Here is a 57,671-nt window from a genome sequence, read left to right as displayed (position 1 = left end):
TCTTAGAAACTTTCCGCAGCTGGCGATTGAAATTTTCAATCTGGTTCGTCGTATAAATCATCTTTCTCATTTCCAAGGGGTATTTGAAATAAGTGGATAGTTGCGGCCAGTTATTCCGCCAGGACTGAACGGAAGAGGGATATTTATCGTTCCATTTTTCTTCCAAGGCGTCCAGAGCCACTTCCGCTTGTTCTAGGGTAGGCGCCTGGTAAATTTCCTTCAGATCTTGGACAAATGGTTTCATATCTTTGTAATAGACGAATTTGGTCGTATAACGGATCTGGTGGACTATGCAGCGTTGTACTTCCGCCTCAGGATAAACTGCTCCAATGGCATCGGCAAATCNGACCTCACGGGAACCATCCAGACGGGTTCCAATGGCGACATAGACCGCTTTCTTTACAACCTGAGCATCCTGTCTGACATGAAAATGGACAGCATCCATGAAGACAATAGCGTATTTCTTGGACAGCGGTCTGTTCTGCCATTCTTTAGCAATAGGGAGAATACGGTCTGTCATGCGGGAAATCATTTCAGCAGAAGCATCCACGCCATAGATTTCTTTAAGGTGGGCAGTGATATCCCTGGTGGTCATCCCCTTGGCATACATGGACAGTATTTGGTCCTCGATATTGGAAACGTCCGTCTGATTCTTCTTCACAGCCTGCGGATGGAACTCACCCTTCCGGTCACGAGGAATGTCGAGAGGAACATTACCCATCGTAGACGTTACGGTTTTCTTGCTATAACCGTTCCGGCTGTCATCCGTATCCTTGTTTTTATAGTCGTACTTGGAGTAGCCAAGATGCTCATCCATCTCAGTTTCCAGCATGGTTTGCAGCGTATCTCCGAGGAGATCCTTGAGCATGTTCTGAACGTCCTGCGCATCTTCCGGTTGATATGCACGCAGCAGTTTCTGGAGAAATTCTTTACGTTCTGGGGAAAGTTTTCTTTGTCTGGCCATAATAAAATCCTCCTGAATTAATATTTATTCTAACATCAATCCAGGAGGAATAGTTCATTTATTCTATTTACACATAATTAGTTACAGTCTCACACGGTCATCGCTGATTATATTTCTCCTGATATTTTTTTCAGTCATAGCATGTTTATTACGTTTATTTTATGGTGTTACTGTTTTAATCTCATAAAGAGGCTGCCGCACGTGACCATATTTGCTCATAAGTATGCAATATTTTTCTCTCTTTTCCCGCTCTTAGAATGGTGGGAAACCACATAGCTGAGATAGGTTGCACCTTTATGAAGTCAATGCCGTTCATGCGACAGCCTCTCTTTTTTAGTGTAATACTATTTCAAATCACAAATAGAAACATCACCGAATGTTTGTTTCCAATCAGCAGCAAAATCATCAACCGCTTTTTTTATTGATGGTACGGCAAACGCTGCCATTAAAACATCAGGTGCCACGGTGATTGTCTGCGCTCCACATTTAAGGGCAGTATTGACCTGAGCAATATTTTTAAAGCTTGCTGCCAAAATCTTTGTTTGATAACCATATGCCGCAATCATATCAGCAAAAACAGCAATAGTATCTGCTGCATCAATATCAAGATTTTCCATGCGATTAAAATATGGTGCTATGTAATCTGCACCCGCTTCCATTGCCATAAATCCCTGTGTCTTAGTATAAATAGCTGTTGCTGTCACGCCGACATTTTCTTTTTTCAGCAGTTTCATAGCTTTAAGTCCCTGTAGTGTAGTTGGTACTTTTATGAACACATTTTTATCAATATTTTCCAGTATAACATGTGCTTCCCTCAATATATTACTGCTGTCTTCAGCCAGTATTTGAACATGCAGTGTTTTATCGGTACCAATGATTTGACGTATTTTATTCAGATGTGCAAAAAAATCAATTTTGCCTTCTTTCTTTATAATACTGGGATTGCTGGTAACACCAGCAATTGGCAGCAAATCATTGCATTTTTTAATCATTTCCAAATTAGCGGTATCAATCAAATATTTCATCGAAACAGACTCTCCTCTTATTGATAAATTTCCAGACAATATTATAATGAATTCTTTTCTTCATTAAAGCAATCCATACTCCTTAATTTACTTAATAACATTAACAATACCGGCATCTTCTATTATCTTATAAAAATCTTCCATTTGCTGCTTTGTATAAAGCGGTGGATTGTCTGCAAAGCAATAGTCATAATCCATATGATCATACTTGGCCTTAGCAAGAGGATTATAATTTAGCAACTCATAACGCACACCAGGATACCATTCACTTATTTCTTTTGCTATTTTTCTCAGATTATCAGCATTTGCTGTGTGCATAGGTATAAGAGGCGTCCTGATAACGACATTGTCACGGTATAATGATTGCAGCACCATTTTTATATTTTCCCTTATAATTTTATTTGATACACCAGTAAAATTTTTATGCTGTGTATCATTATATATCTTAAAATCAGCAAACAGTGTGTCAATAAATGGCAGTGCTGCTTTTATTGTTTTACTGTCAGTAAACAAGGAACTTTCTACTGCCGTATTGATCTTAATTTTTTTGAGCCGTTTCAGTATACTAATAGTAAATTTAGCCTGATAAAACGGCTCCCCACCTGAAAAAGTTACACCACCGCCATGTTTAAAAAACGGCATATCTCTCTTTAATATTTCTGTCAGTTCATCCGGCTCATACCATTTGCTGTCCATGCGCAATGCACCTGACGGACAAATATACTCGTAATCACCGGTATTTTTTACCCTTGAACTATCTAATATAAGTTTATCATTTTCAATATGGACAGCACCGTCTTTTATTTGTGTACAGCAACCGCATAATATACAAGAATTGGCAAAATATACCAGCTTAGTCTGCGGTGCTATCCCCTCCGGATTCTGACACCATACACAGTGCAGCGGACAACCCTTAAAAAATACGGTTGTCCTGATGCCTATCCCATCATGTGTTGAAAACCGCCTTATATCAAAAATCAATGCTTTATTTTTCATACTGCGCCATATTCTGTTCTGGCGATTATTTCATCCTGCAATTTCCCATCCAATTCTGTGAAATAAGCCGTATATCCTGCGACACGAACAGTCAAGCTGCGATATTTTTCCGGATTTCTTTTAGCTTCAAGCAGATCTTCACGATGTAACACATTAAACTGCACATGGGGAATCCTCAAATCAACAAATGTTCGCAAAAACATTGCAAATTTTTTTATTCCTTCTTGTGTCGCAAAAAACTCCGGCAGAAATTTCATATTCAATAAACCACCATTAGATGTAAGTACATTATCCAATCTGCCCACCGATTGCAAAACAGCCGTTGGTCCATTTTCGTCACGTCCATATACCGGTGACATACCGCCATCAGCTAAAGGCTGATATGCCAGCCGTCCATCCGGTGAAGCGCCAACATTTTCCCCCATCGGCACATGTGCCGACACAGTGTACATACCTGTATGGTATAAGCCGCCGCGGTAATTTTTATAATGCGTAAGTTTATCTTTAAAATAATGTGCCCATTTGACGGCTATATTATCCACCCATTCGACATCATTACCATATTTAGGTACTTTATTCTCTGCCATTGCTTTTATTATTTCAAAACCAACAAAATTATTCTGCAAAGCTTTGAGCATATCACTGCCATTTATGCGCTTTTCCGTATATATCAGCTGCCATACGGCTGCCAGACTGTCAGCCACATTGGCTGCCTGTATCATCTGTATACCTGACAAATTATATTTTGCACCGCCTGCTGTAACATCAATTCCTTTTTGGAGACAATTGTCAATCACAGCGGACAAAAACGGTGATGGCAGTAAATCAATATGCCCTTGTTCTACCTTTTCACATGCTTTTATCATTTTTTCAGTAAAATAATCGATCTGTCCAGCAAATGCATGTTCCAGTGCTTCATATGAAGTATACGTATCAAGACCGCCCAAATCAGGTCCTATCTGCCTGCCTGTCAATAAGCACCTGCCGTGATTCATTGCCAGTTCCAGAGCTTTGTTCAGATTAAACATGGCCGCGTCGCTCCAGCCCAGATTATTCCCCTGAGTCGTCAATTCCACACAGCCCACGATAGCATAATCAAGCGCATCCTGTTTTTCTATTCCCAAATCATTTATCATTGTACCTATTACTGCTTCATCATTAAAAAACTGAGGCATTCCACTTCCTTTTGCTACTACCCTGACAGCATATTCCAGCAAGTTTTCCGATATTCCCTTGCTTAAACGGACTGATAAATTTGGCTGCGGCAGTCCAAGATCTTCCTGCGCTCTCAAAAATAAGTATGACAATTCATTTTCTGTCGCTTTTCCATTTTCATCGACTCCTCCGACAGCTATATTGAAACCAATAGGAAATCCTGCAAAATATTTAGCACTTTGCTCATTGCGCATATATACTATCTGATTGAATTTTAACCATAGACATTCTATTATTTCCAGCGCTTCATTATTGGTTATCACATTATTCTCAATATCTTTCTTGTAAAATGGATACATATATCTATCCATACGTCCAGGTGAAAATGAAGAAGCATTGGACTCCATCTGCAATATAACAAATAAAAACCATAATGACTGGACTGCTTCATAGAATGACTGAGGCTGCCGTTCAGCAACATTGCTGCAAACATTAGCTGCTTTCTCTAAAGCTGGATTGAAATCACCATTTATCTTTGCTGTTTGTTTTAAAAGGACACTGTATCGACGTATAAAATTCTGTGCACCGATCATAGTTAAAACAACAGCCTGATAAAAATCCTGCTGTTTTCGATTCATGCCTTTTTTGTCAAGCATTTTCTGTGCTTCTTTTTTTATACCATCAGGTCCTTTTTCCAACCAAAGTGTACAGTCAGGACAAATATGTCCCTGAGAATGATCAGTTTGATTTATCTTAGCCACTTTACTTATCGCCGAAAATTCGCTGCCAAATTTTTCTGCTAACACATCTTCAAGTGATTTACCATGCCAATATGGTTTAATCGTTTCACGATAGATTTTTATGTCTTCATCCCTGACATTAAACCTATCCTGAGGCCTTGTCGGCAATGTTTCCAGCTCTTTGTCCACCCATGACCCGCCGCTTTCCGGCGATACAACACCAAAGCGCACTCCTTTAGTCCTATTACCGACTATCAATTCTTCCGGTTCAACAGCTATTTCTATGTTCTCTAAAGCTGCTTTTAATGCCAACGCTCTTTTTATAATCACAGGCTTATTATCATTCTTTTTATAAATATCTGTTGTAATAAGAGCTTGCTCTATAGACATATAACGTTTTTGTGACAACATTTTATTTCTAAGTGTTTCTATCCTGTCTGACATTTTCAGTAATTTTAAATCCACAATCTGCCCCTCCTTTTCTATTATTTATTATTATTATATATTTATTATTTACCTATTTCAATAACTAATAATAAACAATAATATTTTTTTTAATGTCTTTTATTATTTTAAACCATCATTATTTATTTTCTAAATGTTTTTCTACCTTTATAATTATAGCGGCTGCTTTCTTAACCGCATCGCTGATAGCTACACGCACTACCAAATGGTTTTTAAACCGTGCTTCATTTTTTATTGGCATATCCTTGGTCAATATTATAACATCTGCACATTTCACATCATTTTCTGTTATCGCATTCTCAATACCTATTGACCCCTGCGTTTCAACCTTTATTATATGATGTCTTTCTTCTGCAGCTTTTTTCAATGCTTCAGCTGCCATATACGTATGTGCCACACCCGATGGACATGCCGTCACTGCTAATATATTCATAATTTATTTTCTCTCCCCTTTAAGGCCATATTATCAATCTTCAAACAAAATGTCCACATCAGTGTCATCAGTGTCCGTTTTTTTATTCACATAACTTTTCTTCAAAAAGTTTACCAGTATAGCTCCTATAATAGATCCGATCAAGACAGATATTATAAAGCCGCCTATGTTTTCAGTAACCGGCAGAGCAATAAATCCACCCCAGGCTACATGTGTCTGCACATTAAAAATGTATGCCGCTGCGCAGCCAATAGAGGTTCCTATCATCAAGGATGGAATAACTCTAATAGGATCATTTGCTGCAAATGGAATTGCTCCCTCAGTAATACCAACAAGGCTCATAAAAAATGCACTTTTACCCGCATCTCTTTCTTCTTCCGAATACTTTTTAGGCATAATAAATGAAGCTATAGCCATAGCCATCGGTGGTATCATTATAGCTACAGCACAAGGACCGGCATAAGAAAATATTCCTGATCCCACAGTAGCAACCATCAAACTATATGCCACCTTATTTATCGGTCCACCCATATCAAAAGCAATCATAGCACCGACAATAAGTCCCAAAATAATCTTGTTGGCATCTGTCATTGATGTCAGGAATTGATTAGCGGCACTCATCGCTATTGCAACATATGTGCCTATCCCCCATAATAATATACCTGATGTAATTAATGTTCCCAATATAGGAATAATAATTATCGGACCCAATGACCGAACATAGGGATGAAGTGGTATTTTTTTTAAATAATAGCATACTACACCGGCAATTATCCCGGAGACCAATCCCCCCAGGAAACCAGCACCGATATTTGAAGCTACAAGTCCACTTATCAGTCCCGGGGCAATACCCGCTCTATCAGCTATTGATGCTGCAATATATGCAGATAATACCGGTACCATAAGCCCAATTCCTGTCACACCTATTTTCCATATGTCTGCGGCCAATCCTTTTTCCGGAACACCTGCCTGTCCATACATTATAAGTGCAACAGCCATCAATACTCCTCCTGCTACAACTACAGGTATCATATAGGATACACCATTCATCAAATGTTCCCTTAAATTTTTAAATATATTGATAAATTCATTCATTTATATCTCTCCATTACATATTTTCTATAATATCCACAAGTTCATGCGCATTTTGTATAGTCATTAATTTTTTTCTAAAATCTTCATGCATAAGATGCCGCGAAAGTGCTGCCAAAATCTTGAGATGTTCATCGTCACTATTTTCACTGGGAACAGCTATCATAAAAATATACTTTACCTTCTCTTCTTCGGACCATTTTACCATTTCATTCAGTCTCAAGAATGCTAATGACGATGTTTTGACTGCATCCGATTTACCATGCGGTATAGCTACACAAAACCCCATTGATGTAGGAAAATCTGCTTCTCTTTTCTTTACTGCTTCAATATATTTACAAATATCATTTAATCTTCCAACATTATTTATTTTTTGCGCTAAAGTACGAATGACTTCATCCTTTGTTTTCAAAGATTGGTCTAATATTATCATTTTATCTGTAATCAAATTATTCATTTATATCTCCATTATTTAAAATGTTTACGATTTTTTTCTTATCTATTTCGTTATGCAATATAGCAACTCTATTTTTATCAGATAATATTGAATAAAAATTTTTAAAAAATTGTACCGCATTACCAGTTTTTGCAAAAGACAAGCATAATAGCAATATTATATGCACATGATTTGAACGATGCTGAACAGGATTCTTTAGACGTATAAAAGCAATTTTTGATTTATTTACAAAAGACGACTTTGCATGTGGAATTGCAATACCACAGCCAATATAAGTTGAACTTATATTTTCACGCTTTATAACATCTTGTGTAAAACCGTTTTTAACAAAACCGTTTTTTTCCATAATACTGCCATACTTTATTATTATTTGTTCAAATGATAATATTTCTTCATCTACATAACAATATTTATAGTCAAAAACATTCAAAGGTACATTAAGTGTCATATTATCTTCCTTAATCGGTACTATCCTGTTTTCTTTTTTTACTCTCACTTTTCGCAAAACCTGATTAATATTTTCTTTATCTGTCTCAGTTAACAACACAGAAATATAAACAATATTTTCTCCCTGCAATATTTTTATGGTTGAAATTATAACATCTGCCTGTTCTCTGATTTTATCAGTCAAATCAGTGTATGGCAGCGTCATAACTATCTCCATATCAGGAAAATTTTGTTCTAATCTATTAGTGATAAACTGTGATGTACCTATACCACTGGCACATACAACAACTGCTTTATACTTAGGCTTATATTTAGATATGCCTGCTATCAGATGCATTGCTATATAGGCCGCTTCATTTTCATTAAGAGGTACTCCTACAATGTTTTCAAAAACATCATTGCATGCCCATGCCGCGGCATAAATCGCAGGATACTCTCGTTTTATCTGCAGCAAAAGTGGATTAATAAGACTCAGTCCTTGTTTCATTCTTATAATCGTAGGACGTAAATGCTGAATAAGCTGCATAAAAAGCTGCTTATCACCAGCTAATTCTGTTTGAAGTATTTTAGACGATATAGAAAGTATTGCCTCTGCAAGATTTATTTCTGATTCATCATAATTGGATAAAAATGAGTCTATTGTATTTTTATCATCATTGATCTGAATTTTCGAACCTAAAATGTGGACTGCTGCATAATCTATTTCTGAAACAGGAAAATTCAAATTCATCTTACTGCCCAAAGCCATTATCATTCCACTGGCAGCTGCATATTCAGGTGTCATTTTTAATCTGGGAGAAAGCGAAAATTCCCTGACGAATTTATTTTCTCTGATACGTTTTACCGCTATTGCCAAATGAATAACCAGGTTTTGAAACGCCTGCTCTGTAAATAAAAAATTAAGCTGTTTTTCAATTTTCTGTACTATTTTTTGAATAAAAAGAATATCAATTCCTTTTAAAATAGCACATATTCTTTTATAATTAGCTATGTTTATACGATAATCAAGATCCAATTTACAAGATAGCTGTGGTTCCTGCCTGGTATTATAAAATAAATTAAGCTCATCCAATAGTTTTTTGAAACCCAAACGCAGATCTTTTTCCTCACCCTTGAGCCATATTCCTTGGTTCTGACGCCTGCACAATGTAATATTTCTGTTTGACAGCCATTTTTCGATCTGAACCAGATCCTGCATAATACAACTTTTGCTACAAAATAACTCATCAGCAAATAACTGTATAGTATAGGTATTCCGTTCTAGAAACAATACTTTTAATATATATTCCTGCCTTTGCCTCTGAACCAATGATGAACTGTTCTCTATTGGCAATTGATTATATGAGCTTAAATATTTCTCTTTTAAATTCTCATCAATATCTAAAAATACACCCTGATTATTGCTTACTAAATTAAATTCACTTTTTTCTTTTTGTATTTCTTTCAAATAATTTCTGACAGTACGTTGGTTTCTATTTATTATTTGAGCCAAATTATTTATTGATACCGGTCCAACATTTGAAAGCAGTATTTTAACAATACAAATTTTACCATCAAATTTTTTCATTTGTCCCACCTTAACTTATTGTTAATAACGTCAGCCCCCTTTAAACGTTGCGCAACTAACTTTATTTATTAACTAAACTATAACATTAAAAAATATGTCTTGTAAATATGTGAATAATCTAAAAATTTTCTCAGCAACAGAAAATATTACATTAATTCTTATATATTGCTCTTTCCGGTTAGTAGAATACACTAAATAAATGTTGTTTCTTGTAACTAAAGCAAATTCTATGCTGATAAATCATTACTAGCTATAAAATAAATGATTTAGACAATGTTTATAAATTATTATTGTCAGGAATTATAACATAAATAATTTTTTGCAAAAAAAAGAAGCCATCGCACTTTTAACATGCGACAGCCCCTTATTATTCAGTACAGCAGTAAAATTATTTTACTTCTACAGTTGCGCCGGCACCTTCCAATTTTGCCTTAACAGCTTCGGCTTCATCTTTAGCTACCTTTTCTTTTACAGGAGCAGGAGCACCATCAACTAAAGCTTTAGCTTCTTTCAATCCAAGTCCGGTGATTTCACGAACAACTTTGATAACATTGATCTTGCTCGCACCAATAGAAGCAAGAATTACATCAAATTCAGTTTTTTCTTCTGCAGCACCGGCAGCAGGAGCAGCAGCAGCCACGGCTACAGGAGCAGCAGCACTAACACCGAATTTTTCTTCCATAGCTTTTACAAGTTCAGATAATTCAAGAACAGTCATTTCTTCAATGGCCTGCATTATTTCTTCTTTAGTCATTTTAATATTCCTCCAAAATTAAATATCGTTTTATTTTATAAATATATGGCTTATGCTGATTCCTTTTGTTTACGAATAGCTTCAAGCACATAAACAGCATTGCGAATTGTACCTTGAAGTACATTGACCATACCGGAAACAGGAGCCTGCATACTGCTGAGCATCTTTGCAATAAGCACTTCGCGAGATGGGAGAGCAGCCAATTCTTTCACACCTGCCGCATCGATGACTTTACCATCAACAACACCGGCCTTAACGGTCAAAGTTTCTAACTTAGCTAAATTATTTTCCTTGATAAAGGTTTCAATTACTTTTGCCGGAGCAATAGCATCTTCCGTCGAATAAGCTACTGCTGTTGTCCCTTCTAAATAAGAAACCAATTCATCATAACCAAGGTCCTGCATTGCAAACCGAAGCATTGTATTCTTTACAACACGATACGTAACACCATTTTCACGCATTTTAGCACGAAGTTTTGTATCCTGAGCAACGGTCAATCCTTTGTAACCAGTTAGAACTATCGCTTTTGCCTGAGAAAAGCTTTCTTTTAACTCTGCTACAATCGCCTGTTTTTCTGGACGTACTGCCATAAAAACACCTCCCCTCAAATAAAAATTATCTTTATAAAAACAAACAGCCCGCGATTTCTGCCGCAGGCTGTCTTTAAGATTCAATGGTCATCGACCATATATATCAAAAATCCATTTAACCTCGGCAGGCAATCACACATTATACCATTTATGGCACCTGCTGTCTTAAGTTTATAAGATTGTATTATTCAGCTTTAGAAATTTTTATAAGCGGATTAATATGAATACCAGGACCCATTGTAGAACTTATAGTTACAGATTTCATATACTGTCCTTTTGCAGCTGCCGGTCTTACCTTCAGCAATGTATCAATCAATATCTGCAAATTTTCCAGTAATTTTGCACTGTCAAAAGAAGCTTTTCCAATAGGTACGTGAATATTACCCGCTTTATCAGTACGATATTCAATCTTACCAGCTTTTATTTCATTTATAGCCTTTGTAAGATCCATAGTAACAGTTCCCAATTTAGGATTTGGCATTAAACCACGTGGTCCGAGGATTTTCCCAAGACGCCCAACTACGCCCATCATATCAGGAGTAGCAACTGTTACGTCAAAATCGCACCAACCGCCCTGAATTTTCGTTACCAATTCATCAGAGCCGACAAAATCAGCACCTGCTGCTTCTGCCTCATTAACTTTATCCCCTTTTGCAAAAACGAGGACTTTTTTAGTCTTACCAGTGCCATGCGGTAAAACCAAGGCACCGCGAACCTGCTGATCAGCATATTTAGGATCAACTCCTAAATGTACAGAGGCTTCTACAGTTTCATCAAATTTAGCCGTTGCTGTTTTTTTGACTAATTCAACAGCTTCAGGAGCATCATAAAGTTTATCTTCAATAAGTTTCGCAGCATCCTGATATTTTTTTCCAACTTTAGACATATAAATTTCTCCCTTCGTGGTTATAACGGTCTTGCCTCCCACATATGAAATCAATCTACGATTTCAATACCCATGCTGCGCGCTGTACCTTCTACCATACGAGTAGCAGCTTCAACATCAGCAGCATTCAAATCCGGCATCTTGGTCTGTGCTATTTCTATAGCTTTAGCACGTGGCAGCTTAGCGACCTTCTTTTTATTAGGTTCTCCAGAAGCCTTGTCAATTCCAGCAGCCTTCTTAAGCAATACAGCAGCCGGCGGTGTTTTAGTAATGAAAGTAAATGAGCGATCTTCAAAAACACTGATTTCTACAGGAATTATAAGTCCTGCCTGACTTGCAGTACGTTCATTGAATTCTTTAACAAACGCCATGATATTAACACCAGCCTGACCCAATGCAGGTCCAACCGGAGGAGCAGGAGTAGCCTTACCTGCAGCTACTTGCAATTTTACCATTTTTACAACTTTTTTCGGCATATCTAACACCTCCTTAACCTAAATTTAAATCTTTTCTATCTGGTCAAAGCCGACTTCCACAGTCGTTTCCCTGCCAAACATATCAACAATAACCTTTACTTTTGATTTATTATAATCAATTTCAGTGACAGTTGCAGCAAAATTTTCAAACGCGCCGGAATTAATATGAACATTTTCACCAACTTCAACGTCAATATGAACCGGAGCCGCTGCCGCATCATTGCCAGTTCCCAATATCTTCTTCACTTCAGTATCAGTGAGTGGTATTGGTTTAGTGCCTGAACCAACAAATCCCGTCACACCAGGTGTATTTCTGACAACATACCATGAGCGATCGCTTACAATCATCTCTACCAGAACATAACCAGGAAAGACCTTATGACTTACTACTTTTTCCTTACCGTTTTTCTTTTCGATTTCGTCTTCCAACGGAACAACGATTTCAAAAATTTCGCTTTCCATTCCCATGGAATGTACCTTGCGTTCCAAGTTTGCCTTTACCTTATTTTCATAACCGGAATAAGTATGAATGACATACCATCTTTTTTCGTTTGCTGTATCAATGGACATTCATTACACCTCCCCGGCACTAGCGTAAAATTATTTCTAAGAGTCTGGCAAAAATAGTATCGCATATCCAGATGAGAGCACATACAAATATAACTGCGATGAATACAACGACCGTATAAGAAGACAATTCCTTACGAGTTGGCCAAACCACTTTTTTCATTTCAGTTTTGACACCGATCAAAAATTCTTTAAGGTTGAAACTGCCGCCCTTTTTATTTTCAGTTGCCATTTTCCCATCAGCCAATTCATTCACATCCTAAAAGGTAAATACGAAACAAAGCTCCCCATCATTTGATACTTATAACAAATCCATTCACTGATTTCAGAAGCTAAATAAACAAATTATATTATAATTTATTTAGCTTCTCTGTGCAGTGTATGTTTATGACAGAATTTGCAGTATTTATTCATTTCTAATCTGTCTGGATCGTTCTTTTTGTTTTTATTGGTCTGATAATTGCGTTGTTTGCAAACTGTGCAGGCCAAAGTAACTGCATTACGCATCCTTCATGCACTCCTTACCGAATATAGATTCATCTCAAACTTTTTAATCTCCCGGTCATCTGGCATACATTGCCGCATTCCCGATTAAACTTTACCATAACCAAGTGTTGACTGTCAATGAAAAAACTATTAAGAAATTCTCATTTACATAAATAAAACCCCCGTGATAAGGGGTTATACTTGATTGTGTTGGTGGCGGCGCACGGATTTGAACCGCGGACACTGCGGGTATGAACCGCATGCTCTAGCCAACTGAGCTACGCCGCCACAATTCTATGGAGCTGATGACCAGGATTGAACTGGTGACCTTATCCTTACCAAGGATACGCTCTGCCGACTGAGCTACATCAGCATATTGGTTGCGGGGAGAGGACTTGAACCTCTGACCTTCGGGTTATGAGCCCGACGAGCTACCGACTGCTCCACCCCGCGATGTAATTTTTGGAGCTGACGAGAGGACTTGAACCTCCAACCTGCTGATTACAAATCAGCTGCTCTGCCAATTGAGCTACATCAGCATATTATCAGTTCTAGTTTCGATCAGTCACTGATATCACATGTTATCACATCTCAAACAATTTGTAAAGCTTTTTTATTATTCTAAAAAACCTTATGTGATATAAATGAATGGTCGGGATGACAGGATTCGAACCTGCGACCTCATCGTCCCGAACGATGCGCGCTACCAAACTGTGCTACATCCCGTTGAAAACAAGATATATTATACTGCCTTTTTGTAATCTTTGCAAGCTTTATTTAAAAAAATATCATTTTTTAATAAAATCCGCATTGATGCACTTATTATCTTTGACTGCTGCTTGCACTGCACCAATACTATTTCTTTTAAAATTTAAATATGATACTATAAAAAGCAGCTTTATCAATTAATTATCCTTTTGCCTTCTTAATAGGTTATATAAATTATCAGATAGGAGTTCTGTTATGCTGGAATTAAAACATTTATCCTTTACTGTAAATGAAGGAAAAAACACCAAACATATCCTCAGCGATATAAATCTATCCATAAACGATAAGAAAACAGTTGTAATAACCGGTCCAAACGGTGGTGGTAAATCGACACTGGCTAAAATAATTATGGGTATAGAAAAGCCATCTTCCGGAGAAATATTTTTTCACAATAAAAATATTACTGATTGGAGTATTACCCAACGTGCCAATTATGGTATCAGTTTTGCTTTTCAACAGCCTGTTCGTTTCAAGGGAATTGGTGTAAAAGAACTATTATCCTTGGCCGCTGGTAATGAATTATCCACCAAAGGAGCCTGTGAATACTTAGCAGAAGTCGGATTATGTGCCGCCGACTATGTAGGCCGTGATGTCGACACTTCACTTTCCGGAGGTGAAATCAAACGTATTGAGATTGCTACCATACTGGCACGAAAAAATACTCAACTGGCCATTTTTGACGAACCGGAAGCCGGTATCGATTTATGGAGTTTCCAAAAACTTATCCAGGTATTTGAAAAAATGCATGAAATGCACCATACAATCCTCATAATTTCTCATCAGGAAAGAATATTAAACATCGCCGACGAAATAATTCTCATCGCCAACGGACAGATACAGCAGGTCGGCAAAAAAGATGTCATTATCCCACAGCTTGTATCAATAGCCGGCAGCTGTAATATTTATAAAGGAGTTAAAGATCAATGAAACAGGAATTAAATCACAGCGAACAAAAATTGCTGAAAATTATTTCAGGATTAACTTCATTACCAAACGGTGCTTATAATATACGCTTTAACGGAACAGCGCTGGCCCGTTCTTCAAGCAAAAATATTATAATTGCAAAAAAATCTGATGGCAAGGACGGCATTGACATTCATATCCGTCCCGGTACAAAAAATGAAACGGTATATATCCCTGTGATTATGGATAAATCCGGCCATACAGAACTCGTTTATAATGATTTTTACATTGGTGAAAACTCCGCCGTAACTATTATAGCGGGCTGTGGTATCGACAATTGCGGTAATCAAGATTCCCAGCATGACGGTATACATACTTTTCATATTGGAAAAAATTCCCGTGTCAAATATTTAGAAAAACATTTTGGTGAAGGCAGCGGCTCCGGCGAACGAATCATGAATCCCACAACCATTGTTAATATTGCTGAAAATGGCTATATGGAAATGGAGACGACACAAATTCGTGGTATTAATTCCACAAAACGCATAACTAATGCCCGTGTTGCAGCCAAAGGAACATTCATCGTAAAAGAAAAACTACTCACTCATGCGGCACAATATGCAGAAACAGCCTTTCAGGTTGACCTCGACGGCTGCGATTCCAGTACCAATGTTATTTCACGTGCCGTCGCGCAAGATAAGTCACGCCAATTATTTACAGCAAAAATTTATGGAAATAACAAATGCCACGGTCATTCTGAATGTGATGCAATCATAATGAATAATGCACATATAACAGCTGTTCCTGTAATAAAGGCCAATGATCCCAATGCCACACTTGTTCACGAAGCTGCCATCGGTAAAATAGCCAATGAACAGCTAATCAAATTAATGTCGCTGGGACTCACCGAAAAAGAAGCTGAAAATCATATAATAACAGGTTTTTTAAAATAATTTATTTAATTTTTTTATTATCGGTTATTGTTTCATTTATGTTAAACATCTTATCCGAAAAATATACGCTGTATAGATGTATATTATAATTATTTTTGTATTATTTCGCATATTATTATTTAATTTAAATTGTAATGTTGCAAAGATTAAATTATTTAGTTATAATGGAATTTATCGACCAAAAATCGACTATTCGTATAATTGAAAGTAGGAACATTATAATGGAAAAAGTGAACAATACCCACAAATCCGCTCTCACCCCCGAACAAATCGTTGAACGGACTTCTATCGCTGATGTATATCAGGCGGCTAAACAGTTAGATGGTATCACGCAGCATACCGATTTAGTCCACAGTGAATATTTCTCTGCTATTTCATCTAATGATGTATACATAAAACCAGAAAATCTGCAAAAAACCGGTTCTTTCAAAATACGCGGTGCTTATAACTGCATCAGTCAACTCTCTGACGAGGAAAAATTGCATGGCGTTATCGCCGCTTCTGCCGGTAATCATGCCCAGGGAGTAGCTTATGCTGCACAAAAACTAGGTATCAAGGCCGTCATTGTTATGCCGGCAACTACACCTATTTTAAAAGTAGAAGCCACTCGCGCTTATGGTGCTGAAGTAGTCCTGTACGGCGACAGTTATGATGATGCCTGTTCCAAAGCTTATGCATTAAAAAAACAACATGGCTATGTATTTATTCATCCTTTTGATAATTTAAAAGTACTGCTTGGACAAGGTACAACCGCACTAGAGATAATTGACAGCCTAAAAGATGTTGATGCCATCCTTGTTCCCATCGGTGGCGGTGGATTTGCCAGTGGTGTAGCCTTAGCCAGCAAACTTGTAAACCCTCATGTAAAAGTCATCGGTGTTGAACCGGAAGGTGCCGCCTGTATGAAAGCTTCCTTAGCCGCCGGAAAAGTTATTTCGCTTTCTTCTGTGGAAACAGTTGCTGAGGGGACCGCAGTAAAGACTCCCGGTAACCTTACTTTTGCTTTCATAAAAAAATATGTAGACGAAATCATAACCGTATCAGAATTTGAAATAATGTCCGCCTTACTTTCCCTTATTGAAAAACATAAACTCATTGCTGAGGGTGCCGGAGTGCTATCGCTGGCAGCATTACAAAAACTCCCATTTAAAAATAAAAAAACAGTTGCCATTGTCAGCGGCGGTAACATAGATATTTCTACTATCTCTGCACTTATTGATAAAGCACTGATTGCCCGTGGACGGGTTTTCTGTTTTAGCGTTCAGTTACCTGATAAACCTGGTCAATTATTGGCCATCTCACAAATATTGGCTAGGCTTGATGCCAACGTCATTCACTTGGATCATAATCAGGCTAAAGTCACCGATAGTTTCCAAAAAGTTTTATTGGAAGTTACTGTTGAAACCCATAACAGTGCCCATATCACAAAAATTACCGATGAATTAAAAAAACACGGTTTTTTAATCACCAAAGTTTATTGATTCCTATATAGATAAAAAACAAGCAGCGGAATAGGATTTTATTCCGCTGCTTGTTTTTTATCTATATGTCCATGGCAAAGTACTTAAATGCAGTCTCTGCCCTTTAACCGATAATTTATAATCGGTTATTAGTTCAGCATTTCCCTGACGATATCATTTACAAGTTTACCGTCAGCTTTCCCCTTTACTTCAGGCATGAGTGCCTTCATGACTTTACCCATATCCTTCGGTGTTGATGCACCAGTTTTTTCAATGGTGCTTTTCACTAAAGTGCATATTTCGTCTTTTGAGAGTTGCTTTGGCAGGTACGGCATTATAACTGCTATTTCAGCTTCAGTTTTTTCAACTAAATCGGCTCTGCCGCCCTTTTCAAATTCTCTAAGTGAGTCTTGCCGCATCTTAAGCTCTTTGCTTATTATGCCAATGACTCCATTATCGTCAAGATCGACTTTTCCGTCTATCTCCGCTTGACGAATCGCCGAGCGCATTGAACGAATGACTGTCAGACGATCTGACTGCCTGGCTTTCATGGCTTCTTTCATATCTGCCACAAGCTTGTCCTTAATCGACATTTCTTAGACCTCCACGTAATTAAGCTTTATATCTGCGTTTACGGGCAGCTTCAGATTTCTTCTTGCGCTTTACGCTAGGCTTTTCATAATGTTCACGTTTTCTAACTTCAGCGAGGGTGCCTGCTTTCTGGCAAGTGCGTTTAAAACGACGAAGCGCACTGTCAATGGTTTCATTTTTTCCAACTTTAACTTCTGACATATATCTTCCCTCCCCTCCACACGCTATGGGAGTGTATTTATTCGCTACACCAAACTATTATAACTGACAATTAATACGATTGTCAATCAAATATTAGCCTGGCGGCCATTGCATCGACCTGCCGCCAATAAGATGAAAATGGAGATGGGCTACAGTCTGCCCCCCTTCAACACCAGTATTTATCACAGTGCGAAACCCATTGTCAACTATCTTAAACTCTTTGGCCAATTCAGGAATCACGTCAACCATTATATGTGATATGGTCTCCTTGTCTTCTGGTGTAGTATCGGTAAGACTTTTTATATGTTTTTTTGGTACAATCAAAACATGTACAGGTGCCTGTGGTTCCAAATCTTTAAATGCCAGCGCAACATCATCCTCATATACTATACTGGCTGGTATCTCTTTAGAAACTATTTTACAAAAAACACAATCCGACATAATAGCACCCCCATTCGAGGAAGATTCCTAATATTAGTTAATTCGGTTTTTGTTTTATATTCCCTGCAATATTGCTAAAATAAATTCTCTCCCCACAGACCATCTCTATACAATTTGGTCAACTTCATCCGACGGATTTCCCCCCGCCGTGCAACTTTATCAGTATATACTTTTATATAATTTCCCGTATGTCCATCAGCAATCCCATCAGACATTGTCTGTTCAAATAACACTGCCATAACAGTACCAATAAAATTCTGACAAAATTGCCGTGCCTTTTCATTGCTCAACTGTTGCAATCTATGAACCCGTGACTTTTTTTCTGTTTCGTCCACTTGATCCGGCATAACAGCTGCCGGAGTCCCTTTGCGTCTGGAATAAGGAAAAGCATGAATACGACAAATCGGCAGTGTTTTTATAAATTCCAGACTTTCGGCAAATTGTCTGGCTGTTTCACCAGGAAATCCAGCTATTATATCAGTTGATATGGCAATATCCGGTATTTTCCCAACTATTCTTTGCAATAAAGCCGCAAATTCAGCTGTAGTATAATGCCGGTTCATTGCTTTTAATACATTATCATGTCCTGACTGCAGCGGTAAATGCAAATGATGGGCAAAATGTTCATTTTTTACCAATAAGTCTAGTAATTCATCTGAGACTTCTATTGATTCCAATGAACCAAGCCTGAGACGCTTTAAACCGTCAATGTTAAGTACGGCAGCTACAGCGTCTGCCAATGTTTTTCCATTATTCGTATCACGCCCATAGGCACCAAGATGAATGCCGCCTAAAACAATTTCATTAAAACCATTTTTTACCAGTTTATAAGACTCCTGTACAATACTGTCAATAGTCCGTGAACGCAATGGCCCTCTGGCATAAGGTATTATACAATAGGAACAGAAATTAGTGCAGCCATCTTGAATTTTTAAAAAAGCTCTGGTCCGCGACTGCATGCCAAACATTGGAATGTCTTCAAATTCATGTTCCTGCATAACATTTCTCACATCACCGACAAATTCTTTTCCCTCGGCCGCATATTCTACCACATCAACAATATGCTTTCGTTCATTAGTGCCGATTACAGCATTTACTCCTTCAATATCTTTTATTTCTTCAGGCGCCAGCTGCGCATAACAACCGGTTACTGCAATTATCGCTGTACTATTAAGATGTACGGCCCGGCGAATCAGCTGACGTGATTTTCGCTCTCCTAAATGTGTCACCGAACAAGTATTTATTATATAAAAATCAGCTTTTTCCGTAAAATCAACTATTTCATAACCTCTTTGCCTAAATAAACCTGCCATCGTTTCTGTTTCAAATTGATTGACTTTGCAACCAAGTGTAGTAAGTGCAACTTTTGGCATAAAATCCCCTTCATTCACAATTTAGTACCATTAATTATTTTTGCTGTGCCTGATTGCCCAAATCACCTTTCTCATACTGAACTATTGTCACTGCAGCTAACGCCGCTGTTTCGGTGCGCAAAATTCTATTACCCAATGAAATACTGTTTATCCCCCGTATTTTACATCGTGCCGCCTCATCCAAAGTGAAACCACCCTCCGGGCCAATAAACAACATATAATTCATCCCATCATGATTTTTTAAATATTGATTAAGAGACATGTGTTTTTCATTTTCATAACAAATACAGGCATTATAGCCTTCAGCCATATCCAGACACGTTGATAAATCAGTTATTGCAGCAATCTGCGGTACTGATCCCCTGCCACATTGCTTAGATGCCTCCTCAGCAATTTTTTGCCATTTTTGCTGTCGTTTTTCTCTTTTTTCTAAATCATATCTCACTACACAATTGCAGCTCATCACCGGTATAATTTTATTCACGCCAAGTTCAGCCGCCTTTTGTACGATATAATCCATTTTGTCACCTTTTGGCAAGCATTGCACCAATACGATCTCAATATCTGACTCGTTTTTCTGATCACTTAATTTATGTAGCAGATGTAAAAATACCCTTTGCGTTTCACACTTTATTATCTCAGTTTCGGCAATTATCCCTTTTTTATCAGCCACTACTATGCGTTGTCCCGGTTTTACCCGCATGGCATACAGCAAATGTCTGGCATCGTCACCTTCAATGATCATATACTCTGTTAATGTCCCATCAATAAATAACCGCCGCATTATTCAGCCGCCTTAAATCTTATTATCAACGCCACCCAACCAGCTTTTTTCTGCATATCGGTAATATAGAGGCCATGCTCTAACGCCGCTGTTTCAACGTCCTGCAAACGATCCTCGATTATTCCGCTGGCCAGCAAAATACCATTTGTCGCTAATTTTTTCGGCAGTTCATCAAACAATCGAATAATTATGTCAGCAATTATATTGGCGCAGATAAAATCCGCCTTGCCCGAAAATCTTTTTAATAAGTCACTTTGGAAACACTTAATAGTATCAACCTGATTATCAGCAATATTATCTTTTGCTGTTTTTACCGCCACAGTGTCATAGTCTCCTGCCTGCACAGATTTTACTCCCAGTTTGGCAGCGGTAATTGCCAATATACCTGAACCTGTTCCCACATCAAACAAATTCATTTGTGGTGATAAATATTGTTCCATAAAATTAACACACATTGATGTCGTTGGATGCATTCCTGTGCCAAAAGCACAGCCGGGATCAAGTTCTACAATAATTTCTCCACTTTGTGGTAAATAATTCTCCCACGATGGTTTTACAACAATTCTCTGCCCAATTTTAACAGGATGAAAATATTTCTTCCAATTATTAGCCCAATCTTCATCTTTAATATTACCAACCATTATTTCAGCCGGTGCAGTATTAAGCGTCAATGACAATTTTTTTAAACGTTCATGCAGCTCACCCAACCGTCCATCCAGCTCAGTATCACGTGGCAACCATGCATTTACAGTAACTACTTCAGTATCTTTTTGTAATGGTATATCTGTATAATCCCATAAATCAGAATTTATATATTCATTTATAATGGCCGGATCATCCATGGATACACCATTTGCTCCCAAATCAGTAAAAATTTCAGCTATTACATCCATAGCTTCATGTGAAGTGCGTACAGAAATCTGTGCCCAATCCATAAAATCTCTCCCCAATAATATTGAATTCACAGCAAACTCATTATAGCTGATTTTATCCGACTTGTCATTTTCCCCGACACTTGCTCTTACAAACAAAAGATTCCGAGATGCCTCGGAATCTTTTGTCAATTATTCTATTTCATACATATTTTTACTCTCATCGATAATTTTATCACGCGTCTGCTTTGCTGTGGAAAAATAATCATACAATGCCTCCCGATTCTTATTATTGACCGCAGCAATGACATCATCGATTATCGTCTGCAATGTCTGCAGATTATTAATTATCGGTATAGGATTTGATATGCATATATCAGCCCACATATCTGCATTGGATGATGCTATCCGCGTCGTATCCTTAAACCCTCCCCCGGCTAATTTAATACATTCCTCAAGATCATTATAATTGCGATTTAACAAATTTACCAAGGCAGCTGCCGTTATATGCGGAACATGGCTTATCAAGGACGCACAACGGTCATGTTTGACTAAATCAAGCTCAGTTACATGAGCACCTGTCAGTACGATCAATGTGCGTATTTTTTCGACAGCTTCCGCCGGAGTGAACATTTTTGGATCTTTTATTATCACATAGCTTTTATTCTTAAATAAATCTTTGCTTGCAGCTGTTATACCGCTTTGTTCCCTGCCGGCCATGGGATGTGTCGGTACATAATAAATCTCTTCCGGCAATATTCTCTGCAAGCTGGCAGCTATATACTGTTTTGTACTGCCGGCATCGGTTATTATCGTTCCTTTTTTCAAACAAGGAAGTATCTGCTGCACTATTGGCACCATCTGCAATACCGGTGTGCTTAAATACACTACATCTGCATCTTTCACTGCTGCGGTATTATCTATATATCCTTTATCAACGGCACCCATCATTTCAGCCTTTTTACAAGATTTTTCAGTACGCGTTGTTCCTGTTATATAAATTTTATCATGCAGTTTATCCTTAAGCGCTAATCCAAAAGATCCACCAATCAGCCCGACACCCAAAATAGCTAACTTCAATTTGGTCATCGTCATTTTTTTCCCATCATTGCTGCAATTTTCCTCACTTCTACCATCGTGGATTCAAAATTCTGCGGCGTCAAAGACTGATCCCCGTCACTCAGAGCACTTTCGGGATGTGGATGCACTTCAATAATGAGGCCATCAGCACCCGCCGCAATTGCAGCTCTTGCCATCGGACGTACCATCTGCCATCTTCCCGTACCATGGCTTGGATCAACAATAACCGGCAGATGTGACAACTCCTTGACTGCGGCCACTGCCCCCAGATCCAGCGTATTTCTAGTAAAAGTTTCATATGTTCTAATGCCGCGTTCACATAGTATTATATTATAATTGCCCTCATTTGCAATGTACTCGGCAGCATTAAGCCATTCACTTATTGTAGCTGCCAATCCACGTTTCAAAAGTACCGGTTTATGTGTCTTCCCAACTTCTTTTAATAATTGAAAATTTTGCATGTTGCGGGCACCTATTTGTAAAACATCTGCATAATTACTGATCATTTCTATATCATTTTGATTAACTACTTCTGTGACTACCCTTAAACCAAATTTTTCCCCGGCATCTTTCAACATTGCTAATCCTTCTTCTGCCAAGCCCTGAAAATCGTATGGAGAAGTACGCGGTTTAAAAGCACCACCACGCAAAAAATTAGCTCCGCCTTTTTTTACACATTCGGCAGCTTCCATAAGCTGTTCCCGACTTTCTACTGCACAAGGCCCTGCCATGATAGCTAAATGTGGTCCTCCGACCTTTACTCCGCCAACATCAACAATCGTGTCTTCATGGCGAAACTCTCTGCTGACCAATTTATATTTTTCAGTAATCCGAATAGCTTTTTCCACTCCTTTAAACGCATTCATCTGCAGACCCGAAATAATCTTCTTATCACCGATAACACCGACTATAGTTCGCACAGCCCCTTTTGATAAGTGAAATGACAGACCTTCTGCTTTAATTTTTTCCTCTACTTTTGCCAAGTCTTCTTGCGTCGCCTCAGGACTCATTACAATAATCATTCTTACTCCTCCTAAATCATCCAGTTATTATTTCGCGATGAATGCAAACAAAAAAACCCGTCCCTCAAAAGGGACGAGCAATTTACCCGTGGTACCACCCTACTTGCCTTTAGCAAGCCACTTTTTCAGATACTAACATATCCTAGCCCAAGATAACGGAGGCAATCCGGCACAGCCTACTATCAATTCAGCCTGCTGCTCACAAGTGTATTTCCATTGCCACACTTACTGCGTTGCACCAATCCACAGCTCTCTGTAAAATGTCGGCCAATGTACTTTTCCTGTTCACTGCATTTCATCTTGTATAGGAATATACCAGTATTTTATATTTTTGTCAAGCCTCTTTTCCCTAAATTTGTTATTTTGTAAACTTTGCTGTGTTTGTCAATTCATCAAATTGAAATTTTTCAATCAAAAAGCGGACAGATTATATATCCGCCCGCTTCAGCAACATATCAATATTCTTAGCACAAATTAATGGCTTGGTTCTATCAGCCCGTAATTTCCATCCTTACGGCGATATACAACATTTACTTCATCGGACTTGGCGTCACGAAATACAAAAAATTCATGGTTTATAAGATTCATTTGCATGATAGCTTCTTGAACATCCATTGGCTTAACTGCAAAACGTTTTGTTTTTACTACAGGATATTCCTCACTATTATCAGCGTCATTAGGGCTGGACGGGATATCTTCCATTTTAAAATTGCCGGTACGAAAACGACGTGCCAATTTAGTCTTATGTTTACGTATTTGACGTTCCAGCTTTTCTATAACCAAATCTATCGACGTATACATGTCCATGGTTGATTCTTCACCACGTAACAATATACCTTCCACCGGCACAGTTACTTCTACAATATGGCGTCCTTTTGTCACCGTCAGCAATACGGTAATTTCACCCACAGTATCAAAATACTTAGTCACCCTGCCAACCTTTTTTTCCACGTAATCGTGTAAAGCTGGAGTAATTTCAATGTTTTTTCCTCTAATAGTGAATGTTGCCATAATATCTTCAACACCTTTCTAAGTAGTTCGTGGATCTGTATTTATACTATATCAATTCGTCATATAAAATAAAACCCCTTTTAAATTTAATCTTTTTACTTTATTTATTATATTTCAAAATTGCCGACAGATTGACGCCCCTCAAAAAACACCATATAATGTTATATATATTTGAATTTTTATATTAATTGCCAGTATATACAATACGCGCATTGCTGACTGACAACTATACACCCCACATTTATAAAGAGGTGCTAAATGCTGCCAAATTTTCATGCAAAGCTTCCCAATAAGCTAAAAATAAAAGATTCATTATTACAAGCCAGATATTTTATTATTATTCGAAAGAAAATATTTTTAATTTTCGTATTATTATTATTTTGCAGTACTATTTTAATTATTCATTTTATCGGTATATCTTTTTCCAATAACTCGACGAAGCATCCTGCTCCGTCACTAAAAAAATCTTTATCAAACCTTGAGTATTCCACCGTTCCCATACATCAATCAAGCACACTGCACAATCCTTTTACACCCGAACACGCTGTTAATGAATCCGTCTCAACAAACGATACTGAAACAAACAATATTATAGAATCTGCCGAACAAAAAAATCTGCCCGCTATCAATATAAAACCTCAACCGGACAAATCTTTGCAATTGACAGGTATTATCGTTTCAGATAATCATAAAGCTATAATCAAAACCCAAAACACTTACTACACTGTATCGGCAGGTGATAATTTTATCTCATATTTTGTTTTAGCCATTGATGACGACAGTGTTCAACTAAGAAATGAAACTGGAGAAATATCAGTCTATTATTTAGACAGTTTCAGTATAAAGGATGGAAACAGTTATGCACCTTAAGTACATGATAATCACAGCATTTTTACTTTGGTTACTGCCCTGCCCTTCCTTTGCGATGTCTCTACGTGTATCTGACGCTGACATAAGATATATATTCACTGCATTGGCTGCAGATGGTAATATAAATATCATTCTAAATGATGATGTGTCCGGTATTGTCTCTGCTAACCTTACCGATATTACCGCACTTGATGCCATAAAATTAATTGCTAAAAGCAATGGCTTTTCCGTTGAGCAGACCAACAATACCCTTTTTATCGGTAAAAATCATGTACTTAACAATACCCTTGGCAGCTTACACATATTTAAATTACAACATATATCACCTGTCTTTTTAACCAATACCCTAAAAATATTCAGCTATACTGCCAATAAATCCTCAACTGACAACAATAAACCTGATAAAACAATAAATTTCGGACCAGCCATTGTCCCGACCAATAATACTTGGATTGATTCAGACAATAATACTGTAATTTTTTATGGAACAGATGGTGATGCAGCCGAAATTGCCGCATTTATCAAACGTCTTGATGTACCAGTAAAACAAGTTATGTTGGAAGCTAAAGTCATTGCCATACAAAAAGATGCCTCAAAAAAACTCGGCATTGAATGGAATTGGTCGCAACTACCACAAACTCCTGACATTGAAACATCATATACTGCCATCAAACACAGCGTTATAAATCCTGACGGGAGCCGTTCGACAGTTACCGAAGACATCCCTTCAACTAAAACAACCCGCCATTATAACAGCAGCATTCCCGGTATAATCCAATTTGGTAAAGGTCCGGAAAACATTCCTTTTGAATTTTATTACGGAGCAACCATAAATGCCTTAATCACTGATGGCAAAGCCAATATTTTAGCAAAACCTAATATAATGACATTAAATAATCACGAAGCCGTCATTGCAATTGGCGGCAGTATCCCTATTCCTAAAGTCAGTGTGACTGATTCCACTACTACGACATCCTATGAATATCATGATACCGGTATAATTTTACGTTACACCCCATTTATAAATGATAATGGCGATATTACCGCCGCAGTCCATACGGAAGTCAGCAGTCCCCTATATGTTGAAGACTTAAAGGCCTATCGTTTTCAAAAACGTTCAGCAGATACTACAGTGCGTCTTAAAGATGGTGAAACAATGATCATCGGTGGTCTTATCGGTAGTGAAGAAGCAAAAAACATCAGTAAAATTCCTTTTTTAGGTGATTTACCCATTTTAGGAAATTTTTTCCGTAGTACTAAAACCAGCAAATCAGAAAGTGAAATCATAATTTTTCTAACGGCCCATATACAAAAAAATCAATAAAATAACATATTATAAAATTTAGCGGTTGCATTACTGCAATAATCCGAATGTGCCATATTTGCACAAATTCACCTTGCTTTTGAACTGCATATAGAATAATATAATCTTAATAAAAGTAATGCCAATTGATATCATATAATATTACTAATAACTCAACATAACTAAAGGAGGACTACTCAATGAATATCATTGTCGACTTACCCGCATTGAAAATTCTTCTGATAGCGATAATATTTTTATCCATATTGATTGAAATAAAAACTGGCGGAACTGGCATTGGTGCTCTATTAGGCATGATAGCTGCAGCAATTTTCTGGGGCAGCAGCTACATAAACGGATTAGTCAATATTTATCATATTGCCCTGTTTCTCGGCGGTATTTTATTTATTGTCATTGAAGCTGTAACCCCTGTAACCGGTGTCTTTGCTGCATTAGGCATTGTAATGATGCTCTATAGTGTTATATTGGCTTTGGGTGGTAACTTGAATGCTATTTATATGCTGTTAGGCGCATTGGTTATCGCTGTGGCTGTTTTTGCTCTGATAGTAAAATATCTCCCCGCAAGTCAATTATGGCAAAAAATGATATTAAAAGACATGTCAACTAAAGAACGCGGTTACATCAGCAGCATTGATCATTCATCATTGCTGAATAAGACCGGTATTGTATTGACAAAATTACGTCCTTCAGGCACAATTATAGTTGCCGGTACTCCTATAGATGCCGTATCGGAAGGTGCTTACATTGATGAAGGTCAAACTGTCCGTGTTATAAAAATAGAAGGCAGCCGTATTATCGTAAGAAAAATATAACCCTATAAATTTTTATCAGGAGGTCACCACATATGGAGTTGTTACTTGGTTCTGGATTCTTATTAGTTATTGCCGTTGTTGTCATTATGGCATTTTTATACTTTGTGCCATTAGGATTGTGGATTTCAGCTCTCGCTGCCAACGTTCCTGTTGGTATTTTTACTTTGGTCGGCATGCGCATGCGGCGTGTAATACCACAGAAAATAATTTTACCGCTTATCAAGGCTAACAAAGCCGGTCTTACAGTTAATTCCAACCAACTGGAAGCGCATTATCTGGCCGGTGGCAATGTTGATAAGGTTATTGACGCCCTTATTGCTGCCCATCGTGCTCAAATTCCACTTCCTTTTGAACGTTCAGCGGCAATTGATCTTGCCGGCCGTGATGTTTTAGAAGCTGTACAAATGAGTGTCAACCCTAAAGTGATAGAGACACCAATCGTATCAGCAGTGGCCAAAAATGGTATCGAATTAAAAATAAAAGCACGCGTAACGGTGCGGGCAAACATTGACCGGCTGGTAGGTGGTGCCGGAGAACCAACAATCATTGCCCGTGTTGGTGAAGGAATAGTGACTACTGTCGGCTCTTCTGAAAACCACTCCGATGTTTTATCTAACCCTGACGATATTTCTAAAACGGTCCTGGGTAAGGGACTTGATGCCGGAACTGCTTTCGAAATATTATCTATTGACATTGCTGATGTGGACGTAGGAAGAAATATAGGCGCACAATTACAAACCGACCAAGCTGAAGCAGATAAACGTATCGCCCAGGCTAAAGCAGAAGAAAGAAGAGCAATGGCCGTAGCCAAGGAACAAGAAATGAAAGCTTATACCCAGGAAATGCAGGCTCGTGTTGTCGAAGCCCAATCAGATGTTCCTCACGCACTTGCTGCCGCCCTGCGTGAAGGCAAACTTGGTGTGATGGACTATTACAACCTGAACAACATCAATGCTGATACCAAAATGCGTGAAACTATCAGTAAAAGCAGCGATGAGGAACTTCCAACAACTCCCCCACCGGTGAAATGACATGGATATTTTTATAATATTGGCCGTTATAGTTATATTTTTTTTATTATCCGATGTCGGCAGGAAAAATACCAAACCAGCCAAATATCCTTTTCCACCAATAAAAAAACCATTGCCTCCGCCGGAAAAAACAGCGAAACGATCATTAGATTACATGATGCATAAGCCCCAAAAGGAGACTGCCGCTGAAACTGCTGTCGGGCACCCTCCCTTAAAAAGGGAACCATCCTTGCCAGAACTAAAATCAACGCCCGTAAATATTGCCTTGCCTAAAGCACCTTCGACATCATCCCAACAAAATTCTTCACCTATTTTTGCGGCAGGTAATATACCAAGACCGGTCACTACAAATCAATACAATATTGACATCAGTAAAACTACACTGACAAAGGCTATCATTTACGCAGAAATTCTAAAAGCACCAAAATCATTAGAATATATGCAACGGTATGGAATACGGCGTTTTCCCAAGAAATAATTTTCAAAACTTTAGTCAAAATTATTATCCTATGACAATGATTTCATTTTACACAAAGATTTAACATATATTATAAGCAGCAAACATCATAACTATTTTGATTAATCAAGGGTGACACAAACATTATGATTATACTACCTACAGCTAAACTGCGTCCGGGAATGACAACCTGCCAAAATATTTTTGATAACAGCGGCCTTTTCCTTTTGCGTCGCGGTACAAAATTAACAGATTTTTACATTACGAAGTTAAAGCTGCTCGGTGTTAAAGAAATAGCTGTCGCATCAACAGATACCCATAACAATTTTTCAATGCCTAATGAAGCCGTATCTGAATCAACACGTGCCGCTGCAATAAAAAGTTTGACGACAGCATTCTCAGATCTTGACAAAAGAGGCATCTTTATTATTGAGAATCTGCATCGCTCTGTTGTCGCAATAATCCAAGATGTAATCCATAATAAACATGTCCTCGTCCAAATGAATGATATTCGAACCTATGATAACTATACCTTGGTCCATTCCATTGATGTATCAATATTGGCTGCTATTATAGGCTCTCTCCATTCATTATCATATGAAATGTTACACGACCTTACCTTAGGTGCTATGCTTCATGACTTAGGAAAGACGGCTATTCCCATTGAAATACTAAACAAAACTTCACCATTATCCAACGATGAGTTTTCTATCATCAGAAAGCATCCAATTTTTTCTGTACATAAACTGCATGATGCTGGCTGTTTTAATAGTAATATAATTGACATTGCGGAACAGCATCATGAAAAAATTGATGGCAGTGGTTACCCCAGAGGACTCCCGGATAAACGAATTAATTTTCTTGCTAAAATTGTTGCTATTGCTGATGTATATGATGCCCTAACCAGCCTGCGGCCTTATAAAAAAGCTTACAAACCGCATATTGCCTTTGATATCATGATGCATCATTCACCAGGACAATTTGATATCAACATATTAAGAACTTTTTTTGATAATGTTGCTATTTATCCCAATGGTACTATTATTAAAACAAATCTCGGTTCGGCGATTGTAAAATCTTCTTCATTTGGTAAAACTCTTTTTCCGATTATATATATATTCACTGATAAATACAATCGTTTACATAAGCCTATATTAACGGATTTATCTTTAAATCCTGTTTGTTTTATTGAAAATGTATATGATGATTATGAAGCCATCAATCTCATTAATGCAATCCAATTTGATCCATCTTCTCTTTTAGAAGACAGTGATAATAATACTTAACTTAAAAAGGGCAATAAAAAATCTGTATGACGGTATTGCTACTGTCATACAGATTTTTTATTGCCCCTAGACTATTTTTTCACCATTATATTTTTCACCGGCAGCACCGGGCAATATACCATAGCCCTCAGTCCAAGCTGTTTTATATTTAACTGCCTGTGCATGAATACTTTTAGCAGACTCCGCACTCATAGATTTAACGACTTTGGCCGGTACACCAAGTACTAATGAATGCGGTGGAACAATAGTATTCTTAGTAACCAAAGCACCAGCACCAACGATAGATCCCTCACCGATTACCGCTCCATCCAATACAGTAGCATGCATCCCTATTAAACAATTATTTTCCACTGTGCATGCATGCAGGACAGCACTATGCCCTATAGTTACAAAATCACCAACTATACAGGGAAGATCATCAGCCACATGCAGTACTGCATTATCCTGTACATTGGTATACCTGCCAATTTTTACCGGAGCTATATCACCACGAACTGTAGCATTAAACCAAACACTGCTGTATTCGTCCATCTCTACCATTCCTATAACACAGCCTTCATTAAAAACATATGCCTTACTGTCAACAGTCGGTGTCTTACCATCAAAGTCTCTTATCAAAATAACTCCCTCTTTCTCAAATTGGTCTTTCTTATTATCTTATCATATATTCAAAGTCTATCCTATCCCCATCTTCATTCAATATATTTTTCTCTTAACATAGCAATTTCTCCGGCATACCCGTCATGATCATTAGGTGTTTCCAAAATAAAAGGCAAATGTCGAAGTTTTGGATGATTAATTACTCTGGTTAATGCTTTAAGTCCGATATTGCCCGCACCAATCTTTTCATGGCGATCTTTATGTGATCCCATGCTATTTTTACTGTCATTTAAATGTATCGCCTTAAGACGATGCAAACCAATAATGTTATCAAACTGCTGAACAACACCATCAAGATCATTGACAATATCGTATCCACCGTCAAAAACATGGCAGGTGTCCAAGCATACCCCAATCTTATCTTGTAATAGTACTTTATCAATGATAGCACGTATCTCTTCAAAGCTGCGACCGATTTCTGTTCCCTTGCCAGCCATTGTTTCCAGCAGCACCGTCGTTCTCTGTTCCGGTAACAATATTACATTAAGGCACTCAGCAATTTGCCTTATACCTATTTGTTCCCCTTGCCCAACATGACTGCCCGGGTGAAAATTATAATAATTATCCGGTACATATTCCATACGCTTCAAATCATCAGCCATAGTTTCTTTAGCAAATTGCCTTATATTTTCCCTACCCGAACAGGCATTAAGTGTATACGGAGCGTGTGCCACTAATTTAATAATATTGTTTTCCCGACAAAATGCGTTAAATTTTATAATATCCTCTTCATCTATTTTTTTTGCCCGGCCGCCGCGTGGATTGCGAGTAAAAAAAGCAAATACATTTGCATCGAGACTGACGGCCTCTTTGCCCATTGCCAAAAAACCACCCGCTGCCGATATATGGCTTCCTATATTCAACAATCGCCTTACCTCTTTAAAAATTTATGTTGCCAATATACTTCTATCATGCTGACATTTCTTGAGATATTTAGCAGTTTTCAGTATGCATTAAAATTCTGTAAAGCACATGTTATTAAATCTACAATATACTAAATCACACCTATTTACTATGATTCAATATATTTTCATAAAATTCATATGGTATTTTCAGGTTATTATTACAACCTGTGCCCAGATCAACTCCGATGCGGTTTTGTCCATGAAAATCACTGCCGCCCGTCGGTAAAAGTTTATATTTATCAATCATGGCCGCAGCAAACATTCTGTCTTCTTCCGTATAATTGGTATAATATTTTTCCATACCATCCAAACCTTCACTGTGAAGCTGGGCAATGGCCTTTTCCTGTTCAATACGTGTCAGACCTTTAAGACCGATGTTTTTATGAAAATGTGCCAATGACAACACACCTCCGGCCTGATGAATTCCCCGCGCTAATTCCGCAATTTCAACATTTTTGTTAAGGCCCAATTCCTCCACCGCCGGATTTATATAAGTATCCCATATCTTTTGTATTCGATCCGCTGCATGTACGGAAACCAAATAACGCATTATTCCATAATTTTCCAGCTTTGTCCCATTTATAAATGGACTAACTTTTTCAACACTTATATCAATACCCTTATCCTTTATTTTAGCAATAATTTTATCCATGTCTTTTTCTTTATTGCTGCGAATTTTTTTATATATTTTCTTAAACGCCAGGCTATCTGCATCAAATCCTAATGCAACAACATGCAGTTTACGATTTTTATAATCAACGGAAACTTCCATACCGTTAATAAATTCCACATTAGTTTTGGCTGCGGCAGCAGCGGCTTCAGCCAATCCATCAATGGTATCATGATCAGTCAGGGTAACTGCCGCTAGTCCCTGCTGTTTTGCTAATTTTATAACTTCTTCCGGTGTATACGTTCCGTCCGACATTGTCGAATGAACATGTAAATCAATCAATTTCATTTTATCCCATCCCTTGCTGCTGATATATTTATTGTAAATCAATCCTTTGACAAACACAACAGCATGAACATAGCGGTCACCTGTTGTCAATAAATGATTGCTGCGCCGCAAAAAAATTGTACACCGCCTGCGCCGCCGGCTTAGTCATACCATTTACAGCTGCCATTTCATCCACTGTTGCCGCTTTTATTTTATCCAGACGGCCAAAGTGCTCCCAAAGTACTTTGCGCCTTTTCGGTCCAATTCCATCGATATGATCCAGTATTGATACCATATTGCGCCTGCTGCGCAGTTTTCTGTGATATGTAATGGCAAACCGATGAGCTTCGTCACGAATGCGCTGTACCAGATAAAGAGCTTCCCCATGCCGTGGTAGAATAACAGGTTCACTTTCACCCTCAATGAAAATGTATTCAAAACGTTTAGCCAATCCGACTACGGGAACACTCAAATGACCTGCCCCTCTTATTATTTCCAAGGCTGAGCTAAGTTGTCCCTTGCCGCCGTCAATTATTATCAGATCAGGCATTTCTGTTTCAGTTAATTTTTCATAACGCCGTTTGGTCACTTCGCGCATCGACATAAAATCATCGGGTTTTCCTTCTGTAGAATTTATTTTAAAGCGCCGATAATCTGACTTTTTGGGCTCACCATCCTCAAATACGACCATCGAAGCTACCGTTTCCGATCCCTGAATATGAGATATATCAAAACATTCCATACGTCGTGGCAGTTGCGGCAGTTTCAAATATTTACCAAGTTCTTCTACGGCCCCTGTAGTTTTGGCCTTTTCTCTCATTATCCGTTCTTGTTCATCCCTGAGAAATTTATCAGCATTTTCCTCAGCCATATTTACAATATCCTTTTTCACGCCACGCTGCGGTACACTTATTTCAACTTTATTACCTTGTGCCTTTGTAAGCCATTTTTCAATCAATATGCTTTCATCTATTTTTATTGGTAATAACACTTCTCTAGGTAATGAAGATGCCTGATTATAATACTGCTGCAAAAAAGCTGTGAGTATTGCCTCATCAGTTTCATCCTCACTATTCTTCAAGATAAAATGGCTTCGTCCTATCATCTTGCCGTTTCTTATATAAAACACCTGAATACAGGCACCATATACCGAGCGGGCCATTCCCACAGCATCTTGGTCCCCGCCATCAAGCATTATTTTTTGTTTTTCTGTTGTCTTGCGCACTGCTGACAATTGATCACGCAATGAAGCAGCCAATTCAAACTGAAGATTTGCTGCCGCTTTTCCCATTCGTTGCTGTAAATTTTTTTCCAGCACAGCACTTTTTCCATCCAAAAACAATACAACTGATTTTACCATCTCACCATAGGAATTTTTACCAATTTTCCCTACGCACGGTGCCAAACAACGTTTTATGTGATATTCAAGACATGGCCTGTCAACATTCATATTTTTGCAGGTTCGAAGCGGAAAAGACTTGCGCAGCAATTTCAGGCTTTCTTTGACTGCACCTACATTCGTGTAGGGTCCAAAATAACGTGAACCATCTTTTTTTACGCGTCTCGTTATTATCACCCTCGGAAAGTCTTCATTCAAAGTGACCTTCAAATACGGATAAGTTTTATCATCACGCAAACTTATGTTATAATGCGGATGATGTTTTTTTATCAAATTGCATTCTAAAATCAATGCTTCTATTTCTGAATCTGTTATTATCGTCTCAAAATCAGCAATTCTCTTAACCATTGCTATAACCTTGGCCGAATGATTCTTATTGCTTTGAAAATACTGCCGCACACGATTCTTCAATACCACAGCTTTACCGACATAAATTATTCGTTTATTGACATCTTTCATTATATAAACGCCAGGATTAATCGGTAATTGTTGCAATTTTTGTTTAATTAATTCATTCATTCTCATCAACCATATTCTTTATCTATTATTTACGAATGTAAATTCATATCAATGATGCGCAGATAATCAGAAATATAAAATGCCATCATCAAATTAAATCGTACCACAGCATTATCCAAATCACAATCAAGCAAATGACGAATCTTTGTAATACGGTAATTTATCGTATTGCGATGTGTAAAAGTAATCTTGGCTGTTGTCTGCAAACTGCTGTTATTAAAAAGATATATTCGCAAAGTATTGTATAATTGTGCTTTATGCTTTTCATCATATTCTATTACGACCGACAAAAGAGTGTCATGTATCTTTTTTAACATTTTATTATTATTGGTGGCAAACAATACTCTGTACACACCAAGATCATCAAAAAACAAAATATTAACATTATATAACGACGCAACGCAAATTGCTGCCACAGCCTCATTAAATGCTTCATTAAAAGAACTATTCTCCTTGTGTTTGGAACTAACTCCACAAGGAATTTCACTCTTATGCAACAATCTATATTGAAAATTATCACATTCAGCTATAATTTTCTGCAGATTATCTTTATCAGATTCACTAACAATTATAATCAATAAATTTTTCTGCCAAAATGCAACATATTTTTTTTGAATTTGATTTAATAATTTTTTATTGTGCAGTAATATCTCTACATGTATTTTTTCAGAAATAATTGCCGGATAATTAAAAACCATTATATGAAACGAACGATTATCCATCAAATTATTTATTTTACTGTTTTTTATTTCCGCCATAAATTTTTCCGGCTTAAAAATTGCCTGCCTTACCATCTCTGTAATTTCATTATCGGTCTGTGCAGCTAAAAACAATCTATCAAGATAATCCTGCATAATATCGGATAAATGAATTCGCCAAGGCATTGTTAACAAAGGAAAATTTTTCTTTTCACACAAAGAGATAACATCACCATCAATATCTTCTACTTGAATATATTTACCAATATTAATAATTATTCCTGATGCCTTTCGTGCAATCAGCTTTCTTATAAAATCCATAATCCAGACTTTACCATTACTGCATAATCCTGTTGTTATTATCAGTTCATTACCACGCAGAAAATTGGAGGTTGCTATATCTTCCACATATTGCACCCAGACTATCTCATTATCCAGCCCACTTTTACCGGCGAGTAAAGTTAATTGATAAATTTTGATTGTCTCGTTAAATATCTTTTTCATTTGGATAGACATCTTACCAGCTCTCCTTCATACAAATTCCCAGTCAGGCACAATAAAGTTATCAATAATTTTACTTTTATTTATGATACAGTAATTCTATTTGTGCGTAAAGTACAAACTTTTTTAAAAAGATTAGTTTCATATTCCGTTGTGACAACATCTCCACTGCGATACTATAAAGAAGTATTTAAAATAAAACTGTACGGCAACGAAGCCATATATCTTCATTGATAATTGGGTTTTGCCTACAGTTTTTTAATTTATGCAAAGGAGATAAGTATAATGTTAAAAGATGACCTGCCTAAAATAGTCACATCACATCTGCCGGGGCCAAAATCAGCTTCAGTCATAAATCGAAGGAACGAGGCTGTTCCCAGTGCTATCCGTTGTGGTTATCCCGTGGTTATCAAGCGCGGTGCTGGCGCAATAATCGAAGATCTTGATGGTAACCGTTTCTTAGATTTTATTGGTGGAGTGGGCGTTTTAAATATAGGATTCAGTCACCCGGAAGTAATAGCAGCTGTAAAAAAACAAGCCGAAAATTATTTTCATGGAATGTTTAACGTCATCACACATGAAGGCTACGTGAAATTAGCTGAAACGATCAATTCACTTGCTCCAGTCAAAGGTAATAAAAAACGTACATTTTTTGCCAACAGCGGTGCTGAAGCCGATGAAAACGCAGTAAAGATAGCCAAAGCCTTTACCAAACGTCCCAATATCATAGTATTTTCCGGAGCCTTTCATGGACGTACTTTACTTACAATGTCCATGACTGCAAAAAAATCCTATGCCAGGGGAATGGGGCCATTTCCGGATGGTGTATATCGCGCCGAATTTCCCTATCTTTACCGTCGGCCAGACGGTATGCCAAAAGAAAAAGCCATTGACTATTACATCGAAAAACTTTATGAAACTTTTCGCAACTGCTCCGATCCTGAATATGTAGCAGCAATAGTTGTCGAACCATTACAAGGTGAAGGAGGTTTTATTCCTGCTCCAATAGAATGGGTGCAAGCCATACGAAAAATTTGTGATAAATATAGTATTCTTCTTGTTGCCGATGAAGTACAATGCGGTTTCTGCCGTACCGGTCGTATTTTCGCGACTGAATACTGGTGTGAAGCCGGTGTACAGCCAGACATTATTACAATGGCAAAATCAATAGCAGCCGGTATTCCACTCAGTGGCATTGTTGCCCGTGATGAAATTATGCAGGCTGTCCCAGCTGGAATCATCGGTGGAACATATTGCGGCAATCCTTTAGCATGCGCGGCGGCTTTAAAAGTCATTGAAATAATGCAGCGGGACAATCTGGCCCAACGTTCCATCGAAATAGGGAAAAAAGTCATGACTCGTTATGCCGAATGGTTGAAAAAATATGATGCTGTCGGTGATATTCGTGGTTTAGGCGGTATGATCGGTATAGAATTCGTTAAAAGCAAATACAGTAAGGAACCAGCCGGAGAATTGGTCAATGAATTGACTGCCGAAGCAGTACAGCATGGATTATTGCTGGAAAGTGCCGGCATCTATAATAATGTCATACGTTTTCTGGCTCCTCTGGTAATAACTGATGAACAACTCGATACTGGTCTGGATATATTTGAAGCAGCCATTGAAAAATGTGTAGGCCGTAGAAATATCTAATACTATTTTATGTTTTAACTATATTATTATTGCAAAAAAACTGTCACCATAAAAATATGTTGGCAGTTTTTTTATCACAAAACCAGATAAAATCCCAAAATCACTGATTAATTACTTCAAACACCCTTACATTTTTAAATTTCTAAATAATCTTTTTAAACAGTTCCTGCCATCCATGTCGTACTGAAGCACTTCCTTGAGCAAAGTTCTCTTTGCCACCACCCTGTCCGTTAAGCATATCATTGATCTGCCGTAATATTTTTCGGCAATCACCAGCAGCCTGATTTCCAAGCGAGAGAATATAATTGATACGGCCATTAAAAGCATATGCTATCAACGCCTGTGCCTTTGGTATTTTCGCCAGATGCTTAGCCAATTCTTTAGCATAATTAGCCGTTAATGTATCTGATAATACAGTCAAACAAATATTTCCTCTTGCATCTGTATGTGATGCCGCCAGCAAATCACGGACTTGATATTCCATAAGCATTTCATCTTGTTCGTGAGAAATTTTTTTAAGCTGTCGATTTTCTTCACTAAGTCTGGCAACTCCGGCGGCAATTTTCTCATCTTTGACTGAAAGTATCCGAGCTGCTTTTGCCAATGCTTCCAAGCGTTGAGTAATCGCCTGCAGTGCCAGCCGCCCGCACAGAAAATAAATACGCATTCCTTCTTTATGCTTTTCCGTATGAAATATTTTAACCAGTCCCACCATCCCAGTTGCCGGCGGATGCGTACCACAACAAGTACACGTATCACTTCCCTCAATGCTTACAATACGCAACATACCGGTAATTTTTTCATTAAATTTCCGTAAATTGAGTTTTGCAGCTTCCATATGTGACATCCATTTTACTCTAATGATCTTATTCTCCTGGATTTGCTTATTAGCCAACTCTTCTGCCAGATGAATTTTTTTCAGTGATACTGCTTTGTCAAGATCAATAGTAACTATTTCAGAATTCATATGGAAACCTACATTATCACACCCAAACAATTTCCAAAATGCATATGATAATAAATGTTCACCACAGTGTTGCTGCATATGATCAAAACGAATCTGCCAATCCAATACTGCGTTGACACGGGTTCCGACAGATAATTCCTTATTGATTTCATGTAAAATGATACCATCCTTTATACGAACATGCGTAACGGGAATTTTCTCATCAGCTTCTGTCTCCAACCAGCCAACATCACTAAGCTGCCCGCCTCCTTCTGGGAAAAACACAGTCTGGTCAAGCACAATACCAAACCCTGATTTCATCGGTACGCAGTTTTCTACCACTGCTCCGCACTCTTTTTCCATAACATTATCTTCAAATAATTTCTTAGTCATAGTTTCCTGCCTTTCACAGCATCCTTTTAAACAGCCACCTATTATCCGGCATTACATCTTAAATTATCGCAACTAATATTTGAAATTTTCGATGATTTTTTTCAAGATATTATAAATATTTACTTACATTTATAGTAAACTTTCACGAAAAAATTATACAACTTTGAAAAACACATAGCAATCATCTCTTTTTACCTATAAATATCAGTTAACTAAAAAATCCATATTGAAAATACCTTTCAACAAAAATAAAACCGCCGCACGAACAACATTCACTTTATAAAGATGCAAATCTACCATTGCTATGCCTCTCTATTCTTTTAAGAATAGACACCAAGGGAACGATATACTGCATATTATCAATGAAAATGATTACGTACGACAGTCTCATTTATATTTTATAAATTTATTTAATATTTTTAGTCACAGCAGCATCTGTCGATAACACCATATAACTTTCAGGTAACCCATATTTTTCCAGTATTTTCTTTAAGGTACCATCATTGCGCATTTTTTCCAATTCGGTATTTACTGCATCCAACAGATCCTTATCAGCAAATCTCACCGCCGCACCAATTTTCCCCGAAGCTTCCGGTTCATAGGGACTTAATATACGCAGATCAAGTGAGGAATTTTGTTTTAAGGTGTAGGCTGCGACAATTCCATCAGTAACACAAGCATCTATCTTGCCCGTATTAACCGCCATCATCAGTTCTGACTGACTATTGAATACCTTAACATCTTTTACTATTCCATCATTTTTCCATTTATCAGCAAGTTCCAGAAAAGTCATTCCCTTCTGTCCACCAATAACCTTATCTTTTAAATCACTTTTGCTCTTTATATCAGATTCTTTTTTTACAACAACAGCTTCAGCTTCCGTATACCAGATATTAGTAAACAATGCTTTTTGTAACCGTTCAGGTTTTATATACATTGCATCTGTAATCATATCCACAGATCCGTTATCAAGAGAAATAAGCAAATTTTCAAAAGGTATCTGCTTCATTTCAACTTTTTCGACACCAAGCCGCCTTGCTATTTCTTTTATTATATCTGAATCCACACCGGAAAATTCGTTGGTTTTGGCATCAATATATGCAAACGGTGCATCATTGGAAGAACCCACAACTAATACACCACTTTTGCGTATCTTATCAAGTGTATTACCATCTGCAGTGTTTTGTGCCGAAGATGAATCCGTGGATTTTTCCGTATTATTAGATCCACATCCGGCAAAAATGAATAATGCCGCCAAAATACTCAGTCCCAAAACAATAACTTTTTTGTGATAAATTTTCATAAAAACCAACCTTTCATTTTATTCTTCATCTAACGACTAGATGAAGAAAGTTTATATTCAATGAATTTTACACAATGTGACAATGGTACACTCAAAATCAAATAGGCAATTGCCAGATAACTATACGCTTCAATCGTATAAAAAGTTTGTGATGCATATGTTTGTGTCCGCAGCAACAATTCGTTTACTGCCACATATGCCAATAAAGATGTATCCTTGATCATCATTACTAAATAATTTCCCAAAGATGGAATTATACTACGCAGAGCCTGGGGCATCACGATGCGAAATAATGCTTCATATTTACCAAACCCCAGCACTAAAGCCGCTTCCATCTGGCCTTTATCTACCGCTATTATTCCTGCCCTGACAACTTCTGACATATAACAGCCATAATTAATTGCCAAACCTGCTATTCCTGCAGTCAAAGGTGCTATCTGCATATCAGTTTTATACCCCAGCATTCCGGCTAACAGGTTTATAATAAGCGGAACAACATAATATATATACACAAGTTGCACCAAAAGAGGAGTTCCTCTTATTATTTCTAAAAAAACATACAAAAATATTTTTATTGGTTTCCATCCGAATAATCTTCCTACAGCGATAAATACACCCACTATGGTAGCTAAAATAAATCCGAAAAATGTAGCTTCTAAAACAATTCCTACACCATCAATAAGAGAGGGCACTAAATACTGCCCAACTGTCGCAAAATGTAACTGAGATAGTAAATTATCCATGTTTACATTCCCCCCAGTACTCTGTTAAGAAACCGCTGAGTACGTTCTTCCTTAGGATGATTAAATATATCGGCAGGACACCCTTCTTCTACGATATAACCTTTATCCATGAATACGACTCGATCAGAAACGTCACGGGCAAACCCCATTTCATGCGTTACTACAACCATAGACATTCCATCTTTTTTCAAGTCTCTCATTACATTTAAAACTTCACCGACAAGTTCAGGATCAAGAGCAGAAGTAGGCTCATCAAATAAGAGTAGCTTAGGTTGCATGGCAAGTGCTCTGGCAATGGCGACTCGCTGTTGCTGCCCACCGGAAAGCTGCATCGGATAGGCATTTGCCTTATTATCCAATCCCACTTTTTTTAAAAGACTGTGTGCTAAAATTTCCGCATCTTTTTTTTTCATTTTTTTCACATGTATCGGTGCATACATAATATTTTTCAATACTGTAAACATAGGAAACAAATTAAACTTCTGAAATACCATTCCCACTTCCCGGCGCATTCGCTTACTGTCAAGATCTTCATCAAGAATACTGCCATTATAGTAAATCTTCCCACTTGTGGGCACTTCCAACAAATTCAGGCAGCGTAGAAAAGTGCTTTTCCCCGAACCGGAAGGACCTATTATACAAACCACTTCACCATCATCGATTCTTATGGTTATATTTTTCAGAACTTCCGTATCTCCATAATTCTTTTTTAAATCGAATATATTCAGCATAACAGACGCCCCTTTATTACAGAAAATACTCCCAATATAAATTCCTCAAACTAAATACAACAATTGATATCGTGCTGACTGCATAAAGTATAAAAATAAAAGCCGCCCAATCTCCTCACGGAAATTGAGCGACTCTGCTCGATAAAACTATATGCTCTTAGGAATTACGTTCATTCTACCATGTACCTTTTAATCCAGTCAATGTACCCAAGCACAATTTTTTTATGCTCCATTGTTATCAGAGCACAATTTTATTTATTACATATACGAATTTTCCAACTGCAAATACCATCTGTTATAATCATGCTGTATTAAACACGCAGGCTTTTGCCATTCGTGGTATTATTATAAGTAATATAATATTTCTCATGAAATAAAGGATTATTATATTTTAGCCTAGAATATAATATAGTTATGTATAAATCGTCTATTATTTTGTTTAATCGACTGCATAACATATAATTAAACCAATGGAGGAATATATTTTGCATAGAAATGATCTTTGCTGGTGCGGCAGCGGTCTAAAATATAAACGCTGCCATCTTGAATTTGATGAAAAAATCGATGGTATGAAACTTGATTTTAAAAGGGGACAGGTAAGGCCACCACATGAAATAATAAAAACTGAAAAAGATATTGCGGGTATAATTGAAAGTGGTAAGATAAATAATGCCGCACTTGATTTAATTGCAGAAAATATAAAAGAAGGTATGGATACTCTCACACTCAATGACATAGCTGATAAATTCATTGTCGACAATGGCGGCATACCAGCTTGCCTGAATTATGCCGGATACCCCAAAAGCATCTGCATATCAATAAACAATGTTGTTTGTCATGGCATTCCTTCCGAAAAAACCATTCTAAAAAGCGGCGATATCGTCAATGTAGACATCACAACCATATTAAATGGATATTTTGCCGATGCTTCACGCATGTTTATGATTGGTGACGTTAGTGATGAGGCAAAAAAATTGGTCGAAGTTACCAGACAGTGCATGGAACTGGGTATAAACGCAGCTAAACCATGGCATTTTCTCGGTGATATCGGAGCCGTTATTGAAAAAAATGCCCATGCGAACCACTATTCCGTGGTTACTGCACTGGGAGGACATGGTGTTGGTAAAAAATTCCACGAAGACCCCTTTGTTAACCACATCGGCGAAAAAAACACCGGCATGCTCTTAGTTCCAGGCATGGTCTTCACTGTCGAACCAATGATCAACGCAGGAGATTTTGATGTATATACCGATGAAGACGACGGCTGGACTGTTTATACTAAAGACGGTTCTTTATCGGCACAATGGGAAAAAACTATTCTTATAACTGAAACCGGTACAAAAGTTCTTGCAGAATAAATTTTCTTTCCCGCCATGAAATCGGCAGTAATAACAGATTTATGATAAAACCCTCTTATATTTCAGTAAAATTCCGGTATTAAGGAGAGTTGCCTCAATGAAATCACCTAATGAGATAAACATCATAAAAATGAAAGATATCTCGATGGTATACGATAATGGCGCAATTGCCCTGGACAAGGTCAATATCAATATAACTCGCGGTGAGTTTGTCTTTATCGTCGGCACCAGTGGTGCCGGAAAATCCACTTTCATTAAATTATTGCTTCGTGAAATTCTTCCCACATCTGGGTTGTTAGTTGTAAACGGTTACAATATAAACAATATGTCTACACGTGAATTACCATATCTAAGGCGCAGTCTGGGTGTAATATTTCAGGACTACCGCCTGCTGCCCAATAAAACAGTCTATGAAAATGTTGCTTTTGCTATGCGAGTTATCGAATCACCCCGACGGCTCATTTTGCGTAGTGTTAACAGCGTACTGGATATTGTCGGGTTACGGGAAAAATATAAGTGTTTTCCCTCTCAATTGTCCGGTGGTGAACAGCAGCGTGTTGCTATAGCAAGAGCCATTGTAAATAACCCATCCGTAATAATTGCCGACGAACCGACAGGAAACCTTGACCCCGAAACTTCATGGGAAATAATGGATATTTTTCAGCGCATCAACGCTGTCGGTACCACAATAGTGATGGCCACACATGACAAGACAATTGTGGACACAATGCAAAAGCGTGTCATAGCCATAGAAAATGGGCGCATCATACGTGATGAAGCTTCGGGAGGATATGGGTATGAAACTTAAGACCTCAGAGTATTTTATAAAAGAAGTTGCAACATCATTAAAACGTAATAATTGGATGTCTTTGGCATCAATAGGTACAGTTACAATCTCCTTATTCATTCTGGGTATGTTTTTGATGATTGTAGTAAATCTTGATCGTATGGCATCTACTCTGGAATCACAAGTGCAAATAAGTGTTTACTTAAAAGATGACATCAGTCAAAAGCAAAGTGAAGAGTTAAAAGAAAAACTCGAGGCCATGCAGGGAATTGACTCTGTTGCTTACATTTCTAAAGAAAAAGCAATGGAACGTTTCCAGGAAAGACTGGGTGATCAAAAATATCTGCTGGATTCACTTGACAGCACTAATCCTTTACCCAATGCTTATGAAATCACTGTCAAAAACCCTCAAATGGTAAAAACAGCCTCCAAAGAAATAGAAAAACTTCCCGGAGTTGATACTGCTGTTTATGCCCAGGATGTAGTGGAACATTTATTTGATTTGACACAACTAATAAGATCAATCGGCCTTGCGATAATAATTTTCATGTTCGGCGCTACTATCTTTATTATTTCCAACACGATCCGCCTGACTGTCTTTGCCCGGCGTAAAGAAATCGCTATCATGAAATATGTTGGCGCCACAGACTGGTTTATTCGTTGGCCATTTCTTTTGGAAGGTGTTGTATTAGGTTTCATTGGTGGCAGTGTTGCTATAATATTGTTGCGTCTTTCATATTTGGCTCTGACACAAAAAATTTATGATATGATGACCTTTTTCCCATTAATTCCACTTTACCCCTTTTTAACTTATATGACTATTGCTATAATTTTCAGCGGTATAATTATTGGCGCCTTGGGCAGTGTGATATCAATAAAACGTTATCTTAAAGTATGAGGGAGATTAGTATATGTTATTTCATAAACGTATTTGCCATATATTAATCACATTTCTAATAACAATCTGCCTTACCGATTCCGTTTTTGCCGAATCATTACAAGATAAACTAGATACCCTCAAACAACAGGCTACCAGCAAACAAACTGAAATCAATTCGGCAAAGTCAAAAGAAATGACCGTATCTGAACAGTTGCGCAGTATTGCTGAACAAGTCGACAATGCAACAACGGCATATAATGATGTAAAAAATCAGCTTGACGGCACTAACAAAAAAATTAATGACAATGAAATCCTATTAAAGCAGACCCAACAAAATCTTGATAAACGGGAAAAAATTCTTGGCAAAAGGTTACGTGATATTTACATGCATGGTCAAATCAGCTACATTGATGTTCTCGTTGGTGCTAACAATTTTTCTGATTTTTTAACTCGTATTGACCTTATAAAGCGCATCATTAAGTATGATTACGACCTTATAAGTGGTATACTACAAGAAAAACAAACTATAACCAACACCCAAAAAGACCTTGAAACCGAACATGCTAAAATAGAAAAACTTACTCAGGCTGCCAAGGAAAAAGCTGATATTTTACAAAACAAAAAAGACCAACAACAGGCTTTGCTTAATAAAGTTAAGAATGATCGTCAGACTGCCGAACAAGCTTATGATGAGATTATGGCAGCGTCCCGCCAAGTCGAACAAATGATTTTAGCTTACACCAGCAACAATTCCGATGATTATTCCGGCTCTGGCAGCGGACAATTTATCTGGCCGATATCAGGCCCTATTACATCACCTTTCGGCTGGCGGATACATCCAATATATGGCACGCGCATTTTTCACAGCGGCATAGATATCGGCGGTGACTATGGTATGCCGATACATGCGGCAGCTGCTGGTACTGTCATCTATGCTGGCTGGATATCAGGGTATGGTAATGCTGTCATTATAAGCCATGGCGGTGATCTGCAGACTCTATATGGTCATAATCAATCCCTTAATGTAAGTGAAGGACAATATGTTTCCCAAGGCCAGGTTATCGCTTATTGTGGTTCAACCGGTAATTCTACCGGACCACATTGTCATTTTGAAGTACGTAAAAACGGCGAACCGGTAAATCCTCTCAATTATTTATAACCAGCTCCACAAACCGTCCTATACAATTCCTTCTCTATAAGGCCGGTACTAAACTCTATTGGATGTGATAATTATGAAAGTCAATAAAAAGTTTCTGGCGGCGCTGGTATTTATTGTATTTATAGCCTCTTCTTTAATTACTTTATCTATATTTTATTTTCTATTCGGTTTTAATAAATATAAACTTGCTGACACAGTGCGTTTTTTTGGTGCCTTGCGACTAATCCAGACTGATTATGTCAATAATGTGGATAATAGTAAATTAATTGATGGTGCTATAACCGGTATGGTTAATTCCCTGGGCGATCCACATTCTGTTTATCTCAATCAGGATCTTTATAAACGCTTGATGGAACAAACAGAAGGTTCATTCGGCGGAATCGGCGTCGTTATGCAATATAACAAGGATAACCAATCTGTTAATGTTGTTACAGTAATGAAAGACACTCCCGGCGAACAGGCCGGTATAAAACAAGGTGACGAAATAGTTGCCATAGATGATACCCCAACTAAAGATTTTTCTTTTGACCAAATAGCTTCACACATCAGAGGCCCTGTCGGTACCGATGTTACACTCACACTGAAAAATGCTGATGGCCAGCGCAGTGTAAAACTAACCCGGGCAACTATTAAAACATCCACTGTAACACATCAGATGCTTAATAACAATATCGGTTACTTACGAATAGGTATGTTTTCAGAAAACACTGGTAAAGAATTTTCTGCAGCATATACTGATTTACAAAATCAAGGCATGAAAGGCTTGATAATTGATTTACGTTCAAATCCCGGCGGACTTTTAACCAGCTGCGTTGAAATTGCCAAGCAAGTAGTTCCCAAAGGTACAATCGTTTCAACTGTTGACCGCAGCGGCAACAAGGAAACTTATAGTTCGGAACTGGAACAATCTGCTTATCCGATTGTCGTCCTGATTGATGGTAACAGTGCCAGCGCATCTGAAATTCTTGCCGGTGCTTTGCAAGATACTAAAGCTGCCACTCTTGTTGGTACCAAATCTTACGGTAAAGGTTCCGTACAACAAATAATTCCTTTAGGTGAAGGAACTGCTATCAAGCTTACTATTGCTAAATATTATACGCCAAGCGGTCGTTCAATAGATGGTACCGGTATTGAACCCGACGTTCCTGTAGAACTTGATACCAGCGGTAACGTTGATAATCAGCTCAATACAGCTATAGATGTCATGAAACAAAAATTAGCACAATAAATATAAATAATGGGGCAATGACAGTAATTCTTTTATTTTACTGCCATTGCCTCATTATTTTATTATTAATTTTTTATATAAAGAATTGTATTTACTACTGAAATTTACAATTCTAATAAGACTTGTAAATAATAGCCGCATCTTTATGAAATCAACACATTCATGCGACGCCCCTTTATTTTCCCATAAAAATACTTCCTACACAGCAACAATTTCTAATATCCGTCTGCCATATAGGAAGTGTACATGAACTATTATTTTTTATATATCATCATCAGTGAGTTTTTAACTATTCAAGTTATTTTGCATCAAGAAAAGAACCGTCAATAATTGATGCGGCATCTACATCCTTGTTTACAAGACCAAGATCCTTCCACAATTTAGCTGCCAAAGCAGTAACCTTATAAAAATCACCCTGATTATCAGCAGTTCCAAAATAAGCCTTATTACCAGCTTGGTCATAAAATTTTACATCATTTAACTCAGATTTTATGCTTTCCGGTTTTTCGCCCATTCTTTTTGCAATAATAGCTATAGCATCATCCGGGTTGGATTTCATATAATTAATAGCTTCATACCAGCCTGCTACAATTGCTTTTGCTACTTGAGGATGATCCTTTATATAGGATTTTTTCATAGCGAATGTATCTACTATTACGCCAGGGCTTGCCTTACTGTCTATTATGGTATGCCCAAAATCAGTTTTTTCCGCTTTTGAAAGCCATGGCTGCCAAGTAATAGCAGCATCAACTTTTCCTGCAACAAAAGCAGCTCCAGCATCCCCTGCTGACATATTCTGCACATCAAAATCCTTAAGTGTCATTCCTTTTTGCTGTAATAAATATTGAAACCAAAAATAATCAGCACCGCCTGTAGTATCAAGTGCAATTTTCTTACCTTTTAAATCCTCAATTGAATTATATTCCTTCTTAGCTACTATGCCATCACCGCCGGCTGAAGTATCTAATGCCAGAATTTGTGCTAAATCAATGCCTGCTGCCGCATTCATGACCTGCGTGGACATATCGGTGGATACACCTTGAATCCGATCAGCTGCCAGCGCTGTTTTGCTGTCAGTCTTGCTTTCAATTGACTGAATTTCAACATCAGCACCATGTTCTTTAAAAAATCCTTTTTCTTCAGCTATATAAAGTGGTGCGAAACCTATCCATGACGACTGTCCTATGATTACCTTGTCACTTTGTGCCGACCCCGATCCTGTCCCAGATCCCGAACCGGATGACGTACCTGTACTTCCACCACATCCTGCAGCCACAATCAGCATAGCTGATGCTATTCCAGCCGCAATCAATTTTTCCCATTTTAATTTCATAGTTGCTACCTCCCAAAATATATAAATTAAATAACCACCATATTGAATGAATAAATTATTCATTTCTTAATATAAAATAAAACAAAAACGCCTACTCCCTTACTTGGAATAAGCGCCTTTGCTTTGCCATTAGAGTAATATCATCACACCTTATTGTTAATATTTGTTTTATGATTTTCATCCGAAAAGGACTATAAGCCCATACTAAAATTGTAGCTCGTTATTATCAAAATCATCCTATTATTAGAATTTATTGCCTTTTTCTATTAGACTCATTTCACGAACCCAAAAAGCCATCTTTTTACCTGATTTATTATAATAAAGTATCTTACCGCCTGTAATATCTTCTATAGAATCAGGCTCACCATAATTAATTTCAATGGATTCTACCGCATTTTCCAATTCATAGGTATATCCTACAACCAGCCTGGTTTCCTGCTGATTCTCAGTAATAAACTTTCTTATCAAATACATAAAAATTCTCCTTTTTATACACTATTTAAAAGTTTCATACTTTCTTCCCTGATAATATCAGTTGCCCTTTCTTTATATTTGATAAACTCCTGTGATGTTTTTACATGATAGTTACGCGGCCTTGGCAGTCCTTTCTTTACATCCAGTATTTCTTTAATTTTACCGGGCCGGGCTGACATTATCGCTACCCTGTCAGCCAAAAATATTGCTTCATCTACATCATGAGTCACCATTATTATCGTTTTTGGTGATTTTTGCCATATGTTCAACAATAGTTCCTGCATAACTCCTCTTGTCTGCATATCCAATGCTCCAAAAGGTTCGTCCAAAAGAAGCACGCTGGGATCATTGGCTAAAGCTCTGGCAATTGCCACCCTCTGCCTCATCCCTCCGGAAAGAGAATTAGGATACTGCGTTTCAAAACCGTTAAGACCAACAAGATTTGTATAATGTTCTGCTATTTCCCTGGCTTCTTTAGAAGAAGCTTTTTTTTGCTTTAAACCAAATTGAATATTTTCAGAAATAGTCATCCATGGAAAAAGATTATATGCCTGAAAGACCATTCCTCTATCTGCCCCCGGACCTGTTATAACTTTCCCCTGATTTACTATTCGACCTTCCGTTGTTTTCTCTAATCCACAAATGATCCGCAGTAATGTCGATTTTCCACAGCCTGACGTTCCCAACAGCGATAAAAATTCATTGGGATGTACATGCAAACTAACATTATCCAATGCTAAAACATTGCCTTTTTTTATGTTATATATTTTAGTTACATTCTCTACCTCAAGCCCTAAATTGGTATTTTCTATATCTCTAATCTGCATTTGTATCCCTTCCTGTTATGCATTAATTATTCCAGAAGAAAAATTTCTTATGACAAAGTTTAAATAAAACATCAATAATCATTCCTATAAATCCTATAGATAAAATGCCAACAAAAATATTAGCCGTATTCATCATCCTCTGTGACTGAATTATCATAAACCCTATGCCGGAAGATGCGCCTACTAGTTCTGCAACTATTACATATGTCCATGCCCAGCCTAAAACAGTACGAAATGTATCCATTATATCGGGCAGCGCTTTTGGTAAAATTACTTTCCATAAAACATCAGCCTTTGATGTTCCCAGTGTATAGGAGACTTCAATCATTGACATCGGTACATTGCGCACATTAGTTGCAATCATCAAAATCAGCTGTGGAAAACTTCCCAGGATAATTACCGCTATCTTTTCCGGTTCATCTATTCCTATCCACAAAATAAACAATGGAATAAATGCTGATGCCGGCAGGTATCTGACAAAGGAAACTACATATTCCAAAAAAGCTGACATAGGTGCATAGGTTCCTATCATAAGTCCCAGCGGCAACGCTACTGCAGCCGCGATTATGAACCCTGCCATAACACGAAAAACCGTTATCCCTATATCTTTTATGAAATCTCCCTGAGTAAATAAACTTATAGCTGTTTTTATTACATCAGTAGGCGGTGGCAAAAAAAACTGATCAACCGCTCCTGTTAAAGTAAATGCCGACCACAGCAGTAAAATTATTGCGAATGCTATTGCTGCAATTACAACGACATATGTAGATTTCATTTTTCCCTTAGGTGTAAATGCATCTATTAATGATCCCATTTTTTACCTCCATAATATTATAAATACTTAAGCTTATATATTATCCTTATATTGTGATTGTAATAAATCATTCACTTGCATTAATGATAATTTCATTTATGCCTAAATATAATAAAAATGGCACCTATCCTCTAAAGGATAAGCGCCATTGCTTTTTATGTACTCATTATAATATGCATTTATTAGGTTGTCAATTATACATTTTATTATGATATTAAAATATCTTTATTTTATTATATCAAACTTATATATTTATGCATTCAATACTCATTTTTCTCATTTTAATAATCCTTTAATGATAATATATATACTTAATTTTTACAAATGCAATTGCATTCGCTAATGCTTTTATATGAGTCTTTATTATATCCTGGGCACGAAGCAGATACCATTTCATCATTTTCTGCTTACTCTTCAATTTTAATGTCAATCTACCCGGTAACATAAACTTATTCATCAAACATTTTATCAACAAGAGTATTTATCATATCTTCGTCTGCCACAAAAGGTATAGTGATATGTCCCTTGCCTTCATATTTTTTATTAAATTCTTCTGCCACTTCCATTGCATGAGGATTGCGTGCCCAGTTACGGCGGGCTACTCCTCCCATTACATCCCAGAGTATAGCTGATTTTATTATCTTATCAATTCTTTCACTGCCATCAAGTACCAGTCCAAATCCACCGTTTATAGCTTTACCTATACCGGTACCACCACCATTGTGCAGTGAAATCAGACTCATGCCGCGGGCCGCATTACCGGCATAGCACTGTACAGCCATATCAGCCATAACATTGCTGCCATCTTTAATATTAGACGTTTCTCTGAATGGCGAATCTGTGCCGCTGACATCATGATGATCACGTCCCAGCATTATTGGTCCGACTTTTCCCTTCCGTACCATTTCATTAAATTTAAGAGCAATTTTTATTCTTCCTTCAGCATCCTGATAAAGTATGCGTGCCTGTGTACCAACTACCATTTTATTTTTTTCTGCATCACGTATCCAGTTATAGTTATCTCTATCCTGGTAACGGCGATCGGGATTGATACAGGACATAGCGGCCTTATCTGTCTGCACAAGATCTTTGTGCTTACCGCTAAGGCATACCCAGCGAAATGGACCATAGCCATAATCAAAAAGATGCGGTCCCATTATATCTTCAACATAGGACGGCAGAGTAAATCCATCTTTTTCATCAATGCCATTCTTGGATAATTCTTTTACACCGGCATCATATACTGCTTTAAGAAAAGAATTGCCATAGTCAAAGAAATATGTTCCTTTTTTTACACAGCTCATTATGAGCCTATACTGACGCCGCAGACTTTTATCTACAAATTTTTTAAAAGTTTCACGGTCTTCTGACAGCATGCGTGTACGTTCTTCAAAGGTAATTCCCTGCGGGCAGTATCCACCCTCATAGACAACATGGCATGAAGTTTGATCACTCATAAGGTCGATTTTTATATCATTTTTTACAATATACTCTAAAAGATCAACTATATTGCCATTATAAGCTATAGATATGGTCATCCTATTTTTCATATGCTTATTAGCTGATTTAAATACTTCATCAAGATTATCATAGCATTCACTTACCCATCCCTGATCCAGACGCGTTTTTATACGGGAATAATCAACTTCGGCTATTATACCCACCCCATTAGCTATTTCAACAGCCTTAGGCTGTGCGCCACTCATTCCACCCATTCCTGAGCTTACGAATATATGTCCGCGCAAATCTTCGTCATTAGGAATTCCCAAGTGCAGACGACCGGCATTTAAAAGTGTGTTATACGTACCATGAACAATTCCCTGCGGTCCAATATACATCCAGCCACCGGCTGTCATCTGCCCATAATTGGCTACACCCATTTCCTCAGCGATTTCCCAATCCCTTTCATTATCAAACATACCAATCATCAAGGCATTAGTATTTATAACACGCGGTGCATTCGGTTTGGATGGAAACAAACCGATTGGCATGCCAGATTCTATTACCAGAGTTTGTTCATTAGTCATTATTTCCAGATACTTTTTTATCAGTCTATAACCAAGCCAATCATGGCATACACTGCCTGTTTCACCATATGTTACGAGTTCATAAGGATAAAGTGCCACTTCAAAATCAAGATTATTATCGATCATTACCTGAAAAGCTTTTCCTTCAATACAATTTCCCTTATATTCATCTATCGGTTTACCGTAGATGCGTCCTTGCGGCCGCCACCTATATGCGTATATACGACCATATGTTTTCAATTCATGTAAAAATTCCGGTGCAGCTTTTTCATGCAGTTCTTTAGGCAGATAACGCAGGGCATTTTTTAAAGCTGTTTTCGTCTGATCATTGCTAAGTAGAAACCCGCGGCTCGGTGCACGACGAATGCCTTTTTTGACTTCCGGCATATCTGGAAAAACATTGTCCAGCTTTACATCAGTTACTAATTTTGCCATTCCAAATTACTCCCTTGCATAATTTTTTAAAATAACAGTTTGCCATTTTTTATAACATGCTCAACTATATTTACACCAGTTAGATAAACTAAAAAACGATAATCCGGTTTGTTTAAAAGCAGAATATCTGCCTTTTTACCTATTTCCAGGCTGCCTGCCGTTTCAGCCTCATCAACAGCTGCCGCAGCATTCAGCGTTATAGCCGTAACAGTCTCATTAATACTCATCTTCATGCTTATAACAGCAAGTGCCAGTAAAAGCGGTGCTGCATATGAATAACAGCTGCCCGGATTATAGTCGCTTGCCAGTGCTACAGCACATCCTGCATCTATCATGCGGCGAGCCGGGGCAAAGTCTTTTCGCATACAAAATGCCGTGATTGGCAAAAGTACTGCCACTGTGTTGCTTACTGACAGCTTTTCAATATCAGTACTCGATACAGCCAATAAATGATCGGCACTAATTGCTCCGACCTGCACAGCAAGTCCGGCGCCACCAGTGGATACTATCTCATCAGCATGTATTTTTGACTTTAATCCCATTTGCTGGGCAGCCAGCAGCAGTTTCTTGGACTGCTTTACAGTAAATACACCTTTTTCACAAAAGACATCGCAAAATTGTGCAAGATTATCTTTTGCAACTTCCGGTAAAACTTTTTCAATTAAAAAATCTATAAACTCATCTGCATTACCGGCAAATTCTGGTGGAACAGCATGTGCTCCGAGAAATGTTGTTTTTAATGATACTGGTAAAGTTTCATTCATTTTTTTCATAGCGCGCAGCATCTTTAATTCTGTATCATGATCAAGCCCATAGCCGCTTTTTCCTTCTATCATGGTGAAACCCTGTTTTATCATATTTTCCAGTGTTTTTTTACCGGCAGCATACATTTCATCTTCCGTCATAGCACGTGTAGCCTTCATCGTGCTGACAATTCCACCGCCCCTTTTCAAAAGCTCCATATACGGTACACCTTCCAGCCGTGAAATAAATTCATCAGCACGAGTGCCGCCAAACAAAAAATGCGTATGCGGATCAATAAAACCTGGTACAGCGCATTTTCCTTTACCATCAATTATTTTCATTTCAGCTGCAGGTTTTAATCTGTGCACTATCGCCTGAGTATTACCAACTGCTTGTATTATTCCATCTTCGCAATAAATGGCTCCATCATGATAAAACTTTATGTCTTCCATTTTCTTGCCTTTCAAAGCCGACTTTCCTATAGGTGTTGCAATCTGTGACAAGTTTTTTATCAGCAAACGTTCCATTTTATCACCTTGTTCTTTCAGTTCACTAAGTCATCAGGTCTTTCACCGCGCAGCATTTTTATAGCATTATATGCTGTACGTTCCTTCAATTCTTTATAAGATTCAGCCGATATGTAGCATATATGCGGTGTTACTGTGATATTTCCTGTATTAAAAATTTGTTCCCTGCCTGTCGGTGGTTCAACATTTACAACATCAATAATAGCTCCTGCAATGGTTTTGTTTTCTACTGCTTCAATAAGTTCTGCTTCATTAAGTACCTTTCCACGGGCGGTGTTTATAAGATAAGCTGTCGGTTTCATCATGGAAAAATATTTCTTCGTTATAAGATTGGTTGTTTTTTCATTACATATTATATGTATACTTGCAAAATCTGCTTGTTTAAATCCATCTTCCAAACATACCGGCATAACGTGCATTTCCTGCATTTTTTCTTCCGGTACAAAAGGATCATAAGCTATTACCTTCATCCCCATTGACAATGCTTTTTGTGCCACGCCTCTGCCGACCAGACCAAATCCTGCTACAAACAGCGTCCGCTGCGAAATTCTGTGAAAAATTACATTTTTTACTGCCTGTGCTCCCCACATTCCTGCTTTAATATTATCCTTATAACCATTTAATGGTTTACATATACTGTATATTGCCGCCATAACGTAATCTGCTATATCTTCTATACAATAACCATGAACATTGGTAACACCTATTCCTCTGGCACGCGCTGCTGCGATATCAACTCTGTCATAACCGCCTCCATAAACGGCTATTCCTTTGCAGCATTCCAATTTATTTATTATCTGTGCAGAAAAATCAACGTATATCTGAGCTAAAATAATATCAGCGTACCGGCCGAACTCTTCCAAATCCTTTTCATTGTCATAAGTTGAATATCTTATTTCACAGCCCGGTAATTCTCTTTTTAAAACGGTAGTTTCATATTCATATTCCGGCCATTCTTCATCAATTATCCAAATTTTTACAGGTTTCATGCAAATATCCCTTTCATATTCTAGTTAAAATACCATTATCTGCATCCAGCTCTGCCATATCTCCGTTATGCAGCTCCTTGTAAAAATCACCACTCATTTTATTTACCATCGGCGCTTTAAGAATGATTGCGCTTGCAGCCAAAGTGGTATCAGCATTTACAACTATCATTGCCGCTGGATTCATGCCGGTCATTTTCAATTGATACATACCATCGGCCTGTACTACAGAACTTCCTTTACCATATGGGAATACGAGAATTTTTCCGGCAATAGACTGTCCATAAAGGCAGTGTTCTTTTTCTATAATTTTACCTGTCTTCGGATCTATCAGATAAAAACATAATCCATCTTTAGAAAACAATAATTCACCTTTAACTTTACCACCGGATATTTTATGGCATTTATACTGCTTATCCATATCAATACTCCCCTTTCAATGCTGCAATGACACTGTCTTTTAATGGTGCTATCACAAACTGCATATCACGCCTTTTAGTATAATAAGCACATTTTGGTGAATCAGTTATTCCCTTTTTGCCATAAAGGAATTTCCAGCAGGGCTGATCCATACAGGTATCCTCTACTATTTCACCACCGGCAGCCCTTATGATATCCATATATCCCATCTTTTGTGCCAGACTGTGTGTCAAGGAAGAAGTCATTATAAAAAGCGGTACAGCGAGTTTTTTGCCATTCACCAGATCAGCTACCGTGCTTACCTGATCAATTGTAAAATGTGGACAACCATAAAGAGCAAAATCTATTTTGCCTTTCTTATCAGAAATTTCTTCCCGCATAGCCTTTAAATCATCATCAGTAATAACCACTTCATGCTGCGGTGCCTTTCCTTGAAATGCTTCTTCCATAGTTAATGCTTCCGGCGTAAACCCCAGTATATGATAAAGCGCTACATTTCCTCCAGTATTAAGCTGTGCACCAAGATTCATCAAAGCTTCTTTGCTTGGATTTTTCAATCCTTCAAATACAGGTATGTCAAATCCGATCTTTTTAGGTGCGAAATACCCCAGCATTTGATAGGCAAAATCATCTTCCATATCTGCTTCTACATGGACCAATACCTGTCCGGCACGATTTTCCTTGAGCAAATAACCATAATATGGTGTAACACCAGTTACAGCGCTGCATAAGGCACTTTGTGCTGATTCTCTATTGGTGCGAGCTCCATAAACAGAATTAACAAATGGTGTGGCACTTGATTCCGAAAAAGAAATTATTTCACCAAAGCGGGGTACATTTTTTTCTAAATATGGCGTACAGTCATAAGTCATTACCGCACCGAGCTTATTATAAGCGGCATGTGTACGCATCACGATTTCTTCATCTTCTTTTTCTATAGTTGTTATTTCCTGAAACTGCTTTAAATTGAAGCTCGGATTTACGGTGGGACGAATGCAGCATTTTGCCCCGCCTTTTACCAGTTTTTCTGCAAACCATAAATCAGCTTCCTGATTGCTGAGGGCAACATGAGTACGCGTCACCGGCACCATTTTGGGTGCATCATAAGCCTCACCTATGGCTGCCAATATTTCCATTGCCAGCTGCGTTCCCTGCCCATAATCACCATTTAGCATTTTCTGTTCTTCTTCTGTCAGGTACATCTATAATCTCCCCTATTATATATTTAGTCTTGTTCCAAATGATGCATTGTTGCCGATATAAGTTCAAGCACTTTGCTCTCAACTATATTGACAAGCTGATTATTTATCACGGTTGTTCTGCCGTTAACTGCCACCCGGCCAATCGCAGTAGGCTGCATAGAATAAACCATGTTTGGTAGAAACTGATGACCTTTTTCCGTTAACGGCTGCATAGAAAAGTCCTTTACTGATATACCGACAAAATCAGCTTTATAGCCTGGTATTATTTTACCGACAGGAATATCTAGTACAATTCCTCCATTTTGTGTTCCCATTTTAAAAGAGTCCTCGTAATTTACACAAAGTGCATTGCAGGTTTTTGCCTTCTGCAATATGGAAACCATGCGCATTTCTTCGAATACGCTGATACGATTATTACCACAGGCACCATCGCTGCCCAAGGCAATCGGTACGCCATTTTTCATATAAGCTGGTATATCAGTGATCCCATCAGCCAAAAACATATTGCTGGATGGACAGTATATAAGATGTGCTCCCTTTTGCCCCATTGTTTTTATTTCAGTATTATTGAGCCATACACCATGAATTATTGACATATGCTCATCAACTACTCCCAATGAATCCAAATAAGCAAGTGGTGTCATACCATGTTCCCTTTTGACCTGTTCCACTTCAAACATTTCCTCTGCCACATGAATATGATATGGCGTACCATATTCCTGTGCCAGCTTATGCCCAGCCAT

At 37.8% G+C, this 57,671-nt stretch carries 58 protein-coding genes, 5 tRNA genes and 2 other annotated features (2 of these 65 cut by a window edge); of the genes, 15 read left to right on the top strand and 48 right to left on the bottom strand.

What is annotated here, in order from left to right; all coding sequences use genetic code 11:
* The 20 genes from I6751_RS11555 to I6751_RS11460 form a co-directional block, all read right to left on the bottom strand.
* Positions 1-964 carry part of the coding region annotated (locus I6751_RS11555) for an IS256 family transposase (RefSeq protein ID WP_196599102.1) on the bottom strand (this coding region is incomplete at its 3' end). The annotated region extends 153 nt beyond the left edge of the window, so 964 of the 1,117 annotated nt are shown.
* Positions 965-1,308: 344 nt separating this feature from the next.
* Positions 1,309-1,989 (bottom strand): fructose-6-phosphate aldolase, encoded by a 681-nt coding sequence (locus I6751_RS11550; RefSeq protein ID WP_196590328.1) that lies wholly within the window; start codon positions 1,987-1,989, stop codon positions 1,309-1,311.
* An 87-nt stretch (positions 1,990-2,076) separates the two neighbouring features.
* A complete protein-coding gene (locus tag I6751_RS11545) occupies positions 2,077-2,985 on the bottom strand; it encodes a glycyl-radical enzyme activating protein (protein ID WP_196590327.1) in 909 nt (302 codons plus the stop codon).
* Complete coding sequence (locus I6751_RS11540; RefSeq protein WP_330998165.1) at positions 2,982-5,345, bottom strand: glycyl radical protein; 2,364 nt, start codon at positions 5,343-5,345, stop codon at positions 2,982-2,984. Before I6751_RS11540 ends, I6751_RS11545 begins: the two co-directional genes overlap by 4 nt.
* A 118-nt stretch (positions 5,346-5,463) precedes the next feature.
* Positions 5,464-5,778 (bottom strand): PTS fructose-like transporter subunit IIB, encoded by a 315-nt coding sequence (locus tag I6751_RS11535; protein ID WP_182185858.1) that lies wholly within the window; start codon positions 5,776-5,778, stop codon positions 5,464-5,466.
* 33 nt (positions 5,779-5,811) lie between these two features.
* On the bottom strand, positions 5,812-6,873 hold the full coding sequence (locus I6751_RS11530; protein WP_196590326.1) for a PTS fructose transporter subunit EIIC: 1,062 nt from the start codon (positions 6,871-6,873) through the stop codon (positions 5,812-5,814).
* Positions 6,874-6,886: 13 nt separating this feature from the next.
* On the bottom strand, positions 6,887-7,327 hold the full coding sequence (locus I6751_RS11525; protein ID WP_196590325.1) for a fructose PTS transporter subunit IIA: 441 nt from the start codon (positions 7,325-7,327) through the stop codon (positions 6,887-6,889).
* A complete protein-coding gene (locus tag I6751_RS11520) occupies positions 7,320-9,341 on the bottom strand; it encodes a BglG family transcription antiterminator (protein WP_196590324.1) in 2,022 nt (673 codons plus the stop codon). The genes I6751_RS11525 and I6751_RS11520 overlap by 8 nt, the downstream gene beginning before the upstream one ends.
* 388 nt (positions 9,342-9,729) lie before the next feature.
* The gene (rplL, locus tag I6751_RS11515; RefSeq protein ID WP_196590323.1) at positions 9,730-10,095 is read right to left on the bottom strand and encodes a 50S ribosomal protein L7/L12; all 366 of its coding nucleotides are present in this window, start codon (positions 10,093-10,095) and stop codon (positions 9,730-9,732) included.
* A 50-nt stretch (positions 10,096-10,145) separates the two neighbouring features.
* Positions 10,146-10,685, bottom strand: a complete 540-nt coding sequence (gene rplJ, locus I6751_RS11510) for a 50S ribosomal protein L10 (RefSeq protein ID WP_182185867.1) — start codon at positions 10,683-10,685, stop codon at positions 10,146-10,148.
* Positions 10,686-10,714: 29 nt separating this feature from the next.
* Positions 10,715-10,873: a sequence feature (ribosomal protein L10 leader region), on the bottom strand.
* Positions 10,870-11,571 carry a 50S ribosomal protein L1 gene (gene rplA, locus I6751_RS11505; protein ID WP_196590322.1) on the bottom strand — a complete coding sequence of 234 codons (702 nt, stop codon included), beginning with the start codon at positions 11,569-11,571 and terminating at the stop codon, positions 10,870-10,872. It overlaps the preceding feature by 4 nt.
* Before the next feature lie 50 nt (positions 11,572-11,621).
* Complete coding sequence (gene rplK / locus I6751_RS11500; RefSeq protein WP_182185871.1) at positions 11,622-12,047, bottom strand: 50S ribosomal protein L11; 426 nt, start codon at positions 12,045-12,047, stop codon at positions 11,622-11,624.
* 24 nt (positions 12,048-12,071) lie between these two features.
* Positions 12,072-12,617, bottom strand: a complete 546-nt coding sequence (nusG, locus tag I6751_RS11495; protein ID WP_182185873.1) for a transcription termination/antitermination protein NusG — start codon at positions 12,615-12,617, stop codon at positions 12,072-12,074.
* 19 nt (positions 12,618-12,636) lie between these two features.
* Positions 12,637-12,846 carry a preprotein translocase subunit SecE gene (secE, locus tag I6751_RS11490; RefSeq protein WP_182188688.1) on the bottom strand — a complete coding sequence of 70 codons (210 nt, stop codon included), beginning with the start codon at positions 12,844-12,846 and terminating at the stop codon, positions 12,637-12,639.
* Between the two features lie 125 nt (positions 12,847-12,971).
* Positions 12,972-13,121 carry a 50S ribosomal protein L33 gene (gene rpmG, locus I6751_RS11485; RefSeq protein ID WP_182185874.1) on the bottom strand — a complete coding sequence of 50 codons (150 nt, stop codon included), beginning with the start codon at positions 13,119-13,121 and terminating at the stop codon, positions 12,972-12,974.
* A 190-nt stretch (positions 13,122-13,311) separates the two neighbouring features.
* Positions 13,312-13,388: transfer RNA gene (locus I6751_RS11480), tRNA-Met, on the bottom strand.
* Between the two features lie 9 nt (positions 13,389-13,397).
* Positions 13,398-13,473, bottom strand: a tRNA-Thr gene (locus I6751_RS11475).
* 4 nt (positions 13,474-13,477) lie between these two features.
* Positions 13,478-13,553, bottom strand: a tRNA-Met gene (locus tag I6751_RS11470).
* A gap of 10 nt (positions 13,554-13,563) precedes the next feature.
* Positions 13,564-13,639 (bottom strand) — tRNA-Thr (locus tag I6751_RS11465).
* Between the two features lie 110 nt (positions 13,640-13,749).
* Positions 13,750-13,826, bottom strand: a tRNA-Pro gene (locus tag I6751_RS11460).
* Positions 13,827-14,063: 237 nt separating this feature from the next.
* On the opposite strand from I6751_RS11460, the gene I6751_RS11455 reads away from it, so the two are divergent.
* The 3 genes from I6751_RS11455 (at position 14,064) to ilvA (ending at position 17,205) form a co-directional block, all read left to right on the top strand.
* Positions 14,064-14,795, top strand: a complete 732-nt coding sequence (locus I6751_RS11455) for an ABC transporter ATP-binding protein (protein WP_196590321.1) — start codon at positions 14,064-14,066, stop codon at positions 14,793-14,795.
* Positions 14,792-15,724, top strand: a complete 933-nt coding sequence (locus I6751_RS11450; protein ID WP_196590320.1) for a SufB/SufD family protein — start codon at positions 14,792-14,794, stop codon at positions 15,722-15,724. The genes I6751_RS11455 and I6751_RS11450 overlap by 4 nt, the downstream gene beginning before the upstream one ends.
* A 221-nt stretch (positions 15,725-15,945) precedes the next feature.
* A complete protein-coding gene (ilvA, locus tag I6751_RS11445) occupies positions 15,946-17,205 on the top strand; it encodes a threonine ammonia-lyase (RefSeq protein ID WP_196590319.1) in 1,260 nt (419 codons plus the stop codon).
* A gap of 128 nt (positions 17,206-17,333) precedes the next feature.
* Here the strand turns inward: ilvA and I6751_RS11440 are convergent, their stop codons facing one another.
* The 9 genes from I6751_RS11440 to hpf form a co-directional block, all read right to left on the bottom strand.
* Entirely contained in the window at positions 17,334-17,777 is a 444-nt protein-coding gene (locus tag I6751_RS11440; RefSeq protein WP_196590318.1) for a GatB/YqeY domain-containing protein, read from the bottom strand.
* Between the two features lie 19 nt (positions 17,778-17,796).
* Positions 17,797-17,976, bottom strand: a complete 180-nt coding sequence (gene rpsU / locus I6751_RS11435) for a 30S ribosomal protein S21 (RefSeq protein WP_182185884.1) — start codon at positions 17,974-17,976, stop codon at positions 17,797-17,799.
* A 93-nt stretch (positions 17,977-18,069) separates the two neighbouring features.
* Positions 18,070-18,417, bottom strand: coding sequence for a histidine triad nucleotide-binding protein (locus I6751_RS11430; protein WP_182185885.1), 348 nt, complete (start codon positions 18,415-18,417; stop codon positions 18,070-18,072).
* A gap of 74 nt (positions 18,418-18,491) precedes the next feature.
* Entirely contained in the window at positions 18,492-19,790 is a 1,299-nt protein-coding gene (mtaB, locus tag I6751_RS11425; protein WP_196590317.1) for a tRNA (N(6)-L-threonylcarbamoyladenosine(37)-C(2))-methylthiotransferase MtaB, read from the bottom strand.
* A gap of 34 nt (positions 19,791-19,824) precedes the next feature.
* On the bottom strand, positions 19,825-20,574 hold the full coding sequence (locus I6751_RS11420; protein ID WP_196590316.1) for a 16S rRNA (uracil(1498)-N(3))-methyltransferase: 750 nt from the start codon (positions 20,572-20,574) through the stop codon (positions 19,825-19,827).
* A complete protein-coding gene (prmA, locus tag I6751_RS11415) occupies positions 20,574-21,509 on the bottom strand; it encodes a 50S ribosomal protein L11 methyltransferase (RefSeq protein WP_196590315.1) in 936 nt (311 codons plus the stop codon). Before prmA ends, I6751_RS11420 begins: the two co-directional genes overlap by 1 nt.
* A gap of 129 nt (positions 21,510-21,638) precedes the next feature.
* Positions 21,639-22,535 (bottom strand): prephenate dehydrogenase, encoded by an 897-nt coding sequence (locus I6751_RS11410; RefSeq protein WP_196590314.1) that lies wholly within the window; start codon positions 22,533-22,535, stop codon positions 21,639-21,641.
* A gap of 2 nt (positions 22,536-22,537) precedes the next feature.
* Positions 22,538-23,548 carry a 3-deoxy-7-phosphoheptulonate synthase gene (gene aroF / locus I6751_RS11405; RefSeq protein ID WP_182185894.1) on the bottom strand — a complete coding sequence of 337 codons (1,011 nt, stop codon included), beginning with the start codon at positions 23,546-23,548 and terminating at the stop codon, positions 22,538-22,540.
* Between the two features lie 66 nt (positions 23,549-23,614).
* Positions 23,615-23,846 (bottom strand) — a binding site (T-box leader).
* Positions 23,847-24,022: 176 nt separating this feature from the next.
* Complete coding sequence (gene hpf / locus I6751_RS11400) at positions 24,023-24,559, bottom strand: ribosome hibernation-promoting factor, HPF/YfiA family (RefSeq protein ID WP_196590313.1); 537 nt, start codon at positions 24,557-24,559, stop codon at positions 24,023-24,025.
* 258 nt (positions 24,560-24,817) lie between these two features.
* On the opposite strand from hpf, the gene I6751_RS11395 reads away from it, so the two are divergent.
* The 6 genes from I6751_RS11395 to I6751_RS11370 all read left to right on the top strand — a co-directional run bounded on the left by I6751_RS11395 (position 24,818) and on the right by I6751_RS11370 (position 30,339).
* Positions 24,818-25,429, top strand: a complete 612-nt coding sequence (locus tag I6751_RS11395) for a hypothetical protein (RefSeq protein WP_196590312.1) — start codon at positions 24,818-24,820, stop codon at positions 25,427-25,429.
* Positions 25,419-26,753 carry a pilus assembly protein PilQ gene (locus tag I6751_RS11390; protein WP_231037779.1) on the top strand — a complete coding sequence of 445 codons (1,335 nt, stop codon included), beginning with the start codon at positions 25,419-25,421 and terminating at the stop codon, positions 26,751-26,753. Before I6751_RS11395 ends, I6751_RS11390 begins: the two co-directional genes overlap by 11 nt.
* A 179-nt stretch (positions 26,754-26,932) precedes the next feature.
* Positions 26,933-27,565, top strand: coding sequence for an NfeD family protein (locus tag I6751_RS11385; RefSeq protein ID WP_182185900.1), 633 nt, complete (start codon positions 26,933-26,935; stop codon positions 27,563-27,565).
* A 32-nt stretch (positions 27,566-27,597) separates the two neighbouring features.
* Complete coding sequence (floA, locus tag I6751_RS11380; RefSeq protein WP_196590311.1) at positions 27,598-28,596, top strand: flotillin-like protein FloA; 999 nt, start codon at positions 27,598-27,600, stop codon at positions 28,594-28,596.
* A gap of 1 nt (position 28,597) precedes the next feature.
* Positions 28,598-29,074: a hypothetical protein gene (locus I6751_RS11375; protein WP_196590310.1), complete on the top strand. Its 477-nt coding sequence runs from the start codon at positions 28,598-28,600 to the stop codon at positions 29,072-29,074.
* A 125-nt stretch (positions 29,075-29,199) separates the two neighbouring features.
* The gene (locus I6751_RS11370; protein WP_196590309.1) at positions 29,200-30,339 is read left to right on the top strand and encodes an HD-GYP domain-containing protein; all 1,140 of its coding nucleotides are present in this window, start codon (positions 29,200-29,202) and stop codon (positions 30,337-30,339) included.
* Between the two features lie 66 nt (positions 30,340-30,405).
* On the opposite strand, the gene I6751_RS11365 is transcribed toward I6751_RS11370, so the two are convergent.
* From I6751_RS11365 to I6751_RS11345, 5 genes are all read right to left on the bottom strand, one after another.
* Positions 30,406-30,957 (bottom strand): gamma carbonic anhydrase family protein, encoded by a 552-nt coding sequence (locus I6751_RS11365; protein ID WP_231037778.1) that lies wholly within the window; start codon positions 30,955-30,957, stop codon positions 30,406-30,408.
* Between the two features lie 74 nt (positions 30,958-31,031).
* Entirely contained in the window at positions 31,032-31,865 is an 834-nt protein-coding gene (locus I6751_RS11360; protein WP_196590308.1) for a deoxyribonuclease IV, read from the bottom strand.
* Between the two features lie 139 nt (positions 31,866-32,004).
* Positions 32,005-32,973 carry a PHP domain-containing protein gene (locus I6751_RS11355; RefSeq protein WP_231037777.1) on the bottom strand — a complete coding sequence of 323 codons (969 nt, stop codon included), beginning with the start codon at positions 32,971-32,973 and terminating at the stop codon, positions 32,005-32,007.
* Positions 32,939-34,759 (bottom strand): excinuclease ABC subunit UvrC, encoded by a 1,821-nt coding sequence (uvrC, locus tag I6751_RS11350; RefSeq protein WP_196590307.1) that lies wholly within the window; start codon positions 34,757-34,759, stop codon positions 32,939-32,941. Before uvrC ends, I6751_RS11355 begins: the two co-directional genes overlap by 35 nt.
* Before the next feature lie 29 nt (positions 34,760-34,788).
* A complete protein-coding gene (locus tag I6751_RS11345; RefSeq protein ID WP_196599101.1) occupies positions 34,789-35,973 on the bottom strand; it encodes a PucR family transcriptional regulator in 1,185 nt (394 codons plus the stop codon).
* Between the two features lie 270 nt (positions 35,974-36,243).
* Here I6751_RS11345 and I6751_RS11340 point away from each other — a divergent pair, with 270 nt between their 5' ends.
* Positions 36,244-37,611: an aspartate aminotransferase family protein gene (locus I6751_RS11340; protein ID WP_196590305.1), complete on the top strand. Its 1,368-nt coding sequence runs from the start codon at positions 36,244-36,246 to the stop codon at positions 37,609-37,611.
* A 142-nt stretch (positions 37,612-37,753) separates the two neighbouring features.
* Here I6751_RS11340 and I6751_RS11335 read toward each other — a convergent pair whose 3' ends face one another.
* The 4 genes from I6751_RS11335 to I6751_RS11320 all read right to left on the bottom strand — a co-directional run bounded on the left by I6751_RS11335 (position 37,754) and on the right by I6751_RS11320 (position 41,727).
* Positions 37,754-38,950 (bottom strand): alanyl-tRNA editing protein, encoded by a 1,197-nt coding sequence (locus tag I6751_RS11335; protein ID WP_196590304.1) that lies wholly within the window; start codon positions 38,948-38,950, stop codon positions 37,754-37,756.
* A 406-nt stretch (positions 38,951-39,356) separates the two neighbouring features.
* Positions 39,357-40,253, bottom strand: coding sequence for a substrate-binding periplasmic protein (locus I6751_RS11330; protein WP_196590303.1), 897 nt, complete (start codon positions 40,251-40,253; stop codon positions 39,357-39,359).
* A 29-nt stretch (positions 40,254-40,282) separates the two neighbouring features.
* Entirely contained in the window at positions 40,283-40,996 is a 714-nt protein-coding gene (locus I6751_RS11325) for an amino acid ABC transporter permease (protein ID WP_182185923.1), read from the bottom strand.
* Between the two features lie 2 nt (positions 40,997-40,998).
* Positions 40,999-41,727: an amino acid ABC transporter ATP-binding protein gene (locus I6751_RS11320; RefSeq protein ID WP_182185924.1), complete on the bottom strand. Its 729-nt coding sequence runs from the start codon at positions 41,725-41,727 to the stop codon at positions 40,999-41,001.
* 485 nt (positions 41,728-42,212) lie between these two features.
* On the opposite strand from I6751_RS11320, the gene I6751_RS11315 reads away from it, so the two are divergent.
* The 5 genes from I6751_RS11315 to I6751_RS11295 all read left to right on the top strand — a co-directional run bounded on the left by I6751_RS11315 (position 42,213) and on the right by I6751_RS11295 (position 47,139).
* Entirely contained in the window at positions 42,213-43,085 is an 873-nt protein-coding gene (locus tag I6751_RS11315) for a methionyl aminopeptidase (protein WP_196590302.1), read from the top strand.
* Positions 43,086-43,206: 121 nt separating this feature from the next.
* Positions 43,207-43,893 carry a cell division ATP-binding protein FtsE gene (gene ftsE / locus I6751_RS11310; RefSeq protein ID WP_182188692.1) on the top strand — a complete coding sequence of 229 codons (687 nt, stop codon included), beginning with the start codon at positions 43,207-43,209 and terminating at the stop codon, positions 43,891-43,893.
* The gene (gene ftsX, locus I6751_RS11305; protein WP_182185928.1) at positions 43,883-44,770 is read left to right on the top strand and encodes a permease-like cell division protein FtsX; all 888 of its coding nucleotides are present in this window, start codon (positions 43,883-43,885) and stop codon (positions 44,768-44,770) included. Before ftsE ends, ftsX begins: the two co-directional genes overlap by 11 nt.
* A 13-nt stretch (positions 44,771-44,783) precedes the next feature.
* The gene (locus tag I6751_RS11300; protein WP_196590301.1) at positions 44,784-45,911 is read left to right on the top strand and encodes a murein hydrolase activator EnvC family protein; all 1,128 of its coding nucleotides are present in this window, start codon (positions 44,784-44,786) and stop codon (positions 45,909-45,911) included.
* Positions 45,912-45,984: 73 nt separating this feature from the next.
* Positions 45,985-47,139: a S41 family peptidase gene (locus tag I6751_RS11295; RefSeq protein ID WP_182185931.1), complete on the top strand. Its 1,155-nt coding sequence runs from the start codon at positions 45,985-45,987 to the stop codon at positions 47,137-47,139.
* 298 nt (positions 47,140-47,437) lie between these two features.
* On the opposite strand, the gene I6751_RS11290 is transcribed toward I6751_RS11295, so the two are convergent.
* The 10 genes from I6751_RS11290 to I6751_RS11245 form a co-directional block, all read right to left on the bottom strand.
* A complete protein-coding gene (locus I6751_RS11290) occupies positions 47,438-48,472 on the bottom strand; it encodes an ABC transporter substrate-binding protein (RefSeq protein WP_182185935.1) in 1,035 nt (344 codons plus the stop codon).
* Positions 48,473-48,715: 243 nt separating this feature from the next.
* Positions 48,716-48,946 carry a hypothetical protein gene (locus I6751_RS11285; protein WP_182185937.1) on the bottom strand — a complete coding sequence of 77 codons (231 nt, stop codon included), beginning with the start codon at positions 48,944-48,946 and terminating at the stop codon, positions 48,716-48,718.
* A gap of 14 nt (positions 48,947-48,960) precedes the next feature.
* Entirely contained in the window at positions 48,961-49,773 is an 813-nt protein-coding gene (locus I6751_RS11280; RefSeq protein WP_182185938.1) for an ABC transporter ATP-binding protein, read from the bottom strand.
* Positions 49,774-49,795: 22 nt separating this feature from the next.
* Complete coding sequence (locus I6751_RS11275; protein ID WP_196590300.1) at positions 49,796-50,587, bottom strand: ABC transporter permease; 792 nt, start codon at positions 50,585-50,587, stop codon at positions 49,796-49,798.
* Positions 50,588-51,036: 449 nt separating this feature from the next.
* Entirely contained in the window at positions 51,037-53,049 is a 2,013-nt protein-coding gene (locus I6751_RS11270) for a urocanate hydratase (RefSeq protein WP_196590299.1), read from the bottom strand.
* A 26-nt stretch (positions 53,050-53,075) separates the two neighbouring features.
* Positions 53,076-54,320 (bottom strand): imidazolonepropionase, encoded by a 1,245-nt coding sequence (hutI, locus tag I6751_RS11265; RefSeq protein WP_196590298.1) that lies wholly within the window; start codon positions 54,318-54,320, stop codon positions 53,076-53,078.
* A gap of 17 nt (positions 54,321-54,337) precedes the next feature.
* Positions 54,338-55,309: a C-terminal binding protein gene (locus tag I6751_RS11260; protein ID WP_196590297.1), complete on the bottom strand. Its 972-nt coding sequence runs from the start codon at positions 55,307-55,309 to the stop codon at positions 54,338-54,340.
* 13 nt (positions 55,310-55,322) lie between these two features.
* The gene (locus I6751_RS11255) at positions 55,323-55,727 is read right to left on the bottom strand and encodes an aconitase X swivel domain-containing protein (RefSeq protein WP_182185947.1); all 405 of its coding nucleotides are present in this window, start codon (positions 55,725-55,727) and stop codon (positions 55,323-55,325) included.
* Position 55,728: 1 nt separating this feature from the next.
* Positions 55,729-56,928, bottom strand: a complete 1,200-nt coding sequence (locus I6751_RS11250; protein ID WP_196590296.1) for an aconitase X catalytic domain-containing protein — start codon at positions 56,926-56,928, stop codon at positions 55,729-55,731.
* Positions 56,929-56,951: 23 nt separating this feature from the next.
* Positions 56,952-57,671 carry the 3' portion of an amidohydrolase family protein gene (locus I6751_RS11245; protein WP_231037776.1) on the bottom strand. The gene runs 618 nt beyond the window's last position, so 720 of the gene's 1,338 nt are visible here — the last part of the coding sequence; the start codon falls outside the window, past its right edge; it ends in the stop codon at positions 56,952-56,954.

It is taken from the genome of Pectinatus frisingensis, assembly GCF_015732285.1.
In the GTDB taxonomy this organism is placed as follows: domain Bacteria; phylum Bacillota; class Negativicutes; order Selenomonadales; family Selenomonadaceae; genus Pectinatus; species Pectinatus frisingensis.
Note: the sequence above shows the minus strand (reverse complement) of the source record. Positions and strands in the feature narration are given on the sequence as shown.

Bases quoted from the DNA above. Each gene is read 5' to 3' on its own strand.
- I6751_RS11550 (WP_196590328.1), bottom strand. From the start codon at position 1,989: ATGAAATATTTGATTGATACCGCTAATTTGGAAATGATTAAAAAATGC.
- I6751_RS11545 (WP_196590327.1), bottom strand. From the start codon at position 2,985: ATGAAAAATAAAGCATTGATTTTTGATATAAGGCGGTTTTCAACACAT.
- I6751_RS11535 (WP_182185858.1), bottom strand. From the start codon at position 5,778: ATGAATATATTAGCAGTGACGGCATGTCCATCGGGTGTGGCACATACG.
- I6751_RS11530 (WP_196590326.1), bottom strand. From the start codon at position 6,873: ATGAATGAATTTATCAATATATTTAAAAATTTAAGGGAACATTTGATG.
- I6751_RS11525 (WP_196590325.1), bottom strand. From the start codon at position 7,327: ATGAATAATTTGATTACAGATAAAATGATAATATTAGACCAATCTTTG.
- I6751_RS11520 (WP_196590324.1), bottom strand. From the start codon at position 9,341: ATGAAAAAATTTGATGGTAAAATTTGTATTGTTAAAATACTGCTTTCA.
- rplL (WP_196590323.1), bottom strand. From the start codon at position 10,095: ATGACTAAAGAAGAAATAATGCAGGCCATTGAAGAAATGACTGTTCTT.
- rplJ (WP_182185867.1), bottom strand. From the start codon at position 10,685: ATGGCAGTACGTCCAGAAAAACAGGCGATTGTAGCAGAGTTAAAAGAA.
- rplA (WP_196590322.1), bottom strand. From the start codon at position 11,571: ATGTCTAAAGTTGGAAAAAAATATCAGGATGCTGCGAAACTTATTGAA.
- rplK (WP_182185871.1), bottom strand. From the start codon at position 12,047: ATGCCGAAAAAAGTTGTAAAAATGGTAAAATTGCAAGTAGCTGCAGGT.
- nusG (WP_182185873.1), bottom strand. From the start codon at position 12,617: ATGTCCATTGATACAGCAAACGAAAAAAGATGGTATGTCATTCATACT.
- secE (WP_182188688.1), bottom strand. From the start codon at position 12,846: ATGGCAACTGAAAATAAAAAGGGCGGCAGTTTCAACCTTAAAGAATTT.
- rpmG (WP_182185874.1), bottom strand. From the start codon at position 13,121: ATGCGTAATGCAGTTACTTTGGCCTGCACAGTTTGCAAACAACGCAAT.
- I6751_RS11455 (WP_196590321.1), top strand. From the start codon at position 14,064: ATGCTGGAATTAAAACATTTATCCTTTACTGTAAATGAAGGAAAAAAC.
- I6751_RS11450 (WP_196590320.1), top strand. From the start codon at position 14,792: ATGAAACAGGAATTAAATCACAGCGAACAAAAATTGCTGAAAATTATT.
- ilvA (WP_196590319.1), top strand. From the start codon at position 15,946: ATGGAAAAAGTGAACAATACCCACAAATCCGCTCTCACCCCCGAACAA.
- I6751_RS11440 (WP_196590318.1), bottom strand. From the start codon at position 17,777: ATGTCGATTAAGGACAAGCTTGTGGCAGATATGAAAGAAGCCATGAAA.
- rpsU (WP_182185884.1), bottom strand. From the start codon at position 17,976: ATGTCAGAAGTTAAAGTTGGAAAAAATGAAACCATTGACAGTGCGCTT.
- I6751_RS11430 (WP_182185885.1), bottom strand. From the start codon at position 18,417: ATGTCGGATTGTGTTTTTTGTAAAATAGTTTCTAAAGAGATACCAGCC.
- mtaB (WP_196590317.1), bottom strand. From the start codon at position 19,790: ATGCCAAAAGTTGCACTTACTACACTTGGTTGCAAAGTCAATCAATTT.
- I6751_RS11420 (WP_196590316.1), bottom strand. From the start codon at position 20,574: ATGCGGCGGTTATTTATTGATGGGACATTAACAGAGTATATGATCATT.
- prmA (WP_196590315.1), bottom strand. From the start codon at position 21,509: ATGGATTGGGCACAGATTTCTGTACGCACTTCACATGAAGCTATGGAT.
- I6751_RS11410 (WP_196590314.1), bottom strand. From the start codon at position 22,535: ATGACCAAATTGAAGTTAGCTATTTTGGGTGTCGGGCTGATTGGTGGA.
- aroF (WP_182185894.1), bottom strand. From the start codon at position 23,548: ATGATTATTGTAATGAGTCCTGAGGCGACGCAAGAAGACTTGGCAAAA.
- hpf (WP_196590313.1), bottom strand. From the start codon at position 24,559: ATGGCAACATTCACTATTAGAGGAAAAAACATTGAAATTACTCCAGCT.
- I6751_RS11395 (WP_196590312.1), top strand. From the start codon at position 24,818: ATGCTGCCAAATTTTCATGCAAAGCTTCCCAATAAGCTAAAAATAAAA.
- I6751_RS11390 (WP_231037779.1), top strand. From the start codon at position 25,419: ATGCACCTTAAGTACATGATAATCACAGCATTTTTACTTTGGTTACTG.
- I6751_RS11385 (WP_182185900.1), top strand. From the start codon at position 26,933: ATGAATATCATTGTCGACTTACCCGCATTGAAAATTCTTCTGATAGCG.
- floA (WP_196590311.1), top strand. From the start codon at position 27,598: ATGGAGTTGTTACTTGGTTCTGGATTCTTATTAGTTATTGCCGTTGTT.
- I6751_RS11375 (WP_196590310.1), top strand. From the start codon at position 28,598: ATGGATATTTTTATAATATTGGCCGTTATAGTTATATTTTTTTTATTA.
- I6751_RS11370 (WP_196590309.1), top strand. From the start codon at position 29,200: ATGATTATACTACCTACAGCTAAACTGCGTCCGGGAATGACAACCTGC.
- uvrC (WP_196590307.1), bottom strand. From the start codon at position 34,759: ATGAATGAATTAATTAAACAAAAATTGCAACAATTACCGATTAATCCT.
- I6751_RS11345 (WP_196599101.1), bottom strand. From the start codon at position 35,973: ATGTCTATCCAAATGAAAAAGATATTTAACGAGACAATCAAAATTTAT.
- I6751_RS11340 (WP_196590305.1), top strand. From the start codon at position 36,244: ATGTTAAAAGATGACCTGCCTAAAATAGTCACATCACATCTGCCGGGG.
- I6751_RS11335 (WP_196590304.1), bottom strand. From the start codon at position 38,950: ATGACTAAGAAATTATTTGAAGATAATGTTATGGAAAAAGAGTGCGGA.
- I6751_RS11330 (WP_196590303.1), bottom strand. From the start codon at position 40,253: ATGAAAATTTATCACAAAAAAGTTATTGTTTTGGGACTGAGTATTTTG.
- I6751_RS11325 (WP_182185923.1), bottom strand. From the start codon at position 40,996: ATGGATAATTTACTATCTCAGTTACATTTTGCGACAGTTGGGCAGTAT.
- I6751_RS11320 (WP_182185924.1), bottom strand. From the start codon at position 41,727: ATGCTGAATATATTCGATTTAAAAAAGAATTATGGAGATACGGAAGTT.
- ftsX (WP_182185928.1), top strand. From the start codon at position 43,883: ATGAAACTTAAGACCTCAGAGTATTTTATAAAAGAAGTTGCAACATCA.
- I6751_RS11300 (WP_196590301.1), top strand. From the start codon at position 44,784: ATGTTATTTCATAAACGTATTTGCCATATATTAATCACATTTCTAATA.
- I6751_RS11295 (WP_182185931.1), top strand. From the start codon at position 45,985: ATGAAAGTCAATAAAAAGTTTCTGGCGGCGCTGGTATTTATTGTATTT.
- I6751_RS11290 (WP_182185935.1), bottom strand. From the start codon at position 48,472: ATGAAATTAAAATGGGAAAAATTGATTGCGGCTGGAATAGCATCAGCT.
- I6751_RS11285 (WP_182185937.1), bottom strand. From the start codon at position 48,946: ATGTATTTGATAAGAAAGTTTATTACTGAGAATCAGCAGGAAACCAGG.
- I6751_RS11280 (WP_182185938.1), bottom strand. From the start codon at position 49,773: ATGCAGATTAGAGATATAGAAAATACCAATTTAGGGCTTGAGGTAGAG.
- I6751_RS11275 (WP_196590300.1), bottom strand. From the start codon at position 50,587: ATGGGATCATTAATAGATGCATTTACACCTAAGGGAAAAATGAAATCT.
- I6751_RS11270 (WP_196590299.1), bottom strand. From the start codon at position 53,049: ATGGCAAAATTAGTAACTGATGTAAAGCTGGACAATGTTTTTCCAGAT.
- hutI (WP_196590298.1), bottom strand. From the start codon at position 54,320: ATGGAACGTTTGCTGATAAAAAACTTGTCACAGATTGCAACACCTATA.
- I6751_RS11260 (WP_196590297.1), bottom strand. From the start codon at position 55,309: ATGAAACCTGTAAAAATTTGGATAATTGATGAAGAATGGCCGGAATAT.
- I6751_RS11255 (WP_182185947.1), bottom strand. From the start codon at position 55,727: ATGGATAAGCAGTATAAATGCCATAAAATATCCGGTGGTAAAGTTAAA.
- I6751_RS11250 (WP_196590296.1), bottom strand. From the start codon at position 56,928: ATGTACCTGACAGAAGAAGAACAGAAAATGCTAAATGGTGATTATGGG.